This window comes from Bradyrhizobium sp. cir1, assembly GCF_014198245.1.
In the GTDB taxonomy this organism is placed as follows: domain Bacteria; phylum Pseudomonadota; class Alphaproteobacteria; order Rhizobiales; family Xanthobacteraceae; genus Bradyrhizobium.
Genome location: NZ_JACIHE010000010.1, coordinates 221,165 through 267,511, shown reverse-complemented (window position 1 = coordinate 267,511; position 46,347 = coordinate 221,165). Strand labels below are relative to the sequence as shown.

General features: G+C 64.9%; 43 protein-coding genes and 1 pseudogene (1 of these 44 running past the window's edge). 19 read left to right on the top strand and 25 right to left on the bottom strand.

The features are described 5' to 3' along the window. The 10 genes from GGD63_RS21955 to GGD63_RS21905 all read right to left on the bottom strand — a co-directional run. On the bottom strand, nucleotides 1–1,096 hold a 1,096-nt coding region (locus tag GGD63_RS21955), incomplete at its 3' end, for an integrase core domain-containing protein (protein WP_183245228.1). A gap of 213 nt (nucleotides 1,097–1,309) precedes the next feature. After that, complete coding sequence (locus tag GGD63_RS21950) at nucleotides 1,310–1,519, bottom strand: hypothetical protein (RefSeq protein WP_183245227.1); 210 nt, start codon at nucleotides 1,517–1,519, stop codon at nucleotides 1,310–1,312. Nucleotides 1,520–1,713: 194 nt separating this feature from the next. Further along, a complete protein-coding gene (locus GGD63_RS21945; RefSeq protein ID WP_183245226.1) occupies nucleotides 1,714–1,980 on the bottom strand; it encodes a hypothetical protein in 267 nt (88 codons plus the stop codon). A gap of 1,530 nt (nucleotides 1,981–3,510) precedes the next feature. Further along, nucleotides 3,511–4,989, bottom strand: coding sequence for an Asp-tRNA(Asn)/Glu-tRNA(Gln) amidotransferase subunit GatB (gatB, locus tag GGD63_RS21935; protein ID WP_183245225.1), 1,479 nt, complete (start codon nucleotides 4,987–4,989; stop codon nucleotides 3,511–3,513). Continuing rightward, the gene (locus GGD63_RS21930; protein WP_183245224.1) at nucleotides 4,986–5,288 is read right to left on the bottom strand and encodes a hypothetical protein; all 303 of its coding nucleotides are present in this window, start codon (nucleotides 5,286–5,288) and stop codon (nucleotides 4,986–4,988) included. The genes gatB and GGD63_RS21930 overlap by 4 nt, the downstream gene beginning before the upstream one ends. Beyond that, on the bottom strand, nucleotides 5,279–6,754 hold the full coding sequence (gene gatA, locus GGD63_RS21925) for an Asp-tRNA(Asn)/Glu-tRNA(Gln) amidotransferase subunit GatA (protein WP_183245223.1): 1,476 nt from the start codon (nucleotides 6,752–6,754) through the stop codon (nucleotides 5,279–5,281). Before gatA ends, GGD63_RS21930 begins: the two co-directional genes overlap by 10 nt. Beyond that, entirely contained in the window at nucleotides 6,751–6,963 is a 213-nt protein-coding gene (locus GGD63_RS21920; RefSeq protein WP_027547180.1) for a hypothetical protein, read from the bottom strand. Before GGD63_RS21920 ends, gatA begins: the two co-directional genes overlap by 4 nt. A 17-nt stretch (nucleotides 6,964–6,980) precedes the next feature. Further along, nucleotides 6,981–7,268, bottom strand: a complete 288-nt coding sequence (gene gatC, locus GGD63_RS21915; protein ID WP_008548395.1) for an Asp-tRNA(Asn)/Glu-tRNA(Gln) amidotransferase subunit GatC — start codon at nucleotides 7,266–7,268, stop codon at nucleotides 6,981–6,983. Between the two features lie 168 nt (nucleotides 7,269–7,436). Further along, nucleotides 7,437–8,513, bottom strand: coding sequence for a nitronate monooxygenase family protein (locus GGD63_RS21910; protein WP_183245222.1), 1,077 nt, complete (start codon nucleotides 8,511–8,513; stop codon nucleotides 7,437–7,439). 68 nt (nucleotides 8,514–8,581) lie between these two features. Next, a complete protein-coding gene (locus GGD63_RS21905; protein ID WP_183245221.1) occupies nucleotides 8,582–9,559 on the bottom strand; it encodes a nitronate monooxygenase family protein in 978 nt (325 codons plus the stop codon). 97 nt (nucleotides 9,560–9,656) lie between these two features. Between GGD63_RS21905 and GGD63_RS21900 the strand changes: the two genes are divergently transcribed. Together GGD63_RS21900 and GGD63_RS21895 are read left to right on the top strand one after the other, a co-directional pair. After that, nucleotides 9,657–10,547, top strand: a complete 891-nt coding sequence (locus GGD63_RS21900; protein ID WP_183245220.1) for a LysR family transcriptional regulator — start codon at nucleotides 9,657–9,659, stop codon at nucleotides 10,545–10,547. A 188-nt stretch (nucleotides 10,548–10,735) separates the two neighbouring features. Beyond that, nucleotides 10,736–11,671: a cyclase family protein gene (locus tag GGD63_RS21895; RefSeq protein ID WP_183245219.1), complete on the top strand. Its 936-nt coding sequence runs from the start codon at nucleotides 10,736–10,738 to the stop codon at nucleotides 11,669–11,671. Nucleotides 11,672–11,729: 58 nt separating this feature from the next. Here GGD63_RS21895 and GGD63_RS21890 read toward each other — a convergent pair. Beyond that, nucleotides 11,730–11,944: pseudogene (locus tag GGD63_RS21890) on the bottom strand (hypothetical protein). Between the two features lie 46 nt (nucleotides 11,945–11,990). Here GGD63_RS21890 and ruvX point away from each other — a divergent pair. Together ruvX and GGD63_RS21880 are read left to right on the top strand one after the other, a co-directional pair. Next, a complete protein-coding gene (gene ruvX, locus GGD63_RS21885) occupies nucleotides 11,991–12,470 on the top strand; it encodes a Holliday junction resolvase RuvX (RefSeq protein ID WP_183245218.1) in 480 nt (159 codons plus the stop codon). Nucleotides 12,471–12,474: 4 nt separating this feature from the next. After that, nucleotides 12,475–13,398, top strand: a complete 924-nt coding sequence (locus GGD63_RS21880; RefSeq protein ID WP_183245217.1) for an AEC family transporter — start codon at nucleotides 12,475–12,477, stop codon at nucleotides 13,396–13,398. 129 nt (nucleotides 13,399–13,527) lie between these two features. Here GGD63_RS21880 and GGD63_RS21875 read toward each other — a convergent pair whose 3' ends face one another. The 3 genes from GGD63_RS21875 to GGD63_RS21865 form a co-directional block, all read right to left on the bottom strand. Then, nucleotides 13,528–14,292, bottom strand: a complete 765-nt coding sequence (locus tag GGD63_RS21875; RefSeq protein ID WP_183245216.1) for a CPBP family intramembrane glutamic endopeptidase — start codon at nucleotides 14,290–14,292, stop codon at nucleotides 13,528–13,530. Nucleotides 14,293–14,405: 113 nt separating this feature from the next. Then, on the bottom strand, nucleotides 14,406–16,049 hold the full coding sequence (locus GGD63_RS21870) for an acyl-CoA dehydrogenase family protein (RefSeq protein ID WP_183245215.1): 1,644 nt from the start codon (nucleotides 16,047–16,049) through the stop codon (nucleotides 14,406–14,408). A 20-nt stretch (nucleotides 16,050–16,069) separates the two neighbouring features. Further along, nucleotides 16,070–16,819 carry a M15 family metallopeptidase gene (locus GGD63_RS21865; protein ID WP_183245214.1) on the bottom strand — a complete coding sequence of 250 codons (750 nt, stop codon included), beginning with the start codon at nucleotides 16,817–16,819 and terminating at the stop codon, nucleotides 16,070–16,072. Between the two features lie 189 nt (nucleotides 16,820–17,008). On the opposite strand from GGD63_RS21865, the gene GGD63_RS21860 reads away from it, so the two are divergent. From GGD63_RS21860 to GGD63_RS21845, 4 genes are all read left to right on the top strand, one after another. Continuing rightward, the gene (locus GGD63_RS21860) at nucleotides 17,009–17,956 is read left to right on the top strand and encodes an aspartate carbamoyltransferase catalytic subunit (protein ID WP_130366261.1); all 948 of its coding nucleotides are present in this window, start codon (nucleotides 17,009–17,011) and stop codon (nucleotides 17,954–17,956) included. A gap of 5 nt (nucleotides 17,957–17,961) precedes the next feature. Then, a complete protein-coding gene (locus tag GGD63_RS21855; protein WP_183245235.1) occupies nucleotides 17,962–19,263 on the top strand; it encodes a dihydroorotase in 1,302 nt (433 codons plus the stop codon). Nucleotides 19,264–19,310: 47 nt separating this feature from the next. Beyond that, complete coding sequence (gene plsY / locus GGD63_RS21850) at nucleotides 19,311–19,907, top strand: glycerol-3-phosphate 1-O-acyltransferase PlsY (protein WP_183245213.1); 597 nt, start codon at nucleotides 19,311–19,313, stop codon at nucleotides 19,905–19,907. Between the two features lie 211 nt (nucleotides 19,908–20,118). Then, entirely contained in the window at nucleotides 20,119–21,324 is a 1,206-nt protein-coding gene (locus tag GGD63_RS21845; RefSeq protein WP_183245212.1) for a patatin-like phospholipase family protein, read from the top strand. Here GGD63_RS21845 and GGD63_RS21840 read toward each other — a convergent pair. After that, nucleotides 21,316–22,560, bottom strand: coding sequence for an amidase (locus tag GGD63_RS21840; protein ID WP_183245211.1), 1,245 nt, complete (start codon nucleotides 22,558–22,560; stop codon nucleotides 21,316–21,318). The two genes, GGD63_RS21845 and GGD63_RS21840, sit on opposite strands and share 9 nt — an antisense overlap. 91 nt (nucleotides 22,561–22,651) lie before the next feature. Between GGD63_RS21840 and dprA the strand changes: the two genes are divergently transcribed. After that, nucleotides 22,652–23,794, top strand: coding sequence for a DNA-processing protein DprA (gene dprA / locus GGD63_RS21835; RefSeq protein ID WP_183245210.1), 1,143 nt, complete (start codon nucleotides 22,652–22,654; stop codon nucleotides 23,792–23,794). Between the two features lie 246 nt (nucleotides 23,795–24,040). Here the strand turns inward: dprA and GGD63_RS21830 are convergent, their stop codons facing one another. Next, the gene (locus GGD63_RS21830; RefSeq protein ID WP_183245209.1) at nucleotides 24,041–24,487 is read right to left on the bottom strand and encodes a helix-turn-helix domain-containing protein; all 447 of its coding nucleotides are present in this window, start codon (nucleotides 24,485–24,487) and stop codon (nucleotides 24,041–24,043) included. Between the two features lie 83 nt (nucleotides 24,488–24,570). Here GGD63_RS21830 and GGD63_RS21825 point away from each other — a divergent pair, with 83 nt between their 5' ends. Then, the gene (locus GGD63_RS21825) at nucleotides 24,571–25,176 is read left to right on the top strand and encodes an FMN-dependent NADH-azoreductase (RefSeq protein WP_183245208.1); all 606 of its coding nucleotides are present in this window, start codon (nucleotides 24,571–24,573) and stop codon (nucleotides 25,174–25,176) included. A 64-nt stretch (nucleotides 25,177–25,240) separates the two neighbouring features. Here the strand turns inward: GGD63_RS21825 and GGD63_RS21820 are convergent, their stop codons facing one another. Then, nucleotides 25,241–25,423, bottom strand: a complete 183-nt coding sequence (locus tag GGD63_RS21820; protein WP_183245207.1) for a hypothetical protein — start codon at nucleotides 25,421–25,423, stop codon at nucleotides 25,241–25,243. 175 nt (nucleotides 25,424–25,598) lie between these two features. Further along, on the bottom strand, nucleotides 25,599–26,372 hold the full coding sequence (locus tag GGD63_RS21815) for an SDR family oxidoreductase (protein WP_183245206.1): 774 nt from the start codon (nucleotides 26,370–26,372) through the stop codon (nucleotides 25,599–25,601). A 122-nt stretch (nucleotides 26,373–26,494) separates the two neighbouring features. Between GGD63_RS21815 and GGD63_RS21810 the strand changes: the two genes are divergently transcribed. Continuing rightward, entirely contained in the window at nucleotides 26,495–26,962 is a 468-nt protein-coding gene (locus GGD63_RS21810) for a helix-turn-helix domain-containing protein (RefSeq protein WP_183245205.1), read from the top strand. A 272-nt stretch (nucleotides 26,963–27,234) separates the two neighbouring features. Here GGD63_RS21810 and GGD63_RS21805 read toward each other — a convergent pair whose 3' ends face one another. After that, nucleotides 27,235–27,474, bottom strand: a complete 240-nt coding sequence (locus tag GGD63_RS21805) for a hypothetical protein (RefSeq protein WP_183245204.1) — start codon at nucleotides 27,472–27,474, stop codon at nucleotides 27,235–27,237. Between the two features lie 228 nt (nucleotides 27,475–27,702). Here GGD63_RS21805 and topA point away from each other — a divergent pair, with 228 nt between their 5' ends. The 6 genes from topA (at nucleotide 27,703) to rpmG (ending at nucleotide 35,922) form a co-directional block, all read left to right on the top strand. Beyond that, entirely contained in the window at nucleotides 27,703–30,465 is a 2,763-nt protein-coding gene (gene topA / locus GGD63_RS21800) for a type I DNA topoisomerase (protein ID WP_183245203.1), read from the top strand. A 7-nt stretch (nucleotides 30,466–30,472) separates the two neighbouring features. Next, on the top strand, nucleotides 30,473–32,821 hold the full coding sequence (gene rnr, locus GGD63_RS21795) for a ribonuclease R (RefSeq protein ID WP_183245202.1): 2,349 nt from the start codon (nucleotides 30,473–30,475) through the stop codon (nucleotides 32,819–32,821). Continuing rightward, nucleotides 32,821–33,255, top strand: a complete 435-nt coding sequence (locus GGD63_RS21790; protein ID WP_183245201.1) for a DUF983 domain-containing protein — start codon at nucleotides 32,821–32,823, stop codon at nucleotides 33,253–33,255. The genes rnr and GGD63_RS21790 overlap by 1 nt, the downstream gene beginning before the upstream one ends. Before the next feature lie 31 nt (nucleotides 33,256–33,286). Beyond that, a complete protein-coding gene (locus GGD63_RS21785; protein WP_183245200.1) occupies nucleotides 33,287–34,048 on the top strand; it encodes an NUDIX domain-containing protein in 762 nt (253 codons plus the stop codon). 255 nt (nucleotides 34,049–34,303) lie between these two features. Next, nucleotides 34,304–35,629 (top strand): LLM class flavin-dependent oxidoreductase, encoded by a 1,326-nt coding sequence (locus GGD63_RS21780; RefSeq protein WP_183245199.1) that lies wholly within the window; start codon nucleotides 34,304–34,306, stop codon nucleotides 35,627–35,629. 125 nt (nucleotides 35,630–35,754) lie between these two features. Next, complete coding sequence (gene rpmG / locus GGD63_RS21775) at nucleotides 35,755–35,922, top strand: 50S ribosomal protein L33 (protein WP_007603295.1); 168 nt, start codon at nucleotides 35,755–35,757, stop codon at nucleotides 35,920–35,922. A 126-nt stretch (nucleotides 35,923–36,048) separates the two neighbouring features. On the opposite strand, the gene GGD63_RS21770 is transcribed toward rpmG, so the two are convergent. Further along, on the bottom strand, nucleotides 36,049–40,080 hold the full coding sequence (locus GGD63_RS21770) for a LuxR C-terminal-related transcriptional regulator (RefSeq protein ID WP_312013350.1): 4,032 nt from the start codon (nucleotides 40,078–40,080) through the stop codon (nucleotides 36,049–36,051). Nucleotides 40,081–40,279: 199 nt separating this feature from the next. Here GGD63_RS21770 and GGD63_RS21765 point away from each other — a divergent pair, with 199 nt between their 5' ends. Then, a complete protein-coding gene (locus tag GGD63_RS21765; RefSeq protein ID WP_183245197.1) occupies nucleotides 40,280–40,609 on the top strand; it encodes a nuclear transport factor 2 family protein in 330 nt (109 codons plus the stop codon). Nucleotides 40,610–40,724: 115 nt separating this feature from the next. On the opposite strand, the gene GGD63_RS21760 is transcribed toward GGD63_RS21765, so the two are convergent. The 3 genes from GGD63_RS21760 to GGD63_RS21750 form a co-directional block, all read right to left on the bottom strand. Further along, the gene (locus GGD63_RS21760) at nucleotides 40,725–41,390 is read right to left on the bottom strand and encodes a helix-turn-helix domain-containing protein (protein WP_183245196.1); all 666 of its coding nucleotides are present in this window, start codon (nucleotides 41,388–41,390) and stop codon (nucleotides 40,725–40,727) included. Between the two features lie 604 nt (nucleotides 41,391–41,994). Beyond that, nucleotides 41,995–42,447 (bottom strand): NUDIX domain-containing protein, encoded by a 453-nt coding sequence (locus tag GGD63_RS21755; RefSeq protein WP_183245195.1) that lies wholly within the window; start codon nucleotides 42,445–42,447, stop codon nucleotides 41,995–41,997. Between the two features lie 188 nt (nucleotides 42,448–42,635). Then, nucleotides 42,636–43,868 (bottom strand): MFS transporter, encoded by a 1,233-nt coding sequence (locus tag GGD63_RS21750; RefSeq protein ID WP_183245194.1) that lies wholly within the window; start codon nucleotides 43,866–43,868, stop codon nucleotides 42,636–42,638. A 130-nt stretch (nucleotides 43,869–43,998) separates the two neighbouring features. Here GGD63_RS21750 and GGD63_RS21745 point away from each other — a divergent pair, with 130 nt between their 5' ends. After that, nucleotides 43,999–44,604 carry a TetR/AcrR family transcriptional regulator gene (locus tag GGD63_RS21745; RefSeq protein WP_183245193.1) on the top strand — a complete coding sequence of 202 codons (606 nt, stop codon included), beginning with the start codon at nucleotides 43,999–44,001 and terminating at the stop codon, nucleotides 44,602–44,604. A 329-nt stretch (nucleotides 44,605–44,933) separates the two neighbouring features. On the opposite strand, the gene GGD63_RS21740 is transcribed toward GGD63_RS21745, so the two are convergent. Both GGD63_RS21740 and GGD63_RS21735 read right to left on the bottom strand, forming a co-directional pair. Further along, entirely contained in the window at nucleotides 44,934–46,307 is a 1,374-nt protein-coding gene (locus GGD63_RS21740) for a PleD family two-component system response regulator (RefSeq protein ID WP_183245192.1), read from the bottom strand. Between the two features lie 14 nt (nucleotides 46,308–46,321). Next, on the bottom strand, nucleotides 46,322–46,347 hold the final stretch of the coding sequence (locus GGD63_RS21735; protein ID WP_027553080.1) for a response regulator. It continues 340 nt past the right edge of the window; only the last 26 of its 366 coding nucleotides appear in the window; the start codon falls outside the window, past its right edge; its stop codon occupies nucleotides 46,322–46,324.

Below are 46,347 nucleotides of genomic sequence, written 5' to 3'. Positions count from 1 at the left end.
GCATGAAGCTGACGAGCCAGATGCCCTCGTCGACCTCCTTGATGCCGAGCTTCTGGCCAGCCAGGACGGTTGAGATGTTGATCCTCTTGCGATGCAGGCAGAGGCGGCCGCAGGCAGTGACGACGACGTCGCGGTCGTGGAAGGGATAGCTCAACTCCGGCAGGCCGGCATAGGCCCGCGCTGAAGCCGTGTAGACCTCGGCAGGACACTTCATGCCGAGCGCCTCATGGGGGCGCTCGGTATTGAACTCGTGCACGAAGGCATCGAAGCGCTCCTGCTGTTGCAGGCTGTTGAAGCCAGGCGGCCTGGTGGCCTCCTTCTTGAGGGTGAGGTGCATGCGCTCGTGCCGGCCATTTTGTTGCGGATGACCTGGCTTGATGCGCTCGATGGCGATACCGAGGCGGAGCCACCATACCGAGAGCTTGGAAAGATTGAACAAGGCGTTGGGACTGGCAAACGGCACGCCATTGTCGGACCGAATGGCAAGCGGCAGGCCGCGCTCGCGGAACAGGCGCTCGAAGGCGGTCATGGCAGGCTCCTCGCGCGTGGAGTCGAGCGCCTCGCACAGCAGCAGGAAGCGCGCGGCATGATCGCTGACGGTCAGCGGGAAGCAGTAATGGCTGTTGCCAAGCTTGAACTCGCCTTTGAAGTCGGCGCACCAGACATCGTTCGGGGCAGTCCCTTGCGATAGCGACGTGCCGCGCGCGCGATGGCGCGGCCCGCCGCCCCGCCTGACCAGGCCGTGGCGATCGAGCACCGCATGAATGGTGCTTTTGGCCGGCACCCGGACATCGCCGTCGAGCCGTCGCACCAGGAGTTCGCGGATCTTGCGGGCCCCCCAATGCGGCTTCTCGGCCTTGAGCTGGACAATCAGCGTCTCGATCTGGGCCGGCAGTTGATTGGCGTAGCGAACCGGCCGCCTGGAGCGGTCGCTCAGCGCCTCCAGGCCATGTTCCTTGTAGCGATCGAAAATCTTGTAACCGGTCTTCCGGGAGATGCCGAACTCCCGGCAGACATCCGTCATGGCTTCCCCGTCCAACAGGCGGGCGACAAAGCGAAGGCGCTCCTCCATTACCGAACTCGCTTTCCACGGCATCCACACCTCCCGCAGAACAAAAGCGGAAAGTGTAACCCATGTGTTCGGTACGTTCTGTCACCTATGTCTCGGGCCGCTCAGCAGCAGCAGCATCAAGGTCTGTAGGTTCTTTCGTCTGAAAGCGACCGCCGAACGCCTGCGAAAGTCGCGCTTGGGATCAGCGCCACCGAGCTCAAGCCGATTCGCGATCACTCTATATATGTGTGTCCGCGCCTAGCGGCCGGACCGCCAGATGCGCCAGTGCGAGGGCGAAATCAAAACCGGCTCGTTGGTCCAGACGTTGAACCAGACGCCGGCCCTGCGGCGCGCCGGAAAGGTCCAGGGCACGATGCCTGTCTTGTGCGGCTGTCCGAGTTCCAGATCGCAATCGTCGGGCGCGATCTGAATCGGCAGCCATTGTCCATTCGTGTCACGGGCGTTCATTACGGGCCGGTTCTTAAGCGACTGCACGGCGACACCGTTGATTCAGCGCAACAAGGCTCACCCGTGAAAACACGGGGCCGGACGCGTTTCTCCACTTAAGGTGTTTTCGAGCGTAGCGGATAGCAGCCCGCGCAAGGAAGACGCATCAGCCAAGAGCCGGAGCCCCGCTCCGATCCATCGGAACGGAAATGACCCTAGTGGGCGGAAACCCAGGCCCTCGCCTCGCGCTGCGCGGCCGAGATCTCGGCATCCGACATCTGCCCGGCAACTTCCTGGCGGAGCGCGACGGCATCCTTGCGGCCCTTCAGGGCGGCGAGGTTGAACCATTTGTGCGCGGCGACGAGATCGACGAGGCCGGAGCGGCCGCTCGCCCAATAGATCCCGCGCTCGAACAGCACGTCCGACAGCGCGCTTGTGTCGATCGGCGTCGCCGACTCCAGATCGAAAGTACCCTGAAACATAACGCATCCCCTTTGTTCTTGTGCCGCCTCGTTCCCCCGAGCGCGGCTCCCGTCCAACTCTGATGTGCATGACCCTTTCCGGGATCACACACTGCTCAACTCCATCCCCATGCCGTTTGCCGGCTTGTTGGAGGCGATGATGGCGGGCAAATTTGAATGGCAGTTTAAGTATCGCGATGAAGCAGACGTAAACGCGAGGCCGCGCCATGGGCTCGGAGAATCCAAAAAGCGACTGTCTTGCAGGCACTTCTGCGATTCGTCAGACCCGGTTTACCCTGCGATTTTGGGAGAACGATAACCATCACGCGTGGTGGCGGACCGCGCCCGCCCCGTCATTCCCCGCCACCGGGTCTCGCCTTCGGCGAGCCCGATGACAGGCTCCGGCGGGGAATCCAGCACGCCGCGGCCCATCGATTCAACCACTACCATCTCGGCGTACTGGATCGCCCGGTCGGAGCCGGGCGATGACGCTGCGGATGGAGAAGCGTTGCGCAAACAGCGTGCAATCGGGCCTCGGCCCTCGCCTGCCCAAGGCAGCACGACAGATGCAGTGCGACCACGTCGCGGTCAGATCAGCAATGTCAGGAAAGGGGATGCCGGCAATACCCCGGCGTCAGGGAGAACGAGGGCGTCGGCGAACACGTCAGGACCAGATTCCACGTTGACCCGAAGGCCGCTTGCGGAATTGCGGAGCCCCGGAAGGGAGAACCGCACCGAACGAAGAAAACTCGTTTCTTCTGTCGGACCGTGAAAGAGAACGGCCCGACCGTTGACCTGATGTCTCGCCGACACCCTCTATCGTCGACCAGAACCTCTGGGAGGCGCTGATGACGTGCCGGCTGCTTTAAGAGCCGGCAACTTCAGAAGCGAAGTTACTTCTTCTTCTTCGCGACCTTGCGGGTCTTCTTCGCAGTCTTCTTCACTGCGCTCTTCGCCTTCTTCGCCTTCTTCGCTTTCTTGGCCATGTTGCCCTCCGATGTGTGAGATGGCTTTAATCGCTGCGTGCATTCGGGGATCGAATGCACTCACCCCGAATACACCAACACGACGAAAAAAACATCTTCTCACTTAAGGAAGTGTTGACGGCGCGGTGCGCGTGCGCCAGCCGCGCTTGATTTGCCGACACGCAGAGACAGGCGTCCGCGATTGCAAATGCTTCTCGCAGCATCGACGTCGTCAAGCGACGCGATTGCAAAAAAACTCTATGCAGCAAGTATTATTCTGTGCGCGCACATCACGCGTGATCAGTGCGACGAAGCACGCTGCAAAGCGCTCGATCGCCTCGCGGAGGCGAGTCGCGGACTCTGAGTCGCGAATTTTGGCAACGAAATTATTTTCATGCTTAACGGCGGAAGCGCTCGTCAGAGCGTGTGCAAGCCGCCGTTTTGCGCGAATCGCGCGAAGGCGATTCGGTGGCGCTGCGCGCCCTCAGCGGGTGATGTTTGCCGCCGACGATGCGCGCGAACGTCGCATCGCGAACCCGTCGCGAGGTGACGAAGCGTATCCGTCACCTCCTTCGAACGCGCGACGTCAGACGCCGAGCTTGGACTTGAGCAGATCGTTGACGCTCTGCGGGTTGGCCTTGCCGCCGGACGCCTTCATCACCTGGCCGACGAACCAGCCGAGCGACTGCGGCTTGTCCTTCACCTGCGCGGCCTTGTCGGGATTGGCCGCGATGATGTCGTCGACCACCTTCTCGATCGCCGAGAGGTCGGTGACCTGCTTCATGCCGCGGCTTTCGACCAGCGCGCGGGGATCGCCGCCTTCCTGCCAGACGATCTCGAACAGATCCTTGGCGATCTTGCCGCTGATCGTGCCCTCGCCGATCAGGTCGATGATTGCAGCAAGCTGCTCGGCATTGACCGGAGAGCCCGTAATATCCCGGCCTTCCTTGTTGAGACGGCCGAACAGCTCGTTGATCACCCAATTCGCCGCCATCTTGCCGTCGCGCGCGCGGTTGGCGAGCTTGTCGAGCACCGTCTCGTAGAACACCGCGCTCTCGCGCTCGGCAACGAGCACGCTCGCGTCATAGGCCGACAGGCCGAAATCGGCGACGAAGCGCGTCTTCTTCTGGTCCGGCAACTCGGGAAGCTCAGCCTTCAGCTCGTCGACGAAGCTTTGCGAGAACTCCAGCGGCAGCAGGTCGGGATCAGGGAAGTAGCGATAGTCGTGCGCCTCTTCCTTGGACCGCATCGAGCGCGTCTCGCCCTTGTTGGGGTCATAGAGCCGTGTCTCCTGGTCGATTTCGCCGCCGTCCTCGAGTATCTCGATCTGGCGCCGCGCCTCGTACTCGATTGCCTGGCCGATGAAGTTGATCGAGTTCATGTTCTTGATCTCGCAGCGGGTGCCGAGCGGCCCGCCGGGCTTGCGCACGGAGACGTTGACGTCGGCGCGCAAGCTTCCCTTCTCCATGTCACCGTCGCAGGTGCCGAGATAGCGCAGGATCGAGCGCAGCTTGGTCACATAGGCCTTGGCCTGCTCGGCATCGCGGATATCGGGCTTGGAGACGATCTCCATCAGCGCCACGCCGCAGCGGTTGAGGTCGACAAAGGACATGGTCGGCGACTGGTCATGCAGCAACTTGCCTGCATCCTGTTCCAGATGCAGCCGCTCGATACCGATGGCGGCCGTCTTGCCGCCGTCCAGTTCGACGACGACCTCGCCTTCGCCGACGATCGGCGACTTGTACTGGCTGATCTGATAACCCTGTGGCGAGTCCGGATAGAAATAGTTCTTGCGGTCGAACACCGAGCGCAGGTTGATCTGCGCATTGAGGCCGAGACCGGTCCTGACAGCCTGCCTGACGCATTCCTCATTGATCACGGGCAGCATGCCCGGCATCGCCGCGTCCACCAGCGACACGTGGCTGTTCGGCTCGCCGCCGAACGTGGTGGAGGCGCCCGAGAATAGCTTTGAGTTCGACGTCACCTGGGCATGGATCTCCATGCCGATGACCATCTCCCAGTCACCGGTGGCACCTCTGAGAAGCTTGTGCGTGGCCGTGCTCATGTCTTGCTCCCGAGCAGCGTGGCAGCGATCCGCTCCCACTCCGCTTCCAATGAATCCTTTGCCGCGACCTGACCGGCCTGGCGGTACCAGTAGCCGGCATTGCCGAGATCGCCTTCGACGCGGTGCAAATAGGCGTGCACCCAGGCGGCGTCGCGGCTGTTGTCATCCTGAACGATCTTGTGCGCCTGGTCCCAGTCGCCCTTGGCGGCCCACCAGAGACCTCTAAGCGGCGCGTTCAGCTCCGGCGCGGGCGCCGCGCCGTCGAGGCTCACGATGAATGCCGCGACATTCACCACCACCTCGCGGGCGTGAAGCGGCCGGCCGCCTGCTCGATCACTTCGCCGAGCGAGAACAGCGTCTCCTCCTCGAACGGACGGCCGATCAACTGCAGGCCGAGCGGCAGGCCCTGCGCGTCCTTGCCGGCGGGCACGGCGATGCCGGGCAGGCCCGCCATGTTCACGGTCACCGTGAAGATGTCGTTGAGATACATCTCGACCGGATCGGCGCCGCCCTTCTCGCCGATGCCAAAGGCCGCCGACGGCGTCGCCGGCGTGAGGATGGCGTCGACGCCCTTGGCGAAGCAATCCTCAAAATCCTTCTTGATCAGCGTGCGCACCTTCTGGGCGCGCAGGTAATAGGCATCGTAATAGCCGGCCGAGAGCACGTAGGTGCCGATCATGACGCGGCGGCGCACCTCTGCGCCAAAACCTTCGGCGCGGGTGTTCTCGTACTGCTCGATGATGTTCTTACCCTGCTCGCGCAGGCCGTAGCGGACGCCGTCGTAGCGCGCGAGGTTGGATGAAGCCTCCGCCGGCGCCACGATGTAATAGGCCGGCAGCGCGTATTTGGTGTGCGGCAGCGACACCTCGACGAGTTCGGCGCCGGCCGCCTTCAGCCAGGCCGCGCCCTCGCTCCAGAGTTTTTCGATCTCGGCCGGCATGCCATCGAGACGATACTCCTTGGGGATGCCGATCTTCATGCCCTTCACGGACTTGCCGATCGCAGCCTCGTAATCCGGCACAGGGATATCGACAGAGGTCGTGTCCTTCGGATCGTGCCCGGCCATCGAGCGCAGCAGCATCGCGGCATCGCGCACGCTGCGCGCGATCGGTCCTGCCTGGTCGAGCGAGGAGGCAAAGGCAACGATGCCCCAGCGCGAGCAGCGGCCATAGGTCGGCTTGATGCCAACGGTGGCCGTGAACGCCGCCGGCTGGCGGATCGAGCCGCCGGTGTCGGTCGCGGTCGCGCCCATGCACAGCAGCGCCGCCACGGCCGAGGCCGAGCCGCCGGACGAGCCGCCCGGCACCAGCGTCGTGTTGCTTCCGTCACGCCGCCAGGGATTGCCGACGGGGCCGAAGCAGGAGGTCTCGTTCGCCGAGCCCATCGCGAACTCGTCATTGTTGAGCTTGCCGAGCATCACCGCGCCGTCGCGCCAGAGCTGCGAGGTCACGGTCGACTCGTAGGTCGGCACGAAATTGCCGAGGATTTTCGAGCACGCCGTGGTGCGCACGCCCTTGGTCGCGAACAGATCCTTGATGCCGAGCGGGATGCCGGCGAGCGGGCCACCCTCACCCTTGGCGATCTTTTCGTCCACGGCCTTCGCCATGTCGCGCGCGCGATCGGGCGTCTCCATCACAAAGGCGTTGAGCACGCGCGCAGCTTCGATCGCGGAGAGGTGCGCGTCGGTCAGCTCGAGTGACGTGAAAGTCTTGTCGGCGAGACCCTTGCGGGCCTCGGCGAGCGTCAGCGATGTCAAATCGGTCATTTATTGATCGGGCTGCAGAAGAACGGAGACAGGGTCTTGTCGTTGGCCGGGTCGTCTTTTTTGGCGGCGGCTTTCGCGGCTGCCTCGATCTCGTCGAGCACGGCATTGACGGCGACGTTGGGATCGGCAGCCTTGCCCTGCCGCTCCATCTTGTCGAGGTAATTCATGTAGGCCTGATAGGCCTTCTCATCGTCGCAAAGCAGGCACATCGGACCACTCTCGAAATTTACTCGACGACCTTCGGCACCAGGAAGAAATGCCCCTCGGTCGCCGGCGCATTGGCAACGATATCGTCGGCGATCTCGCCGTCATTGACCACGTCCTGCCGCTTCTTCATCTGCATCGGGGTGACCGAGGTCATCGGCTCCACGCCCTCGACATTGACCTCCGAGAGCTGCTCGACGAAAGCGAGCATGGCGTTGAGCTCGCCCTGCAGATGCGGAACCTCGTCCTCGGAAACCGCAATGCGCGCCAGATGCGCGATGCGGCGGACGGTAGCGGCGTCGACGGACATTATATAAGGCCTCTCACGGCAAAACCTATGTGCCGTATAGCAGAGGCCGCTTTTGCGCCGCAACCGGCGCCGGGCGCATGATCCGGAAAAGTGCGCAGCGATTTTCCGGAAAGATCATGCGCAAACAATAACCTAAAGCGCGATGATCCTCCTGGATCTCATCGCGCCCTATCCGGCCAGCGCTTTCAGGCGAGCCAAGGCCGATTTGGCCAGATCCCGGGTCAATTCGGCCGCAGGCACCTCGCGCCCGAGGGCAATCGCCTGTCCGGCCCAGAGATTGGTGAAATCCACCCTGCCCTGCTTTTCGGCCGCCGCCTTCAGCGGCCCCAGCGCGGTCGCCGCATGGGGGAATGGCGGCGCATCCGGCGAGACCGGGCCGGCCTCGCGCATCAGGCGGTTCTGCACCCCGCGCGCCGGCCGGCCGGTCATGACATTGGTGATGACGGTGGAATCGTCCCGCGCTTCAGCGAGCGCCTTGCGGCCGCCCGCGCTGACCTTGGATTCCGGACAGCGCAAGTAAGCGCTGCCGATCTGCACGCCGGAGGCGCCGAGTGCGAAGGCCGCAGCGATGCCGCGCCCGTCCGCAATGCCACCCGCCGCGATCACCGGCACCTTCACGGCATCGGCAACCTGCGGCACCAGCGCAAACGTGCCGGGCTGCTCGGCGATCTTGTCGGTCAGGAACATGCCGCGATGGCCACCCGCCTCGGCGCCTTGCGCGATCACGGCATCGACGCCGTGCTGCTCGAGCCAGACCGCTTCCTTCACAGTGGTGGCGGACGAGATGACGAGGGAGCCCGCCGCCTTGACGCGCCTCAGCAGCGCCTGCTCCGGCAGGCCGAAATGGAAGCTGACGACCTCCGGCTTCAGCTCCTCGACCACCTCGCAGAACGCCGCATCGAACGGCGCGCGGTTGGCCGCGGCGATCGGCGCCGCCGGATCGAGACCATGCTCGGTGTAATAGCCCGTCAGCCGCTGCTTCCAGCGCGCTTCGGCCTCCGCCGTGAGCTCGATCGGCGTGTGGCAGAAGAAGTTCATGCTGACCGGCGCCTTCACGCGCTGGCGGATCAGGCCAACCTGCTCGCGCGCCTTCTCCGCCGAGATCATCGCGCAGGGCAGCGACCCCAGCGCCCCGCCCTGCGCAGCCGCGATCACCAGCTCCGCATCCATCACACCGGCCATCGGCGCCAGCACGATCGGGAATTCGGTCTTGAAGAGATCGATCAGTCGACGGTCAGGCCACATGGTTGTTCTCTCTCGTTAGCTCTCTCTTACCCTCCCCTGGAGGGCCCTCCAGAGGAGGGTAAAGAATTCTACGCCGCGACCACCGAGTTACGCCGCCCAGCAAGAAGCTGCTCCGCTTCAATCGAAATCCGCTCGACGATCTCCGCTGCCGGCGGAATATCATGGATCAGCCCGACCGCCTCGCCCGCAATCACCGCGGCGACGTCGAAATTGCCCGCCGCCTTTGCCGCCGCATACTCCGCCGCGACTGCGGCGACATTCTGCATCAGCTCGACTTCACGGCCGATCCAGCGCCGGGCGTGGTCGTTGACCAGACACCGTCCCGTGAACGGCGCCGGCCAGACATTGTTGCGGGAGAGATCGAAGATGATGCCGCGCACGGTCGAGCCGCTACTCGCCGCGCAGATGCGCCGCTTGGCCTCCTCCGCGCCGTCGGCCTCCTGGCTGGCATAGAAGCGCGTGCCGAGCAGCACGCCGCTCGCACCCAGCATCATCATCGCAGCGAGCCCGCGGCCGTCAGCGATGCCGCCGGCCGCAACAACGGGCACACGGCCCGCGGCGAGATCGACGATGGCAGGCACGAGATCGACAGTAGTGCGTGACGCACCGTGACCGCCCGCCTCCGTCCCCTGTGCAATCAGGATGTCGGCGCCGGCATCGAGCGCCTGCCGCGCCATCGCCTCGTCCTGTACCTGGCAGATCAGGCGGGCGCCGGTGGATTTGATCCTTGGCGCGAACGGCGCGGGATCGCCGAACGACAACATGATCGCGGATGGCTTTGCGTCGAGCGAGACATCGAGAAGCTCGGGCTTTCTGGCGAGGCTCCATGTGATGAAGCCGATCCCGAACGGCGCACGCAGTTCGGCGAGCTTCGCGGTCTCCTGCTCCAGCCACGCCCTCTCGCCATAGCCGCCACCGAGAATGCCGAAGCCGCCGGCGCGGCTCACGGCTGTCACGAGCCGGCTGCCCGCGATGATATCCATCGGCGCCAGCAGGATCGGATGCCTCATCTGAAGCAGCGTGGTCAGTGACGTCGCAAGCGGCATGATCCCTCCCTGATCTGGACAGCGAGACTAGGGGCGACTAGTTTTCTCGAAAAATGAATTGTTGCGAACGCTGCCATCTCAAAAGCGAAACGGCACCATGGAACTCAGCGACATCCAGACCTTTGCCGCTGTCGCCCGCACCGGCGGCATCACCCGCGCCGCGGAAGAGCTCAACACGGTGCAATCGAACGTCACCCAGCGCGTGAAGGCACTGGAAGCCGAGATCGGCACGCCGCTGTTCGAACGCCACAGCCGCGGCATGACGCTGACCGGCGCCGGCAAACGTCTCCTCCCCTATGCGCAGCGAATGGCTGCGCTGTCGCGCGAGGCCGTGCTCGCCGCGCGCGACGACGGCGAGCCGAAGGGACCGCTGGCGATCGGCTCGATGGAGACGACGGCAGCCGTGCGATTGCCGCCGCTGCTCGCCGATTTCCACCGCCGCTTTCCCGCTGTGCGCCTCTCGTTACGCACGGCAACCACGGCCGACCTCGTCGCCGGCGTGCTCGAAGGCACGCTCGATGGCGCCTTCGTCGCAGGTCCCATCGCGCATGCCGATCTCACCGCGACCAGCGTGTTCCGCGAGGAGCTGGTGCTGGTCAGCGCGCGGCGCTGGACTTCGCTGGCCGAGCTGCGCGCCGGCACGCCGGAGTCCGGTCCGACCGCGCTGGTCTTCCGTACCGGCTGCACCTATCGCCAGCGGCTCGAGCAGGTGTTCGTCGAGTTCGGCTGGCCGTCGGCCGCACGCTTCGAGCTCGGCACGCTCGACGGCATGATCGGCTGTGTCGCCGCCGACATGGGCGTGACGCTGCTGCCGCGCGCGGTCGTCGAACGCAGCGCGATGAGCGGCAGCGTGTCGATCCACGCGCTAAGCCCCGCGCATGCGCGCGTCGAGACGCTCTTCATCCAGCGCGGCGCCGGACATCGATACAGCGCGCTGCAAGGTTTCATCGCCTGCCTGAAGAAAGACGACGACGTCATCGCAGCCTGACGCAGCGCGAACGTTCCACGCCACGAAATTCGTCACAAATCTATCGCGTTTGAATCAATCCGCGCTGCGTCCTGCCATCGCAGCGCAGCACTTCGAAAAGCTTTGAAGCGCGCGAACGTTCTACGTTAGGATGCGCGACTAGCCAGCGCGAAACCATAAACGAAGCCAAAACATCGGGAGGACTATCGATGCGCAATACGCTCGTGTTGTGCTGTGTCGCCGCGTTGTCGGCGATATCAGGAACTGCAAGCGCACAGGACTGGACCAAATCGAAATGGGGGCCGAACGACGAGATCGGCGCCGCCAACTACATGACGCCCGAGCTCGTGGTGAAGGCGGCATCGCTGGTGAAGACCGGCAAGACCTATGCTCTCGGCATTCCCGTCACGTCGCAGACACCCGCCTATCCGCCGCGCACGTTCAAGATCACGGTGGTGCAGCCGGGGCAAGCCGGCATCCCCGGTCTCGGTCCCAACAAGGCGACCTATAACGACGACATCCTCGACACCTGGGTCGGCATCGGCAGCCAGCTCGATGGGCTCGGCCATCTCGGCGTCGAGCACGTCTACTACAACGGCAACAAGCTCGCCGACTTCGCCGATCCGACCGGGCTGAAGAAGCTCGGCATCGAGAAGGTGCCGCCGATGGTCACGCGCGGCGTGCTGCTCGACATGGCCGCCTATTTCAAGACCGACGTGGTGAAGGAAGGTACCGCCTTCAACGTCAAGGAGATCGAGGAAGCCGCCAAGCAGCAGAACGTCGAGATCCGCCAGGGCGACGTCGTCATCTTCCACACCGGCTGGCTCAGCCTGATCGGCAAGGACGACAAGCGTTACTCGGCCGGCGAGCCCGGCCTCGGCGTCGAAGGCGCAAAGTACCTGACCGGCAAGGGCGTCGTCGCGATCGGCGCCGACACCTGGGCGCTCGAGGTACTGCCGTTCGAGTCCCAGAACGTGTTCGAGGTGCACCAGATCCTGCTCGCGATGAACGGCACCTACATCCTCGAGAACATGGACACCGCCGCGCTCGCCCGGGACAAGGGCTACGAATTCCTGTTCGTGCTCGGACAGCCGCGCTGGACCGGCGGCGTGCAGGCGATGATCAACCCGATCGCGATCCGCTGATCTGATACCGGGCGAGGAGCTACTTGCCTGTCCGGCAGGTCCCTCGCCCGACTCTCCGTCACCGCGGCCTGAGGTGCCAGCGCCGCAGCGCAACGACGGCCCAGATCGCCTCGACGAGGCCGAACGGCCAGGCACCTTGCAGGAAGCCATAGGCCGAACCGAGCGCGCAGGACGCCGCGAACAGCAGCACGAACCAGTGGCTGCGGTCCTCGAGGGCGTAAGTGACCAGCATCGCCGTCACGGCAAACAGCCGAATAGTGTCAGCGCATCCATGTTCCGGGTTCACTCCGCAGCGCAACGCATGATATGCGCTAAGACCATGCCCGCTCTTATCCTGCCCCTCGTCGATGCTGCAACCCACTGGCCCGAACGCGGTGCGCTGGTCGGGCTCGACTTGGGCACCAAGACCATCGGCGTTGCCGTGTCCGATCCGGACCGGCGCTTGGCTACCGGCGTCGAGACAATCCAGCGCAAGCAGTTCAAGCAGGATGCCGCCCGGCTGCTCGCGATTGCGACGGAGCGCAAGGTGGTCGGTTTCGTGCTCGGCCTGCCCATCAACATGGACGGCAGTGAGGGCCCGCGCGCGCAATCGACCCGCGCCTTCGCCCGCAACCTCGCCGGCCTCACCGCCCTCCCGATCGGCCTCTGGGACGAGCGTCTGTCGACCGCGGCCGTCGAGCGTGAGCTGATCGGCATGGACGTCAGCCGCGCCAAGCGCGCCGAGGTGATCGACGAGCACGCCGCGATCTTCATCCTGCAGGGCGCGCTCGACCGCCTCGCCAATCTGCGCACCGGCTGATCCCATGGCCGTCGTGATCGCGGCGCTGCTGCCGGTCTTCATTCTCATCGTGCTCGGCGTCGTACTGAAGCGCAGCCTGATGCGGCTGGACACGCAATGGCACGGGCTGGAGCGGCTGACCTATTTCGTGCTGTTCCCGATGCTGCTGATCCAGACCCTGGTGAAGGCGGACCTTTCAAAAGTGCCGGTTGCCGGCGTCGGCGGCGCGCTCTTGCTCTCGGCGCTCGCGATGTCGCTGCTCTGCCTCGCGCTGCGCCCTGCGCTATCGCGGCTCGACATCGACGGCCGCGCCTTCACGTCGATCTTCCAGGGCGCCACGCGCTGGCAGACTTATGTCGCGCTATCCGTCTCCGCCAACATGTTCGGGGATGTCGGGCTGGCGCTCGCCTCCGTGGCCATGGTCGCGATCATTCCGCTGGTCAACGTCTTCAGCGTCGCCGTGCTGGCGCACTATGCTTCGCCCGAAAAGCAGTCCGCCCGCGCCATCGTCATGACGGTGATCCGCAATCCTCTGATCTGGGCCTGCGCCATCGGGCTCGCCGTCAATCTGATGCACCTGCCGCTGCCAAAAATCTGGCACGAGGTGGCCGACGCTCTGAGCTGGTCTTCGCTAGCGATCGGCCTGCTCGTCACCGGCGCCGGTTTGCAGCTCCAAGGTCTCTTGCGCCCCAGCCTGAGCGCGGGCATCGGCGTAGCATTCAAGCTGGTGCTGATGCCGGCGCTCGCGCTGATGCTGGCCGCCTGGTTTGGCCTCTCCGGCAACAGCCTCGCAATTGTCGCGATCTGCGCGGCGGTGCCGACCTCGCCCAGCGCCTATGTGCTGGCCCGCCAGATGGGCGGCGATGCTCCGCTCTTGGCGCAGATCATCACGCTGCAGACGATTTTGGCCGCGATCACCATGCCGGTCGCAATTGCGCTGGTGGCCTAGCTCGTCATTGCGAGCACACCTCTCTCCCCGTCGTCATTGCGAGGAGCTCTTGCGACGAAGCAATCCAGACTGTTTGCGCGGTGGGATTCTGGACTGCTTCGCTGCGCTCGCAATGACGGAGTATGAGGCCTAGCTCCCCAGCCACATCGTCAGCACCACCGCCGTCATGTTGTTCAGCGCGTGCAATATGATCGTGAGCCAGAGCGAGCCCGCGCGATAACGCATGTAGCCGAACCACAGGCCGATGCTGAAGACCTCGGCGAGGAAGTACATGTCGTATTGCAGGTGCACGACCGTCCACACCAGCGACGACAGGATGATCGCGCCGGGCACGCGCAAAAAGCTCGCCGACCAGCCGCGAAACAGGAATCCGCGCGCCAAAACCTCTTCCGACATCGGCGCGGCCACGCTGAAGGCGACCAGCAGCAGGAGCGCGGCGCCCTTGTCGCGGCCGGTTTTCAGCAGATCGGTCATGAAGCCGGGCGTCGCCTCCCGGCCAAGCGATCGCGACACCACCTCCCAGGCCAGGACGATCAGGACGAGACCGACCGCGCCGAACAGCAGCTGCTTCCAGGACGGCCAATAGAGCGCGAGATAGTCGACGAACGACGCCTTCTTGATGCGGATGGCGAGCCACACCGCCGCAAGTGTCGCCGGCAGACCTGTGATCACCGACAGCGCCAGCGCCTGGGGCTCGTGGCCGATCGACTGCAGCGAGGCCATGTCGAAGGGAACGCCGCGAAGCACGACAAGCAGAACGATGGCGCCGACCTGCCCAACGAACATCGCGACGAAGATGAAGAGGCCCCACAGCGCCGTGCCCCAGAATTTCCAGACGCGTGGCGGCGCAGGCGTCATGACGAGCGGCGGATGATCGGGATTGAGGGAGTCCATCAGGAGGCTTTCGTTGGGTTCAACCCGTCATTCCGGGGCGGTCCGAAGGACCGAACCCGGAAGTTCGAGATTCTCAGGTGCGCAAGGGCGCACCGGAATGACGGAATAAATAGTCACGGCAGCGCCCGCTCCAGCAGCGCGCGAACATCGCCGCTCTCCAGCTCGACCGCCCCATACATGCTAGCATGGGTCGCGGCGAGACGCGTGGCGGCGAAGAGTTCGGCCTGACGAGGCGACACGTTATTGAGCGCAGCAGCCGCGGCCAGAAGCGCCAGCTTCTCGACCGCAAGGCGCGCGACGCGCTCGCCATCGGCGCGGCGAAAGGTCTTGCCGATGAGCGCGGCCGCCTCGGCTGCGCCCGGCAGGCCTTTGGTCTCGGCCGCAAGCGATTGCAGCACCGCGACTGCCGCCTCCGGCTCGCGGGCGAGCGCGCGCAGCACGTCGAGGCACATCACGTTACCGGAGCCCTCCCAGATCGCGTTGACCGGGGATTCCCGGTAATGGCGCGCCAAAATGCCGTCTTCGACATAGCCGTTGCCGCCGAGGCACTCCATCGCCTCATAGAGAAATGCCGGCGCACTCTTGCAGGTCCAGTATTTGATCGCGGGCGTGAGCAGCCGCATATAGGCGGCTTCCGACGCATCGTGCGGGGTCCGGTCGAAAGCGCGGCAAAGCCGCATCACCAGCGCCACGCTCGCCTCCACATGCAGCGCCATGTCCGACAGCACCGCCTGCATCAGCGGCTGATCGGCCAGATGCTTCTGGAACACGCTGCGGTGACGGGCGTGATGCAGCGCATGCGCGAGCCCCGAGCGCATCAGGCCGACGGAGGCGATCGCGCAATCCTGCCGCGTCAGCTGCACCATCTGGATGATGGTGCGGATGCCCTTGCCCTCCTCGCCGACCGCTTGCGCATAGGCACCGGCGAACTCGACCTCGGAGGACGCGTTGGAACGGTTGCCGAGCTTGTCCTTCAGCCGCTGGAACTGGATCGCATTGACCGAGCCATCCGGCGCGAAGCGCGGCATGAAGAAACAGGTCAGCCCGCTATCCGCCTGTGCCAGCACCAGGAACGCATCGCACATCGGCGCCGACATGAACCATTTGTGCCCGGTGATGCGATAGGCATCGCCGTCGCGCACCGCACGCGTCATGTTGGCGCGGACGTCGGTGCCGCCCTGCTTCTCGGTCATGCCCATGCCCAGCGTCATGCCGCGCTTCTCCCACCACGGCGCAAAGCCGGGATCGTAGCTCTTCGTCGACAGCACCGGCATCACGCGCGCGAGCAGATCCGGCTGCATCGCCAGCGCGGCGACGGAAGCGCGCGTCATCGTGATGGGGCAGAGATGGCCGGTCTCGACTTGCGCGGCGATGTGGAATTTTGCCGCGCGGATGACCTCGGCGGCATCGCCCGCAGGTCGTCCGTCCGCCGTCCAGGTCGAATTGTGCACGCCCGCATGGGCGCTGTGCGCCATCAGCTCGTGATAGGCCGGATGAAACTCGACCTGGTCGCGCCGGTTGCCTTTTGCGTCGAAGGTCCGCAGCTTCGGCGTGTTCTCGTTCGCCACGCGCCCGCGTTCGGCCATCGCGGCCGAGCCCCAATGCCTGCCGAACTCCGACAGCTCCCGTTCCGCCGCCGCGCCGCCATTGGCCTTGACCGCCTCGACCAGCGGCCGATCCACCGCGAACAGGTCGACGTCCTCGAAAGGCGGCGACTGGTTGAAGACCTCGTGGGTCGCAAAGCTGGGCTGGGTCATCTTGCGTCCTCGGCGCGGAATCAGTTCCGGCGCGGCTGGATCGGGAAATCATAGGCCGCCCCGCCCGCCCCCGGCAGGGAAAAGTGCCACCACTCCTTCGAATAGTTCACAAAGCCTTGCCTGGCCATCGCAGCCACCAGCCGCCTGCGCCAGGCGCGCTGCTCCGGATTGATCGACGGTGCCGCGGTATGGCCCTTGGCGTCGGTACAGTCGTAGCCGGTGCCCATGTCGACGCTGCCCTCCGGCGCCCGCGCCTCGACCGGCGCCGTGCAGTCGGCATAGGTTTTCGCCGGGTCGTACTTGCCGGAATTGTCAGCCCTGAGATCGACCAGCGTGAGGTCGAGCGCCGCACCGGTGGAATGCTGCGAGCGGCTCGCGATGTAGCCGAGGCGAAACAGCTCGGTCTTCGGGATCTTCGGATTGTAGCGCCGCTCGGCGGCGGTCTCGTGACCGTTCTGCGACCACTTGACCATGTCAAGCGAGGCCCGCGCCGGCCGGTAGCAGTCGAACATTTTCAGCGACAAATTTTGCCCCGCCAGCTCCGCTTGCACCGCCTTCAGCCGCAGCCCCACCTCCCGCTTCACCACGCACTCGCCGGCGCCGTAGCCGGCGAGCGAACGGCCGACGAAATTGTTCGAGGTGGCGTAGCGGATGTCCTGGACAATGGTGGGATCGATGTCGCGCAGATAGACGAAGCCGCCGGGGAGCGATTGGGCTGAAGCGGATGAGATTCCGACGATTGATACAAATGCAACGAGAATTGGTTTCACAATGCCTCCGTGTCCTCAGGCGTCATTCTGGGGCGATGCGAAGCATCGAACCCGGAATCTCGAGATTCCGGATCTGGCGCTTGCGCGCCATCCCGGAATGACTGTGCGAGAGACAGATCAGGGGATAACTCCCGTCCCGCTCTTTGCCCCTTGCCCCACCCCCGGTCCGCGCCTATAGCTCTGCTTTTAATGACATCGAAATCGACCTTCGTCCTCGGCCACCGGCATTTGCTGGGCATCGAGGGCCTTTCCGCGGCCGACATCACCGGCCTCCTCGACCTGTCCGAAGAATATGTCGAGCTCAACCGCCAGGTTGACAAGAAGCGCACCGTCCTGCGTGGACGGACGCAGGTGAACCTCTTCTTCGAGGCCTCCACCCGGACCCAATCCTCCTTCGAGCTCGCCGGAAAACGGCTGGGCGCCGACGTCATGAACATGTCGGTCGCCTCCTCGTCCATGAAAAAGGGCGAGACGCTGATCGACACCGCGATGACGCTCAACGCGATGCACCCGGACATCCTGGTGATGCGCCATCACGCCTCCGGCGCGGTGGAACTCCTCGCCCGCAAGGTTGACGGTTCCGTGATCAATGCGGGCGACGGCGCGCATGAGCATCCGACCCAGGCGCTGCTCGACGCGCTGACCATTCGCCGCAACAAGGGCCGGATCGAGGGGCTGGTGGTCGCGATCTGCGGCGACGTGCTGCATTCGCGCGTCGCCCGCTCCAACATCATCCTGCTCAACACCATGGGCGCCCGCGTCCGCGTCGTCGGCCCCACCACGCTGCTGCCGCCCGGCATCGAGCGGATGGGCGTCGAGGTCGCGCGCGACATGCGCGAGGGTCTCAACGGCGCCGACATCGTCATGATGCTGCGGCTCCAGCGCGAGCGTATGAACGGCTCCTTCGTGCCGTCGACCTCCGAATACTTCAACTATTTCGGGCTCGACCAGAAGAAGCTCGCCTACGCCAAGCCGGACGCGCTCGTGATGCATCCCGGCCCGATGAACCGCGGCGTCGAGATCGACACGGCGGTCGCCGACGGCGCGCAGTCCCTGATCCGCGAACAGGTGGAGATGGGCGTCGCCGTCCGCATGGCGGTGCTGGAAGCGCTCGCCCGTAACCTGCCGAACGCGTGATGCCCATGCTGACCGACCGCCGCCCCATCCTGCTCGCCAACGCCCGCGTCGTCGATCCCGGCAGGGATTTCGATGGCGTCGGCGACGTCCTGATTGCCGACGGCACCATCCGCGAGACCCGCCGCGGCATTGGCGCGGCCGGGGTCCCCGAAGGTACCGACGTCGTCAATTGCGCCGGCAAGATCGTGGCGCCCGGCCTCATCGACATGCGCGCCTTCGTCGGCGAGCCGGGCTACAGCCATCGCGAGACCTTTGCCTCCGCCAGCCAGGCGGCTGCGACCGGCGGCATCACCACCATCATCTGCCAGCCCGACACCCTGCCCGTCGTCGACAATTCGGCGACCGTGGACTTCGTGATGCGGCGCGCCCGCGACACCGCGATCGTCAACATCCAGCCGATGGCGGCTCTGACCAAGGGCATGCGCGGCGAGGAGATGACCGAGTTCGGCCTGCTGAAGGCCGCCGGCGCGGTCGCTTTCAGCGACGGCGACAAAAGCGTCACCAATGCCCAGGTGATGCGCCGGGCCCTGACCTACGCCCGCGATTTCGACGCGCTGATCGTGCACTACACCGAGGACCCGCATCTGGTCGGCGAAGGCGTGATGAACGAGGGCGAGTTCGCAACCCGGCTCGGCCTGATGGGCATCCCCAATGCCGCCGAAGCCGTGATGCTGGAGCGCGACATGCGCCTCGTCGCCCTGACCGGCGGCCGCTATCACGCGGCATCGCTGTCCTGCATCGATTCCCTCGACGTGCTGAAACGCGCCCGCGATGCCGGGCTTGCCGTCAGTGCCTCGGTCTCGATCAACCACCTCGCGCTGAACGAGAACGACATCGGCCCTTACCGGACCTTCCTGAAACTGTCGCCGCCGCTGCGCACCGAGGACGACCGCCGCGCGCTGGTTGCCGCCGTCGCCTCCGGCCTCCTCGACGTCATCATGTCCGATCACAATCCGCAGGACGTCGAGGTCAAGCGCCTGCCGTTCGCGGAAGCGGCCAGCGGCGCCGTCGGGCTCGAGACCATGCTGCCCGCCGGCCTGCGGCTGGTGCACAATGGCGAGCTGGAGCTGAAGACGCTGATCCGGGCGATGTCGACCCGGCCGGCCGAGCTGCTCGGCCTGCCGGGCGGAACCCTGCGCGCGGGTGCGCCTGCGGACGTCATCGTGATCGATCCCGATACGCCCTGGGTGGTCGATCCCGCCGACCTCAAATCGCCCTGCAAGAACACCCCGTTCGACGAGGCCCGCTTTACAGGCCGCGTGATGCGCACCATTGTCGGCGGACGGACGGTCTACGAACATGTCTGACGGGCAAATTCATGCGTGGCGTCTCGGTTCGACATGGAGATGCGGCGATGGGGCTTGAAGCCTTCCTGCCGGTGGCGTTCGTCATCGGCTACCTGCTCGGCTCGATTCCGTTCGGGCTGGTCCTGACAAAACTCGCCGGCACGCAGGATCTGCGCTCGATCGGCTCCGGCAATATCGGCGCCACCAATGTGCTGCGCACCGGGCGCAAGGGTCTTGCCGCGGCCACCCTGCTGCTCGATGCGCTCAAGGGCACCGCCGCGGTGGTGATCGCCGGCTACATCGCCGGCCCCAACGCCGCGATGGTGGCCGGGCTCGGCGCTTTCCTCGGGCACCTCTTCCCGGTCTGGCTGAAGTTCAAGGGCGGCAAGGGCGTCGCGGTCTATATCGGCATCTTGGTCGGCCTGTTCTGGCCGGGCGCGGTGGTGTTCTGCCTGTTGTGGCTCGCGACCGCCTTCACCACCCGCTACTCCTCGCTCTCGGCGCTGGTGGCGGCGTTCATCACGCCGCTGTTCCTGTGGTGGTTCGGCCACCCCGCGCTGGCCTCGCTGTTCGCGGTGCTGACGCTGCTGCTGTTCTACATGCATCGCGAGAACATCAAGCGGCTGCAATCAGGAAAAGAAGGCCGGATCGGCGAGAAGGCCTAGAGCGTTTTCGAGCGAAGTGGATACCGGTTCGCGTCAAGAAAACGCGTCAAACAAAATCCAAGGCTGGAAAAAGTACGGATACCGCCGCACCTCCTCCGCATTATCTGCCAAATCCTGTTCGCAACTTTGCTGCGACTCACGGCAGGCTGTGGCGGACGGGTTCCATGCCTGTCATCCTGACGTGGAAGATGGCGTTACGCGGTTGCTCAGAATGAGCGAGAAGATTGTCGGCGCGCAGATTGACGGTGGTTCGCAAGGTGCAGCACGCACTGCGGCAAGCCGGCTGCTGTTTGCAACGGACATCTGGGCCGGTGCGCCCGCTCCGGCTCCTGAGCCTGCCTCCGTTCCACCGCCGCCTCCCGCTCCGGTCGCGCCGACGCCGTGCCCTGTCGAGGTGATCGCCGTCGCCGCCCGCATTGCGCCTACCCCGGCTCCCTCGAGACAATGGCCACCGCAAAAACTCTCGCTGGCCCTCCAGGGCGGCGGCACCTTCGCCGCCTTCACCTGGGGCGTGCTGGAGCGTCTGCTGGAAGAGCCTGATATCGCGATCGACACCATCAGCGGCGCCAGCGCCGGCGCGATCAATGCACTCCTGCTCGCTGGCGGCCTCGCCGAGGGCGGCCGTGAAGCCGCCCGCAGCCGGCTGAACCGGTTCTGGGTCCGCCTCATGCACGAGGCCTCGTTCCGCTCGCTGATGCTTGTCGGCGGTTTCTCGCCGGCGGGAAGCTCGGTCGCATTCGGGCCGACGCTGCGCTCCGGCCAGTTCGATCCGTTCGATCTCGATCCGCTGCGGCAGGCGCTGTCGCGCGACATCAATTTCGCGGCGCTGCGCGCGGCGAAGTCGCCAAAACTCCTGATCGCGGCGACGCGGATCCGCGACGGACAGCAACAGATCTTCCGCAACGATGCCATCACTGCCGACGTCGCGCTGGCCTCGACCTGCCCGCCGCTCGTGCACTGCGCCGTCGAGATCGACGGCGAGGCCTATTGGGACGGCGGCTTCGGCGGCAATCCGCCGCTGGTGAGGCTGGTGCAGGAAACGGCAGTGACGGACGTGCTGCTGGTCCAGCTCACCCCGTCGCGCGACAGCTACGTGCCGATCACCCTCGCCGCCATCGACCGCCGGCTCGACCAGATCGCCGCCAACGCCGCGCTCAACGCCGAGGTCGCGGCGATCGCATGGGCACAGGCGCAGACGGCACCTTCGCTGCGTCTCTCCAGGATCGCGGCGGAAGACTCCGTTGACGGGCTTGCGCAGCGTTCATCGACCGATCTCGGCCGCGGCTTCATCCGGCTTCTGCACCGGAGCGGCCGCGAAGCCGCCGAGCGCTGGCTCAATCAAGGCACAGTCGCCGGCGCAACTCCACCTGCCTCCGGCCAAAGCACCGCCGCCGCCAGCGAACCCGCGCTAGCCTGACTTCGCCAGCGCGTCCTCCAGGAACCATGCCGTCGCCAGCGCATGCGCGTCATTGCCGAAGCGCGCGATCACCTGCACGCCGATCGGCAGGCCATTGGCCTTCAGCACGGGAACGTTGACGCAAGGATTGCCCATCAGCGTCCACAGCCGGTTGTAGCGGGGATCACCGGTGGTCGCGAGCGCCTTGGCCGGTGCCGTGCCCGGCGCCGAATAGGTCAGAAGCACGTCGACGCCCTCGAACACTTCGCCGAGCTCGCGGCGACCGCGCCGGCCGATCCGGCGCGCCTCGTCATACTCCTTCGGCGTCAGCCCGACCGACGCATCGAGGCTCTCGCGCAGCATCGGCGCGATCTCGTCGTGACGCTCGGAGAACTCCCAGGCGAGTGCACGATGGGCCTCGAACTCCTGGATGATGGGGTGGATGCGCCAGGCCTCGCGCACCGTCTCGGGCAGATCGATGGCCTGCACGCTGGCGCCGGCCTTCTCCGCCGCCTTGATCGCGGCCTGCAAGCCCTCTTCGGCGGCCGGCTCGACGGCGCCGGCGAACTCCTGCCTGATAACGCCGATGCGCGGCGCCTTCGCCGGAACGATGCCGGAGAATTCGCTGCGGCCGGTCATCGCCAAAAGTCCGCGCGCGAGATCCTCGGCGCGGGCGCCGAACAGGCCGACCGTGTCGAGCGCCCACGAATAGCACTTCACGCCGACCGTTGGCAGCATCCGGAACGACGGCTTGATCGCGGCCGTCCCGCAATAGGCCGCGGGCCGGATCACCGAGCCGCCGGTCTGGGTGCCCAGCGCCAGCGGGATCATGCCGGCCCCGACGGCCGCCGCCGAACCCGAGGACGAGCCGCCCGGCGAGTGGCCGAGATTGTGCGGATTGAGCGTCGGGGTCGGATCGCGCGAGGCGAACGCGGTCGTGGTGGTCTTGCCGATAATGGTGGCCCCCGCCCGCTTCAGCATCATGACGACAGGCGCATCGGCGCGCGGCTGCCAGCCGCGATAGATCTCCGAGCCCATCTCGGTCGGCATATTGGCGGTGTCGATGATGTCCTTGATCCCGACCGCGATGCCCCGCAGCGGGCCCGAGCCTTGTGCCTTCGCGGCCTTGTCGTGCCGGACGAAGGCGCGGACGTCATTCTCCCTGGCCTCGATCGCCGCATGCGACTGGGCGATGGCGGCCTCGGGCGAAAGCTCGCCCGCTTCAATGCGGCGCTGGAGGTCGGCAAGTGAGATCATGGCAAAACCCTTCTTATTGCCATCGCTTTTAGCATCGCGAAGGGCCCACGCAAGCGCACGGGACTGTTGCGCAACGCCCTCAGGTTGTTCCATGCTGTCCCTGCAAGGAGACGCCGTGGACGCCATCAATCCGAGCGTGGAGCTGACCGAGGCTGAGCGGATCGACCGCCTGCGGCTGATCCGCTCCGACAATGTCGGGCCGCGCACCTTCCGGTCGCTGGTCGATCATTTCGGCACGGCGCGCGCCGCGCTGGAGCGGCTGCCGGATCTCGCCCGCCGCGGCGGTGCGCAGCGATCGGGGCGCATCTGCAGCGCGGATGAAGCGAAGGCCGAGCTCGCCGCGAGCCGCAAGTCCGGCATCGCCTGGCTCGCGCCCGGCGAGGACGGCTATCCGGCACGGCTGGCAACACTCGATGATGCGCCGCCGCTGCTCGCCGTGCGCGGCGACACCAAAACCCTGATGCGGCCGATGATCGCGATCGTCGGCTCGCGCAACGCCTCCGGCGCCGGACTGAAATTTGCCGGCCAGCTCGCGCGAGAGCTCGGCGAAGCCGGTTTCGTCATCATCTCTGGGCTGGCGCGCGGCGTCGACCAGGCTGCGCATCGCACCAGCGTCGAGACCGGCACGATCGCTGTGCTCGCCGGCGGCCATGACTGCATCTATCCGCCCGAGCATGGCGACCTGCTCGCCGCGATCCTCGACCACCAAGGCGCGGCGATCTCCGAGATGCCGCTCGGCCACGAGCCGCGAGCCCGCGACTTTCCCCGCCGCAACCGGCTGATCTCCGGCGCCGCGCTCGGCGTCGTCGTGGTCGAGGCGGCGCACCGCTCGGGCTCGCTGATCACCGCGCGCATGGCGGCCGAACAGGGCCGCGAGGTGTTCGCGGTCCCCGGCTCGCCGCTCGATCCGCGCGCCGCCGGCACCAACGATCTCATCAAGCAGGGCGCAACGCTGGTCACCGAAGCTGCCGACATCATCAACGCGGTTGAGCCGATCATGGAGCGGCCGCTGATGCACCCCGCCGGCGAGCCCGACAGCGAGCCGTTCGAGAACGATCCGCAAAGCCACGACCGCGATCAGATCACCGGCCTGCTCGGCCCCGCCCCAATCTCGATCGACGACCTCGTGCGGATGTCCGGCGCCTCGCCCGCGATCGTGCGCACCGTGCTGCTGGAGCTCGAGCTCGCCGGCCGGCTCGAACGCCACGGCGGCGGGCTGGTGTCGCTGCTTTAGAGGGCTGGTTCGTACTCTTACCCTCCCCTGGAGGGGGAGGGTCGATCGCGCGCAGCGCGAGCGGGGTGGGGTGATCTCTCCACGCGGGCACTGTTGGATGTGGACAGACCGTCACCCCACCCCGTCTCACATGTCGCTGCGCTCAATGTGAGCCGACCCTCCCCCTCCAGGGGAGGGTGAAACGCGGCTGCCCCTCGGTAGGAGGTGACGGCCGGCTCACATCGGCCAACCGAGATTGATTCCACTTTAACCGTCGTTGCGCTGGTCGAACTTCGTGCGTGCGGCCTCGATCTGATCGAGGTGGTCCTTGGCCCATTTGCCGAGCGCCTCGACGGGGCGCGACAGGCCGTGGCCGAGATCGGTCAGCTCATAGTCCACGCGCGGCGGAATGGTCGGGAAGATCGTGCGCGTGACGAGGCCGTCGCGCTCGAGGCCGCGCAGCGTCAGGGTCAGCATCCGCTGCGAGATGCCGTTGATCAAGCGTTTCAGCTCGTTGAAGCGCTTCGGCCCGTCGCTCAGCATCATGATGACGAGCACGCTCCATTTGTCGCCGACGCGGGACAGCACGGAGGCAACCCCGCGGCAGTCCGCATGGTTCGGATCCGGCCTTTGCTCCGGACCTGGACCCAGCCTCTGATCCACCCTTGGCGGGGTGGGCAAATCGGTGTGTGCCGGTTTCAAATATGTGTCCATGGCTCAAAAAAGTGCGTTCTTGCGGGGATTTCGACAGTCACTCATGTAGTTCGGGTTACAAATCTATACCAGGGTGACCCCAAATGAAACTCCTCCATATCGACTCCAGCGTCCTCGGCCCCCACTCCGTCAGCCGGCAGGTCTCCGCCGCCATAGTCGACCGCCTCAAGCAGGCAACGCCCTCGCTCGAGCTGGTCTATCGCGACCTGAGCCAGACCCCGCTCGCCCACCTCTCCGGCTCGCATCTGGCTGCCGCGCAGGGCGCGCCGGCGCCGGCTGAACTCGGCCCCGACCTCGCCGCGAGCGCGGCCGCGCTGGACGAGTTCCTGGCCGCCGACGTCGTCGTGATCGGCGCCCCCATGTACAACTTCACCATTCCCAGCCAGCTCAAGGCATGGATCGACCGGATCGTCGTGGCGGGCAAGACGTTCAGCTACGGGGCGAATGGGCCGCAGGGTCTTGCCGGCGGCAAGCGCGTGATCCTGGCCATCTCACGCGGCGGCTATTACGGCGCAGGCTCGCCGGCCGCGGCGCTCGAGCATCTCGAGACCTACTTGCGCGGCGTGTTCGGCTTCATCGGGATCAATCCCGAATTCATCGTCGCCGATGGCATCCAGGTCGGACCGGAGCACCGCGAAAAGGCGATTGCAGGCGCACTCCAGGCCGCGACCAATTTACGCGCTGCGTAGAACTCGCCCCGAACATACCAGCCGCTGCCGGAGTCCGGCGGCGGCTGACGAGGCAGCGACGTCGCTAAGACCAGATGCCCTGCATGCCCAGGATGACGGCCACAAGCGAAACGAACAGGCCGATGCCGGCGAAAAGAGCCACCCCGATGAACTCGGAGGTGTCGGAGCGCTTGGCGGGAATTGCGGAACGTTCGGTGAAAATACGCGGTGCTGAAATCGACGAAAAAATGCGAGCTGCCTTCGGCATCACTGGCTCCCATGAAATCGAGTCTTGTGACCCTGCCCGTACGAATGTCTTGGCAGCGCAAGCAAAGGTTCAACACCTCACGCAAAGGTTTAGAAAATAGGTTTCACAACGCGAGGGAACCGGCCGACGCAACCGGCGTCGGAGCGCCGACCGATTCAATTTTCGCCTTACTTGATCAGCCGCGATAGATCGGCGCGCCGCTCGGCGATGCCACCGCGCCGCCGTCGACGAAGATCTCCTGGCCCTGCACATGCGCGGCATCATCGGAAGCAAGGAACAGCACCGTCTTCGCAACGTGATCCGTTTCGCCGAGGCGGCCGAGAGGCGTCATCAGCCCGATCCGCTTCTCGAACACCTTCTCGGCTTCGGGCGTCGCGGTCGCAGGCCCCCAGATCGGCGTGCGGATCGCACCGGGCGCAACGACATTGACGCGAATACCGCGCGGCGACAGCTCCGAGGCCATGATCCGCGCCATCGCCCGCACGCCGGCCTTCGCCGCGCCGTAAGCCGAGTAGCCGGGAATGCCGAGCACCGAGATCACCGAGCCGTTGAGGATGATCGAGGCATTGTCGTTGAGATAAGGTAATGCCGACTGCACGGTGAAGAACACGCCGGTCAGGTTGGTGCTGATGACCTTCTCGAACACCTCTGGTGTCGCCGAGCCCAGCGGCGTGCCGCCGGCGATGCCGGCGTTGGCGAACACGATATCGAACTTGCCGAATTTTTCCGCGCCCTGCTTGATCGCGGCTTCCGTCGCCGCGATGTCCGTCGCATCGGCAGGCAAGGCGAGCGCGTTCGGCCCGAGCTCCTTGGCGGCCGCCGCCAGCGTCTCCTTGTTGCGCCCGGTGATCACCACCCTGGCGCCCTCGGCCACGAACAGTTTTGCCGTCGCAAGCCCGATGCCGCTGTTGCCGCCGGTGATCAGGGCCGTCTTGTTCTTCAGTCTCACGCTCGCCTCCAGTAGTTGCATGATGAAACTAGGTTGCGATCTAGGCCATTTGGTTTTATGATGCAACCACACAAGCGCGTGATCGGCGCGGACGCCGTGCGAACGCGACAGGGCAGACGACGATGGTGAAACGAACGAGCTTCGAGGGCGATTCCTGCCCGATTGCGCGGTCGCTGGACGCGCTCGGCGACTGGTGGTCGCTGCTGATCATCCGCGAGGCGCTGTTCGGCCTGCGCCGCTTCGGCGAGTTTCAGAGCAAGCTCGGCATGGCCAAGAACATCCTGGCGGCGCGACTGCGCTCACTGGTCGACCACGGCATTCTGGCCACAGCCCCCGCCTCCGACGGCAGCGCCTATCAGGAGTACGCGCTGACGCCGAAGGGCCGCGGCACCTTCCCGATCCTGGTCGCGCTGCGGCAATGGAGCGAGGAATTCGACGATCGTCCCGAAGAGATCGCAACGATCCTCGTCGATCGCGAAAAGGGCCGCCCGGTGAAGAAGCTCGAAATGCACGCCGAGGACGGCCGCCTGCTCAGCCCGGCGGATACCACGCTGAAGCCGCGGCCGGCGCGACCGCGGCGGTCGGCGTGATAACGGCGAACTGCCGCCACACGTCATTGCGAGCGCAGCGAAGCAATCCAGACTACCTCCGCGGAACGACTCTGGATTGCTTCACTACGCTCGCAATGACGCGGATGATGCAGCGTGCTCATATCTATCACCGTCACCCTGAGGCGCTCGCCTCTTCGGCGAGCCTCGAAGGGCGACGGCCCGGCTGGCGCCTCGGCCGTTCATCCTTCGAGGCTCCCGGCGCGATGCCCAGCATCGCGCCACTCATGACGGGACTGATAGAGACCCGCGCCTCACGACAGCTTGCGCCTCGTCCGCAGCCGCAGATGCTCGTCGGCCTCCAGCTGCGTCATGCCTAGGAGATAATGCAGCACGTCCAGCTTGTGGCGCTCGGCGAGCTTGCGCAAGGCAGCCACCTGCTCGGCGATGAAGGCCACCGCCTCATCTGCCCCGCCCTCCCCTGGTTCCTCGCTGCGCGAGCCTCCCGGCACGCCCGATACGGCGCGCGCCCGCTTCTTTCCCGGCCTTGTCACCAGTCCCCACCCCGAATCCACGCCCCACAGAGACACTACGCCGACATGGACCGCAACTCCAAGGTGGTATTTTGCAACTTTCTCGATATGAAACTTTTCCCATCCGGAGCGCTTTCAACACCCCTCGATTTGACAGCGGAGGTCTCACCACCCATGTTCGGGGCGAAACGGCCGACCCGAGTCCTTTCGTTTCCGGCCCGAGATTTTCCCGTAAGCCACTGGAACTAAATGAATATCGTCATTGTGGAGTCGCCGGCGAAAGCCAAGACGATCAACAAATATCTGGGCTCGTCCTACGAGGTTCTGGCCTCGTTCGGCCATGTCCGCGATCTCCCGGCGAAGAACGGTTCCGTCGATCCCGACGCTAATTTCAAGATGATCTGGGAAGTCGACCCCAAGGCGGCCGGCCGGCTCAACGATATTGCCCGGTCGCTGAAGGGCGCCGACCGCCTGATTCTGGCGACCGACCCTGATCGCGAGGGCGAGGCCATCTCCTGGCACGTGCTGGAGGTGATGAAGGAGAAGCGCGCGCTGAAGGATCAGAAGATCGAGCGCGTGGTGTTCAACGCCATCACCAAGCAGGCCGTCTCGGAGGCGATGAAGCATCCGCGCGAGATCGACGGCGCGCTGGTCGACGCCTATATGGCGCGCCGCGCGCTGGATTATCTGGTCGGCTTCACGCTCTCCCCGGTGCTGTGGCGCAAGCTGCCGGGCGCCCGCTCGGCCGGCCGCGTGCAGTCGGTGGCGCTGCGCCTCGTCTGCGACCGCGAACTCGAGATCGAGAAGTTCGTGCCGCGCGAATATTGGTCGCTGATCGCGACCCTGCTCACCCCGCGCGGCGATGCCTTCGAGGCCCGCCTGGTCGGCGCCGACGGCAAGAAGATCCAGCGCCTCGACATCGGCACCGGCGCCGAAGCCGAGGACTTCAAGAAGGCGCTGGAACTGGCGAGCTACGCCGTTACCGCGGTCGACGCAAAGCCGGCCCGCCGCAATCCGCAGGCGCCCTTCACCACCTCGACGCTGCAGCAGGAAGCCAGCCGCAAATACGGCTTTGCGCCCGCGCACACCATGCGCATCGCCCAGCGCCTCTATGAAGGCATCGACATCGGCGGCGAGACCACCGGACTCATTACTTATATGCGTACCGACGGCGTGCAGATCGCGCCCGAGGCGATCACCCAGGCGCGCAAGGTGATCGGCGAGGACTATGGCAACGCCTATGTGCCGGATGCGCCACGCCAGTACCAGGCCAAGGCCAAGAACGCCCAGGAAGCACACGAAGCGATCCGCCCGACCGACCTCTCACGCCGCCCCGACAGCATGAGCCGCAAGCTCGATGCCGACCAGGCGCGCCTCTATGAGCTGATCTGGAAGCGCACCATCGCCAGCCAGATGGAATCGGCCGAGCTCGAGCGCACCACCGTCGACATCACCGCGAAGGCCGGCGGCCGCACGCTGGAGCTGCGCGCCACCGGCCAGGTCGTCAAGTTCGACGGCTTCCTCGCTCTTTATCAGGAGGGCCGCGACGACGAGGAGGACGAAGACTCCCGCCGCCTGCCCGCGATGAGCCCGAACGACGCGCTGAAGCGACAGTCGCTTTCCGTCACCCAGCACTTCACCGAACCGCCGCCGCGCTTCTCGGAAGCGTCCCTCGTCAAGCGCATGGAAGAGCTCGGCATCGGCCGCCCCTCGACCTATGCCTCGATCCTTCAGGTCCTGAAGGACCGCGGCTACGTCAAGCTGGAGAAGAAGCGCCTGCACGGCGAGGACAAGGGCCGCGTCGTGGTCGCGTTCCTCGAAAGCTTCTTTGCCCGCTACGTCGAATACGACTTCACCGCCGGTCTCGAAGAGCAGCTCGACCGCATCTCCAACAACGAGATCTCCTGGCAGCAGGTGCTAAAGGATTTCTGGACCGGCTTCATCGGCGCCGTCGACGACATCAAGGATCTGCGCGTGGCGCAGGTGCTCGACGTGCTCGACGACATGCTGGGCCAGCACATCTATCCGCCGCGCGCGGATGGCGGCGACATCAGGCAGTGCCCGAACTGCGGCACTGGCCGGCTGAATCTGAAGGCCGGCAAGTTCGGCGCCTTCGTCGGCTGCTCGAACTATCCGGAGTGCCGCTACACCCGTCAGCTCGCCGCCGATGGCGAGGCGACTGCCGACCGGTCGCTCGGCCAGGACCCTGATACGGGTCGCGATGTCTGGGTCAAGGCCGGCCGCTTCGGGCCCTACATCCAGCTCGGCGAGCAGAAGGATTACGAGGAAGGCGAGAAGCCCAAGCGTGCAGGTATCCCGAAGGGCACCTCGCCCAGCGATGTCGAGCTCGAGCTTGCGCTGAAGCTGCTGTCGCTGCCGCGCGAGATCGGCAAGCATCCGGAGACCGGCCAGCCGATCACAGCCGGCCTCGGCCGCTTCGGGCCGTTCGTGAAGCACGAGAAGACCTATGCGAGCCTCGAGGCCGGCGATGAGGTCTTCGACATCGGCCTCAACCGCGCCGTGACGCTGATCGCGGAGAAGGTCGCCAAGGGCCCGAGCCGGCGCTTCGGCGCCGATCCCGGCAAGGCCATCGGCGATCACCCGACGCTCGGCACCGTCACCGTGAAGAGCGGCCGCTACGGCGCCTATGTCACCGCGGGCGGTGTCAACGCGACGATCCCCGCCGAGTTCGAGAAGGACGCCATCACGCTGCCGCAGGCGATCGCGCTGATCGACGAGCGCGCGGCCAAAGGGGGCGGAAAGAGCGGCGGCAAGACCAAGGCGAAGAAGGCGGCAAAGCCGGCCAAGGCCAAGAAGGCTGCAGAGAAGGCTGCGGACGGCGAGGACGCCGCACCGAAGCCGAAGAAACCGGCCGCGAAGAAAGCCGCGGCCAAATCGAAGACTGAATCCACCAGCAAGGCGCGCGCCGCCGTGTCGTCGACCGCAAAGACGTCGCCGACCAAGGCAGCCGCCACCAAGGCTCCGGCCAAGAAGAGTGCCGGCAAGAATTAGAGGTTAAGTGAAACCAAAGAAAGACCATGGCTTTCCCGACAGGCAAGCCATCGTCGCCTTCATCAAGGCAAATCCAGGAAAGGTCGGGACTCGCGAAATTGCGCGCGAGTTCGGCCTGAAGAACGCCGATCGCGCCGAGCTCAGGCGCATGCTGCGCGAGCTCGCCGACGACGGCATCATCAAGAAGAAACGCCACAAGGTCTCCGAGCCGGACGCTCTGCCGCCGACGCTGCTCGCCGACATCACCGGCCGCGATACCGACGGCGAGTTGATCGCCTCCCCCGCCGAATGGGACGAGGTCGAGAGCGGCGAGCCGCCAAAGATCCTCATCGAGATGCCGCGCCGGCCCAAGCCCGGCACCACCGCCGGCATCGGCGATCGCGCGCTGCTGCGCGTCGAGCGCAGCGATGATGACGAAGGCCCCGCCTATCGCGGCCGCATCATCAAGGTCATCGACAAGGCCAAGAGCCGCATCCTGGGCGTGTTCCGCGCGCTTCCCGAAGGCGGCGGACGGCTCGTCCCCGTCGACAAGAAGTTCGCCGACCGCGAGCTGAACATCGCGAAGACTGATACGGGTGGCGCGCAGGACGGTGACCTCGTCAGCGTCGACATCGTCCGCTCACGCGGCTTTGGCCTCGCCTCCGGCCGGGTCAAGGAGAAGCTCGGCTCGGTCAAGTCCGAGAAGGCGATCAGCCTGATCGCGATCTATGCCCACGACATTCCGCTGCAGTTCTCCTCCGCCGCCGAGCGCGAGGCTGAAGCCGCCGAGCCCGCCAATCTGAAGGGCCGCGAGGACTGGCGCGACGTCCCGCTCATCACCATCGATCCACCCGACGCCAAGGATCATGACGATGCGGTGCATGCGCAAGCAGACGACGATCCCAACAACAGGGGCGGCTTCATCGTCAACGTCGCCATCGCCGATGTCAGCTTCTACGTCCGGCCGGGTGCTGCGCTCGATCGCGACGCGCTCGACCGCGGCAACTCGGTCTACTTCCCCGACCGCGTCGTGCCGATGCTGCCCGAGCGCATCTCCAACAATCTCTGCTCGCTGGTGCCGGGCGAGCCGCGCGGCGCGCTGGCGGTGCGCATGGTGCTCGGCCCCGACGGCCGCAAGCGCTCGCACAGTTTTCATCGCATCCTGATGCGCTCGGCGGCGAAGCTGAGCTACGCGCAGGCGCAGGCTGCGATCGACGGGCGGCCGGACGATACCACGGGCCCCCTGCTCGATCCGATCCTGAAGCCACTCTATGCCGCCTACGCCTGCGCCAAGCGCGCGCGCGACGAGCGCGATCCGCTCAATCTCGATCTGCCGGAGCGCAAGATCCTGCTCAAGAGCGACGGCACGGTCGACCGCGTCGTCGTGCCGGAACGCCTCGATGCGCACAAGCTGATCGAGGAATTCATGATCCTCGCCAACGTCGCGGCGGCGGAAATGCTCGAGAAGAAGTCGCTGCCGCTGATCTACCGCGTGCATGACGAGCCGACGCTGGAGAAGGTCCACGCGCTCGCGGAATTCCTGGAAACGCTCGACGTCCCCTTCGCCAAATCGGGCGCGCTGCGTCCTACCCTGTTCAACCGCGTGCTGGCCCAGCTCGAGGGCCATGACTATTACCCGCTGGTCAGCGAGGTCGTGCTGCGCGCCCAGGCGCAGGCTGAGTACTCATCGGAAAACTACGGCCATTTCGGCCTCAACCTGCGCCGCTACGCGCATTTCACCTCGCCGATCCGCCGCTATGCCGACCTCGTCGTGCACCGCGCGCTGGTCCGCGCGCTGGGGCTGGGCGAAGGCGCCCTGCCCGACAGCGAGACACCGGAGAGCCTCGGCGAGGTCGCCGCGCATATTTCGCTGACCGAGCGGCGCGCGATGAAGGCGGAGCGCGAGACCGTCGACCGCCTGATCGCCCATCATCTTGCCGACCGCATCGGCGCGAGCTTCCAGGGCCGCGTCTCCGGCGTCACCCGCGCCGGCCTGTTCGTCAAGCTGAGCGAGACCGGCGCCGACGGATTGATCCCGATCCGATCCCTCGGCACGGAATATTTCAACTATGACGAGAGCCGCCACGCCCTGGTCGGCACCCGCAGCGGCACGATCTACCAGCTCGGCGACGTCGTTGATGTCCGGCTGATCGAAGCCGCTCCCATCGCCGGCGCGCTGCGCTTCGAGCTGCTGTCGTCGGAGAGCGAGAGCGGCCCACGTGAGCGCAGGCCATTCCGTCCACAGCGCAAATCATCCAAGGCGCATCCCGGACGCAGCCCGGAGAGAAAACGCAAGCCGGAGACGCAAAAGTCCGGCAAGGGGAAGAAAGTCAAGAACAAGGGAAAAGGCAAGGGCAAGAAGGGCAAGGCGTGGTGATGATGAGCACGGCCCCGAAAATCTGGACGCGCGAGACCGGCCTCGTCGAGAAACGCGACGTCTGGACGGCGATGAAGCGCGGCTTTCGCGGCCGCTGCCCGCGCTGCGGCGAGGGCAAGCTGTTCCGCGCCTTCCTGAAGACGGCAGACAATTGCGCCAGTTGCGGCCTCGATTTCACGCCGCACCGCGCCGACGATCTGCCGGCCTATCTCGTGATCGTCATCGTCGGCCACGTCGTGGTGCCGGCCATCCTCTGGATCGAGACCAATTACACGACGCCGGTCTGGATCGGCTTTGCGGCCTATCTGCCCTTCACCTTCGTCGCCTCGCTCGCGCTGCTCCAGCCGGTCAAGGGCGCCGTGGTCGGATTGCAATGGGCTCTGCGCATGCACGGCTTTGACGACAACCCTCCGGATGGTATTCCGCCGGTCTAAGCAATAAGCAAGAAACGGTTTGGGTGAGGACATGACGGATATTTCGCAGGCGGAAGAGAAGGCCAAGATCCACGAGGGCAAGGAAGCCGACCATCATCCTTACTTTCGCCCGAAGGATGCGGCGACGCTGATCCTGGTCGATCGCAGCGGCGCCATTCCAAAGGTCCTGGTCGGCAAGCGCCACGACAAGGTGGTGTTCATGCCCGGAAAATTCGTCTTCCCCGGCGGCCGCGTCGACAAGGACGACTATCGCGTGCCGGTTGCAGCGCCCGTCACCGCGGAGCTGGAAGCCAATCTCGCCAAGGGCAGCCCGAAGACGCCGGCCTCGCGCGCAAAATCGCTCGCGATCGCCGCGATCCGCGAGGCCTGCGAGGAGACCGGTCTTTGCCTCGGCCGCAAGGCCCAAGACAAAACTGAGGGCAAGGCCAGGCTCGAAGGTCCGTGGAAGCCGTTTGCCGATGCGGGCCTTTTGCCCGACCCCTCCAGCCTGTTCCTGATCGCGCGCGCGATCACCCCGCCCGGCCGGGTCAAGCGGTTCGACACGCGCTTCTTCACCGCGGATGCCTCCGCGATCACCCACCGCGTCGAGGGCGTGATCCATGCCGATGCGGAGCTGGTCGAGCTGGTCTGGGTCGAGCTCGGCTCAAAACCGCTCGCCGACCTGCATCCGATGACGCGCAACGTGCTCAACGAGCTCGACAGCCGTCTTGCCACCGGCCCGCTCCGGCACGATGCGCCGGTGCCGTTCTTCCATTTCTACGGCGGCAAGATGCAGAAGGATATTTTGGGCTAGTTGGCGCGCTGCGGCGTAGTTCGAAGTCCGAGTTCTATCCTCCGTCATTCCGGGGCGCGCGAAGCGCGAACCCGGAATCCATCGCTCGGCAGTCTTTGCGGCCCAATGGATTCCGGGTTCGCCGCTTTGCGGCGCCCCGGAATGACGTGCTGAAAGATCTGCGAAAAACAAAAAATTCTTCCCGTCTCTCCCAATGGCGGAGTTCCCGGGCGTGCCTATGTCTTTGCGAACGACACCCAGAACGGATACGGGGCGATGGCACAACGGCAACTCAAGCTTGGCGCGTTCATGCGCCCGATCAGCATCCACACCGGCGCCTGGCGCTATCCCGGGGCCTGGCCCGACGCCAATTTCAACTTCGGTCACATCAAGCAGCTGATTCAAAAGCTCGAGGCCGGCAAGTTCGACGCCTTCTTCATGGCCGATCACCTCGCCGTCCTGAACATGCCGATCAACGCGCTCAAGCGCAGCCACACCGTGACATCGTTCGAGCCGTTCACGCTGCTGTCGGCGCTCTCGGCGGTCACCGAGCGCATCGGCCTGATCGCGACCGGCTCGACCACCTTCGACGAGCCCTATCACGTCGCACGCCGCTTCGCTTCCCTCGACCATCTCAGCGGCGGCCGCGCGGGCTGGAATATCGTCACCACCTCGAATCCGGACGCGGCGCTGAATTTCGGCCTCGACGACCACATGGAGCATGCCGAGCGCTACAAGCGCGCCCGCGAGTTCTACGACGTCGTCACGGGGCTGTGGGATTCCTTCGCCGACGACGCTTTCGTGCGCGATGTCGAGAGCGGCCTGTTCTTCGATCCCGCCAAGATGCACACGCTCGATCACAACGGCAAATATCTGAAGGTGCGTGGTCCCCTCAACATCGCCCGCCCGGTGCAAGGCTGGCCGGTGATCGTGCAGGCCGGCGCCTCGGAAGACGGCAAGCAGCTCGCCGCAGAGACCGCGGAAGCGGTTTTCACCGGCGGCGGCAGCCTCGCCGACGGCCAGAAGCTCTATGCCGACATCAAGGGCCGCATGGAGAAGGTCGGCCGCGATCCAGAGCACCTCAAGATACTCCCCGGGGCCTTCGTCGTTGTCGGCGACAGCGTCGATGAGGCCAGGGAGAAGCGCGCGCTGCTCGACAGCCGCGTGCACTATGACAGCGCCATCGCCTCGCTGTCCGTCATCCTCGGCACCGACGCCTCCGGCTTCGATCCCGATGGCCCCCTCCCCGAGATCCCCGAGACCAACGCCAGCAAGAGCGGCCGCCAGCGCATGGTCGATCTCGCCGCCCGCGAAAAGCTCACTGTACGCCAGCTCGCCCAGCGCGTCGGCGGCTATGGCGGGCTGTCCTTCGTCGGCACGCCAAAAACCATCGCCGACCAGATGGAGGAATGGCTGGTCGGGCGCGGCTCCGACGGTTTCAACATCATGTTCCCGTTCCTACCCGCAGGCCTCGACGATTTCGTCGACAAGGTGGTCCCGGAGCTGCAGCGGCGCGGGATTTTCCGCAAAGAGTATGAAGGGGCCACTTTGAGGGAGAATCTGGGCCTGCCGCGGCCGAAAAACCGCTTCTTCGAGGCCTAATGGGGCCGTTTCGGGTAGATTTCCGGTCCTAAAACCTTGACATCAGGCGGTTTCTGGCTAGGTTGCCGGCCAACGCGGGCCGTTTGGCCGGCTCCAGATTCCCCTGATATTCTGAGGTTCAGAACATGGCCAAAGCGGTCACCATCAAGGTCAAGCTCGTGTCCTCGGCCGACACCGGCTTCTACTACGTCGCCAAGAAGAATTCGCGCACCATGACCGACAAGCTGGTCAAGAAGAAGTACGATCCGGTCGCGCGCAAGCACGTCGAATTCCGCGAAGCCAAGATCAAGTAAGATCGGCGAAGCGTTGAAGAGTTTTGCGGGGCCCTTGCGGGCCCCGTTTTATTTTGCCCGCTCTCCCCTCATCCGGCCCCCCGCGGTCGCGCGCCTTCCCATTTCAGCCAATGACAATGCAACGCGTCAAATCAGCAAGTCATGAGCCCCATGTGCAATGGCAGGATGCGAACCGCTATTGCCGTGGTTGGCCGCGTGGTCGTCCAGCGCACTAGACGTGATTTGGACGATGATCTCGAGGTGCTTGTCCAGACCGGGCGGGACGTGCGGATCATCAAGCTCTTTGAGCTCAACCACCGCGACAAGAGTGGAAGGAGTAGCCACGCTATCGAATCGGAATACCAGTTCTTGATCCGGACCGCCGGTCTCGGACGCCGCTTTAGCCGGCTGTACCGCTTCTGATGCGATCGCAGCAGATTGCGCAGCCTGCTGCGAGTTTCCGCCTCCGGCATTGCCACCGGTCGCGACGCTCGGTTCGACGATCTCGGCTGCTTCCGGTGCGTTTGCAGAGGGTGAGTGTGAATCGTGCCCCGAGTTGCCGTGGTCCACGTCGGTCGCCTCGGCCGCCTTGTCATTGCCGACGCCGTTGCCCGGTGTGGTGTCAGCTTCAGCCAGCTCCGTCGCAGCCGCCTTTGCAGACCCCGGCTCCGAAACGTGATCCGAGTTGCCGTGGTCCACGTCGGCCGCCTCAGCCGCCTTCTTGTCATTGCCGACACCGTTGCCCGGTGTGGCGTCAGCTTCAGCCAGCTCCGCGGCTACCGCCTTTGCAGACTCCGGCTCCGAAGCGTGCTCAGAGTTACCGCGGCCCGCGCTATCGGCCGTCGCGACGCCCGGTTCGACGACCTCGGCTGCCTTCGGTCCGTTCGCGGAGTTTGGGTGTAAATCGTGCGCCGAGTTGCCGTGGTCCACGTCGGCCGCCTCGGCCGCCTTCTTGTCATTGCCGACGCCGTTGCCCGGTGTGGTGTCAGCTTCAGCCAGCTCTGTCGCAGCCGCCTTTGCAGACTCCGGCTCCGAAGCGTGATCCGAGTTGCCGTGGCTCGCGCTATCGGCCGTCGCGACGTCCGGTTCGACGGCCTCGGCTGCCTTCGGTCCGTTCGCGGAGTTTGGGTGTAAATCGTGCGCCGAGTTGCCGTGGTCCACGTCGGCCGCCTCGGCCGCCTTCTTGTCATTGCCGACGCCGTTGCCCGGTGCGGAATCAGCTCCCGTCAACTCCGTGACCGCCGCCTTTGCAGACTCCGGCTCCGAAGCGTGATCCGAGTTGCCGTGGCTCGCGCTATCGGCCGTTGCGACGTCCGGTTCGACGGCCTCGGCTGCCTTCGGTCCGTTCGCGGAGCTTGGGTGTAAATCGTGCGCCGAGTTGTCGCGGTCCTCGTCGGCCGCCTCGGCCGTCTTCTTCTCATTGCCGAGACCGTTGCCCGGCTTGGCGTCAGCTTCAGCCGCCTCCGTGGCTGCCGCCTTTGCAGACCCGGGCTCCGAAGCGTGCTGCAAGTTACCGCGGCCCGCGCCAGCGGCCGTTGCGACGTCCGGCTCGACACTGTCGGCTGCTTCCGGCGCGTTTGCAGAGGGTGAGTGTGAATCGTGCCCCGAGTTGCCGTGGTCCACGAAGGCCGCTTCTGCAGTCTTCTTGTCATTGCCGACGCCGTTGCCCGGTGCGGACTCGGCTTCAGTCGCCTCCGTGGCTGCCGCCTTTGCAGACCCGGGCTCCGAAGCGTGCTGCAAGTTACCGCGGCCCGCGCCAGCGGCCGTTGCGACGTCCGGCTCGACACTGTCGGCTGCTTTCGGTCCGTTTGCAGAGGGTGAGTGTGAATCGTGCTCCGAGTTGCCGTGGTCCACGTCGGCCGCCTCGGCCGTCTTCTTGTCATTGCCGACGCCGTTGCCAGCCTTGGATTCAGCTTCAGTCGCCTCCGTCGCCGCTTTTTCAGACCCTTGCTCCGACGCATGCTCCGAGTTGCCGCGGCCCGCGCTGTCGGCCGTTGCGACGCCCGGTTGGACGATCTCGTTCAGCCCAGTCGACGAAACGCCGGTGCCCGCATTGATCGCCTCACTCTTGAATGTGAGATTTTCAGCTGCCGTGACCGTCGCGCTATGAGCAAGCGCGATTGATGATGCGTGAGCCGACACGGCAGACGCACCCTCGCTCTCTTGCGTTGCATCCGCCGAATCGCTGGTGACGGTTCCGAACCTCGTCGACGCCCCTGGGCCGGTCCGCGTCTGCCCGAATTGAAACCTCAAGCCGTCGTCGGCCCGAATGCTCCAAACCCCGGCCGTCTCGACTGTGCTCTCGCCTGCCCCGCCAATGGCATGGACATTGTCGGTGCTCGAGACAGTCTCATCGGTTGCGACCGCCGATGCCAGCGCTTCTTCGAGCTGCTCCAAGGTGATCGCGACAGCCGTGCCTTCCGGCTGGCCGGCGAGATCCGACTCCGCAATGGATACAATCCCCTGCAGGTGGATTTCCACGAGGCCGCGATCCCCGACATCAAGGGCATGATCGGTCGGATTCACATAGACGATCGTTTCATTGCTGGCCGAGTTGTAGATCCAGGCGAGCGTATGTGGCGGTATGGACTTGCTTGCTGCTGTCATATGCAGCCAGGCAAGCGCTCCGAAAGCCGCAAAATTGATCCTGCTCGCCCCGGATGCGAAATCGAAGCCAGACTCGGAAGACGTAGAATTGGAATCGATCGGGGAGCGATGAGCAACGTCTTCATCGACGTTGCCGCCCGTCAGGTGATCGCTTCTATCTCCGCCAACACCGGCATCGTGACCAGAGACCAATAAGCCGAGAGGTTTTTGGAATTTGTCAACCACGGCGCCATCGCCCATCTGGCTCCGAGCGTCATCTCCAGCGACGCCTTCGTTTCCAGTGACCACAGACGCGGAAGGCAGGCGGGAATCGTGCGCAAGGAAACCCGTGGCTGAGTTGTCGACATGATGGGCGTCGGCATTGGTGATCGCGGCCACTCTTGCAGTCGCATTCTCTCCGGTGACGGCCAGGAAGCTGTCGAGCGACGCTTGACCCGTGCCATGCGTCTGTGCGGCGAGATGGGGGTCGTGCAGTGCGTAGATCAACGCGCCGGCGAGAGTGGCAAAAGTGCTATACCCTCCCTGAGCCGACATCGGATTGGAAGCAAGCCGCGGGAACAGGTCTTCCAGGGTCGGGGCACCTCCAATCTGTGTGTCGCTGGTTCCTCGCAGTAAAAGCGCAGGAAGATTGGGCGTGCTCGATCCAACCGGACCGTAGTCTTTCCATAGTTTCGCGCCACCAGATTGCTCAGCCGCGCGCTGCGCTTCCATTGCCACCGCCGGGTTCGTGACCTGGCTCACCCTGGCAAGAACGTCCCTCTGGGTGAGCGGGGGCGTCTCGGCGGATTCCCAGACGATGAGGTGCCTGAGAATGGCTTTTTTCCAGGGCTCATATTCGGCGTGCTGTCCCGCGTGGCCGATGCCGTCGTCATTCGGAAGCATGTCGTTCGCTTCCGCCGCCTTGAGCTCGTCCGCAATTGCGACCGCGAGGAACGCCAGCGCGAGCGTGCCGAAGCCGGAGGTGCGTTGTAACAACGCGAGGGTCGCGAGCACAGTTCTGTTGGTGATCTCAAGCTTCTGAAAAATATTGTACAGGTGGACCTTGACTGTCCCGTGGGAAACGTTGAGCTGGCGCGCGATCTCCTTGTTCGACTTTCCTTCCGACACCAGCCGTGCAATTTGACGTTCCCGGTGCGTCAATAGCTCCAGCATCTTTTCAATTTTGCCGCCGTCAGCTTCCTTGCCGGTTGGCCAGGGATAGGACTGCTCCGGCGCCGCAAAGCGCTTCGTCATCAGCCGCAGTGATCGCAGCATGGTGTCGGGAGAGGCGTACTTCGAAATGACGCTGCAGGCGCCGGCAGCGATGGCTGCGGTCAGATCGCGGTCGGTGTCGAACTCGGCAAAGAACACCAGGCGCGTGGGAAGCTTCTCAGCTTTTGCAATCGCGAGGAGCTCGGATACCGTCAGATCCGGCAGCGTGTCGGCAAGCAGCGCGACGTCGGGCCTCAATTTCCGGATTGTTTCGAGGCAGCTTGTCCCGTCGCTGGACGATGCGACAACGTCGAAGTCCTGCTCTGCCCCGAATACCGACTTCAGCCCCTGCAGAACGATCGGTTGTGGATCGACGATCACAAGCCGGATGCACGCGGACCCCTGCTTCGCAGTTACGTCTAACATGGACTCTGCCTCGGCCCGGCCATCTATGTCCTTCGGCATATGGCCGAGGCCGGGAGCTGGGTATTAAAATACAATTAATCGTTTGGAGAAAGAGGCTTAGCGGGGTTAACCCGACTTAAAATTGCAAGTTTTTGACGGTATGCAGGTGGGAATTATGTCCTTTGACCCGATGGGCGTTGCGGTTGACTGGCTCGATGCCTACCGCGCGGGCGATATCGAAGCGATCCTGGAAATGTATGCTGAAGATGCCGTGGTTCATTGCGGCTGCGGCTGCATCAAGACCATTACCGGCCGCGAGGCCCTTCGAGCCTATTGGGTCGATCGCCTCCGAGAATATCCGGCGGGCACGTTGGACGATCTCAATCCCTACCACGACGGGACCATCCTCTCCTACATCACGAGTGCCGGCGTCATGAGCGCGCTTTTTGCGTTTGACGACGCCGGGAGGATCAAGGAGCTGGACTGCAGTCCTCCCCACCACTAGCGTGATCCACGCCCGCCATGGGCCACTAGCGGTCATTCAACCCCAACGCAATGCGACATCGCCGGCCGCTCGAACGCGAGCGTTAGGGAGCTTGCCAGGCTGGAGAAAGCCGCCGTCAGGCGTCGATCCTCGCGAGAGCGCCACGGTCGACCAGTTCGAGCCGCCGCTGCGTATTTCCGTCAAAGCGCAGCAGTCCTTCGTCTCGCAATATCGAAAGAGCCCGGGACACCGTTTCCAGGGTCAGTCCGAGATAATCGGCGATGTCGCGGCGATTCATCGGCAAGATCATCACGTCCGGACGCTGCAGCCGCTCATCCATCTCGAGAAGGAATGCCGTCACCCGCTCGAGCGATGTCTTTCGGCCGAGCAGAAGCATATGGCTCTCGGCGTGCTGAAGATTCTGGGTGACGAACCTGATGAGGTCCTTGGTCCCTGCGCCTCCATATCGGACCGTCTCCAGAATGCTGGTGCGCCGCATGAGGTGGACATTGGTCTCGACGATCGCTTCGGCCGTAAAACGGTGAGTTGTCTCGTTCTCGAATCCGAACATGTCGCCGGGAAGGTGGAATGCGTTGATCTGACGGCGACCGTCCGGGAGAAGCTTGTAGGTGCGCACCGCACCGGAGATGATCTGGTAGACGTATTCGGGCTCTTCGCCCTCGCCAAAAATCTCGGAGCCCCTGCGATACCTGAATTCGCTGCAGAACATTCGCTCACCGGCCAGAACGGCAAGCTGCCCGTCAACTGGCTTACGGGGGGCGGTATTGATCCTCACCAGCATTGTTCGACCTCCCTGAAGGTTGAACACATGCTAAGCATGTCCGGGGAAGCGAAATTGATCAGGCGCAAACTTGGGAAAAACTGGTAATTGCCCGGAGCGTTTTCGAGGCCGCCCGGGAGAAGGCGGGCAAAAGGGAGCCGCCAGCCCTTGGGGAAGCCGGCGGCTTTTGGGTGGGGTCGCGTAGTGGGGGCTACGCATTGTTTTTTTACGTCGGCGCAAAGACGGCTTATTGATCGAGATCAAACAAGAATCAGGGCGCGACGAATTCGCCGCTACGCCGTATGCAGCCCTGACATCGGCCAAAGCTTGCCGCAACTCGCCGAACTTCGTCCGTCCGTGGAGGCATGCACGTCGAATCGGCGAAGCCAAGCCCTCGCGCATTTCGGACAGCTGCCGAACAGGCGGCCGGTCTCGCGCCGCCCGGTGTTGGCACGCGGCCTGCGCCTTCCGCGGCCTGTCCCCGTGATAAGCGTCTGCCGTCTTGCTCCGCCTTTGCAACACATCCGCCATGCGGCCGAAAGACGAAGTTGGTGCATGGTCGCTCGAGGACAACAATGGGCGAACAACGGACGTCGCAGTTGCGGAGCAAATCGCAACGACAATCTCATATCCGAGGCCGCACTGTCTCCAGAGCTTTCAGAGCCTCCACCACCGAATTGTAGATCAATTGGTCATCCGGCTTACGGTTCTCTTTGAGCTTCTCCACGTTCGCGCGATCAACCCAGAGAGTTTCTGACACTTTGTCGGCTTCCAGAGCTGGATTTGTGAGGTCCCCGTCGACGGTCACGATGAACTGTCGTTCTTCGTAGGGTGTCGGCCCATAGCTCCAATACTTAGGTTTTAGCTCAAGAACGATGTTTTTGAGGTGCCAGCCTGTCTCCTCGTGTATTTCGCGGCGCAGAGCAGAAAGAACGTCCTCGTCGTCTTCGACGTGCCCGCCGATTAAGTCCCAACACCCGGGAAACAAGCGACGCGTCGATGAGCGCTTTTGCACAAAGACGCGTCCTCGACCATCAACGACCATCGCGTCCGCAATAAGCTGTTTTCTTGACGGCATTTCGTCGGTGTCGGATGCGCTATAGATTAGCCTTTGCGGCGTCCACTTGAGGCCGACGGCTTGGCCTCAAGGTCCAATTTTTAATCCGGATGTCCGAGGTCCGCAACGGACCACAACCGGCCCATCACAACCAGGCGGCGCGGCGCCCGCTGTAACTTACAAAGCTGAAGCTCGGCAGCCCGCCTCGCCTAAGCCGTCCGCAACACCGGCGGCTGCGACGGCCGGATCAGTGCGAATGCCACCTGCACGATGCCGCCGGCAAGCCCGAGCGCCACGCCGATGCGCCAGGCCATGGTGTAGGAGCCGAGTGCGTCGTAGAGCACCCCTCCTCCGTAGGCGCCGAGGAAGCTGCCGATCTGATGGCTCATGAAGGCGAGGCCCTGGATCATCGCCTGCCAGCGCAGGCCGAACATCTCGGCGACGGCGCCTGCGACCAGCGGGCCGACGCCCATCCAGAGGAAGCCCATGATCGCGCCGAACAGCAGGGTCGAGAATGATGTAGCCGGCAGCATGAAGTACCAGGCGAGCGCGAGCGAGCGCAGGATGTAGATCCCGCCCAGCAGCGCCAGCTTGTTCCAGCGCTGGCCGGCCCAGCCGAAGAACAGCGAGCCCAGCACGTTGAAGCCGCCGATCATGCCGAGCGTCTGCGCGCTCAGCATCGGATCGAGGCCGCAGATGGCGAGATAAGACGGCAGGTGCGTGGTGAGGAACACGAGCTGCATGCCGCAGACGAGATAGGCGCAGGTCATCACCACGAACGGCGCGTTGCCAAATGCCGCCTTCGTCACGGACGCGGCGGTGGCATCGCCGATGTCGTCGGCGGCCGGCTTCGGCAGCGGGATCCTGTCGACGCGCCCCGCATACCAGGCCGCGGGGATCATCAGCACCGACATGATGACGAAGCCGGCAAGCCCGATGCGCCAGCCAAAGCCCTCGTTGAGCATCTGCCCGATCGGTGCCGACAGCAGCGCGCCGAGCGAGCCCGCACCGGAGACGATGCCGAGCACGGTGGAGCGCACCGTCGCAGGCACCGCGCGCGCCGCCACCGACATCGCGATTGCGGCTGCGGTGCAGGCCAGCGACGTGCCGATCAGCACACCGGCGCCGATCATGATGCTGACGAGACCGTTCGCGGTCGCCATCAGCGCGAGCCCCGCAATGTACATCAGCGCGCCCGTGATCATGATCGGGCGAAAGCCGTAGCGCACGGTGAGTGCGCCGGCGGGCGGCTGGAGAAAGCCCCAAGCGAGGTTCTGCACGGCCAGCGCCAGCGTGAAATCCGAGATCGAAATGTGGATGTCATGCGTCAGCGGCTGCATGAAGATGCCGAGGCTCTGCCGCAGCCCCATGCTCAGCGTCAGCATGATCGAGGCGCCGATCAGGATCGGCAATGTCGGACGCAGGACCTGCAACAGGGGCATTTTTCTTCTCCCTCGGGGGCGCGGCACGCGTGCCGACGTCTGTTTTTGCCGATGATTTTGATTACACAGACCTGTGTACTTAGGCTATAGATGGTCGCTGCTGTCAAGCGAACAGGACGCTTAGCTCTGCATGGCTCCCCCGCCCGCCCCACAGACGATGAAAGAGCGGATCCTTCAGACCGCCGACAAGCTGTTCTATCTGCAAGGCATTCGCGCCATCGGCGTCGACACCATCGCGGCCGAGATCGGCATCAGTAAGCGCACGCTCTACAACCACTTCCCGTCCAAGGACGCGCTGATCGCGGCTTACCTCGAGCGCCGCTTCGTAGCTCAGCGCCCGTCCGACAAGCCGCCCGCCGAGCAGATCCTCGCCACATTCGATTCGCTGGAGCGGCGCTTTGCGGCGAAGGATTTCCGCGGCTGCCCGTTCGTGAACGCGGTCGCCGAGCTCGGGCCTTCGGATCGCGCCGTGAAGAAGATCGCCATCGCCTTCAAGGAAAGCCGCCGCGTCTGGTTTCGCGACCGCCTGACCGAGCTCGGCGTTGCCAATGCGGATGCGCTCGCGACGCAGCTCGTGCTGCTGGTCGACGGCTCGATCGCGCAGGACCTCGTGCGTGACGATCCCGCAATGGCGCGCGCCGCGAAGGAAGCGGCGAAGGTGCTGCTGCGGAATGCGGGAGTGGATATGGGTGGCGATACGAAGTCGGTGAAGGGACGCAAGCGCGCGCCACAATAATCGCCTCCGCCGCATCACACGGTGTCATGCCCCGCGCAGGCGGGGCATCCAGTATTCCAGAGACCGTGAAGCTTGAACCGAGACGCCGCGGCGTACTGGATTCCCCGCCTGCGCGGGGAATGACGGCGGAGTTTGTGGAGGAAGCGCGGACACCTGACGGCTCGTCAGGACCATTTCGCGACCCTACCAATATGCTCCTGTTTTGCCCGACGGGTCAAATGACGCCGCCGACAGCGCAAACCGTCCTGCCACCCACGTAAGCCATTGATCCGGCTCGCACCGGCTACTGTGCATGGGGTTGTTTTCGCAACTCTTGTATCGCAGCAGCGTCACGCCGCCTGCGACACCACGCGATTGCGGCCGTCGTGCTTGGCCCGGTACAGCGCAGTGTCGGCGCGCTTGAGGACGTCGGCGACCGCTTCGCCCTTCTGCTCCAGCGTGGTGAGCCCGATCGAGATCGTGACCTCGATGCGCTTGGTGCCCTTGTGGATCGCGAACGGCTCGCCCGCGATCGAGCGGCGCAGGCGCTCGGCGACCATGCCGGCGACGTGGAGATCGGTCTCCGGCATCACGATGACGAACTCCTCGCCGCCGTAGCGGCAGGCGAGATCAATGCCGCGGATCGACTTGCGCACCCGCACCGCGAATTCGCGCAGCACGTCGTCGCCGGCATCGTGGCCGTAATTGTCGTTGATCGACTTGAAGTAGTCGATGTCCAGGATCATCAGCGCCAGCGGCTTGCCGCGGGTCGCGGCCTGCTCTGCGAGCGTTGCCAGATGGCTCTCCATGTAGCGGCGATTGTGCAGGCCGGTGAGCGCGTCGGTGATCGCCATCTCGATCGAGTTCTGCACGTTGTCGCGCAGATGATCGGTGTAGCGGCGGCGGCGGATCTGGGTGCGGGCGCGCGCAAGGAGCTCGGTCTTGTCGATCGGGCGCAGCAGATAGTCGTTGACGCCGATCTCCAGGCCCCGGAGCAGCCGCGTCGAGTTCTCGGCATCGGCAATGGCGAGGATCGGCACATGGCGCGTGCGCTCCAGCGAGCGCGCCTGGCTGCAGAGGCGGAGGCCGTCGAAATTGTTGAGGTCGAGCGAGACGATCAGGAGGTCGTAATTGCCCTCGGCGGCATGGAACAGCGCCTCCGTCGGGTTCGGTTCGACGTCGACGGTGTGCTCGGCCGCGAGGATTGTCGCCAGCCGCTCATAGGAGGACTCGCGGTCGTCGACCAGGAGTATGCGGCCGCCCTTGCCGGTGTCAGCGACGGCGGTGCGCTCGGGCGCCTGCATGCCGATCTCGAGCGAGGTGATGGCGCGCATGCGCAGCTCATCCGTCATCATCTTCAGCCGCGTCAGCGAGCGCACGCGCGCGATCAGCACGACGTCGGACACCGGCTTTGTGAGGAAATCGTCGGCGCCGGCCTCGAGCCCCCGGTTGCGGTCGGACGGGCTGTCGAGCGCAGTGACCATCACGACGGGAATGTGGTGGGTGGCCGGATCGGTCTTGAGACGGCGGCAGACTTCAAAGCCGTCCATATCAGGCATCATCACGTCGAGCAGGATGATGTCGCATTCGGCGCGCCTGCTGATCGCCAGCGCCTCGGTGCCGTTCGAGGCGGTCATCACGTCGAAATATTCGGCGGACAGGCGGGCCTCTAACAGCTTGACGTTGGCTGGAACGTCATCGACCACAAGGATACGCGCGGACACTGTGAACTCACTTCCTATCCGATGAAACGCCGGACCGTCT

Coding starts and splice junctions, on each gene's coding strand:
- GGD63_RS21950 (WP_183245227.1), bottom strand. CDS start 1,519: ATGAACGCCCGTGACACGAATGGACAATGGCTGCCGATTCAGATCGCG.
- GGD63_RS21945 (WP_183245226.1), bottom strand. CDS start 1,980: ATGTTTCAGGGTACTTTCGATCTGGAGTCGGCGACGCCGATCGACACA.
- gatB (WP_183245225.1), bottom strand. CDS start 4,989: ATGAGCACGGCCACGCACAAGCTTCTCAGAGGTGCCACCGGTGACTGG.
- gatA (WP_183245223.1), bottom strand. CDS start 6,754: ATGACCGATTTGACATCGCTGACGCTCGCCGAGGCCCGCAAGGGTCTC.
- GGD63_RS21920 (WP_027547180.1), bottom strand. CDS start 6,963: ATGTGCCTGCTTTGCGACGATGAGAAGGCCTATCAGGCCTACATGAAT.
- gatC (WP_008548395.1), bottom strand. CDS start 7,268: ATGTCCGTCGACGCCGCTACCGTCCGCCGCATCGCGCATCTGGCGCGC.
- GGD63_RS21910 (WP_183245222.1), bottom strand. CDS start 8,513: ATGTGGCCTGACCGTCGACTGATCGATCTCTTCAAGACCGAATTCCCG.
- GGD63_RS21905 (WP_183245221.1), bottom strand. CDS start 9,559: ATGCCGCTTGCGACGTCACTGACCACGCTGCTTCAGATGAGGCATCCG.
- GGD63_RS21900 (WP_183245220.1), top strand. CDS start 9,657: ATGGAACTCAGCGACATCCAGACCTTTGCCGCTGTCGCCCGCACCGGC.
- GGD63_RS21895 (WP_183245219.1), top strand. CDS start 10,736: ATGCGCAATACGCTCGTGTTGTGCTGTGTCGCCGCGTTGTCGGCGATA.
- ruvX (WP_183245218.1), top strand. CDS start 11,991: ATGCCCGCTCTTATCCTGCCCCTCGTCGATGCTGCAACCCACTGGCCC.
- GGD63_RS21880 (WP_183245217.1), top strand. CDS start 12,475: ATGGCCGTCGTGATCGCGGCGCTGCTGCCGGTCTTCATTCTCATCGTG.
- GGD63_RS21875 (WP_183245216.1), bottom strand. CDS start 14,292: ATGGACTCCCTCAATCCCGATCATCCGCCGCTCGTCATGACGCCTGCG.
- GGD63_RS21870 (WP_183245215.1), bottom strand. CDS start 16,049: ATGACCCAGCCCAGCTTTGCGACCCACGAGGTCTTCAACCAGTCGCCG.
- GGD63_RS21860 (WP_130366261.1), top strand. CDS start 17,009: ATGACATCGAAATCGACCTTCGTCCTCGGCCACCGGCATTTGCTGGGC.
- GGD63_RS21855 (WP_183245235.1), top strand. CDS start 17,962: ATGCTGACCGACCGCCGCCCCATCCTGCTCGCCAACGCCCGCGTCGTC.
- plsY (WP_183245213.1), top strand. CDS start 19,311: ATGGGGCTTGAAGCCTTCCTGCCGGTGGCGTTCGTCATCGGCTACCTG.
- GGD63_RS21845 (WP_183245212.1), top strand. CDS start 20,119: ATGAGCGAGAAGATTGTCGGCGCGCAGATTGACGGTGGTTCGCAAGGT.
- GGD63_RS21840 (WP_183245211.1), bottom strand. CDS start 22,560: ATGATCTCACTTGCCGACCTCCAGCGCCGCATTGAAGCGGGCGAGCTT.
- dprA (WP_183245210.1), top strand. CDS start 22,652: ATGCTGTCCCTGCAAGGAGACGCCGTGGACGCCATCAATCCGAGCGTG.
- GGD63_RS21830 (WP_183245209.1), bottom strand. CDS start 24,487: ATGGACACATATTTGAAACCGGCACACACCGATTTGCCCACCCCGCCA.
- GGD63_RS21825 (WP_183245208.1), top strand. CDS start 24,571: ATGAAACTCCTCCATATCGACTCCAGCGTCCTCGGCCCCCACTCCGTC.
- GGD63_RS21820 (WP_183245207.1), bottom strand. CDS start 25,423: ATGCCGAAGGCAGCTCGCATTTTTTCGTCGATTTCAGCACCGCGTATT.
- GGD63_RS21810 (WP_183245205.1), top strand. CDS start 26,495: ATGGTGAAACGAACGAGCTTCGAGGGCGATTCCTGCCCGATTGCGCGG.
- topA (WP_183245203.1), top strand. CDS start 27,703: ATGAATATCGTCATTGTGGAGTCGCCGGCGAAAGCCAAGACGATCAAC.
- GGD63_RS21790 (WP_183245201.1), top strand. CDS start 32,821: ATGATGAGCACGGCCCCGAAAATCTGGACGCGCGAGACCGGCCTCGTC.
- GGD63_RS21785 (WP_183245200.1), top strand. CDS start 33,287: ATGACGGATATTTCGCAGGCGGAAGAGAAGGCCAAGATCCACGAGGGC.
- GGD63_RS21780 (WP_183245199.1), top strand. CDS start 34,304: ATGGCACAACGGCAACTCAAGCTTGGCGCGTTCATGCGCCCGATCAGC.
- rpmG (WP_007603295.1), top strand. CDS start 35,755: ATGGCCAAAGCGGTCACCATCAAGGTCAAGCTCGTGTCCTCGGCCGAC.
- GGD63_RS21765 (WP_183245197.1), top strand. CDS start 40,280: ATGTCCTTTGACCCGATGGGCGTTGCGGTTGACTGGCTCGATGCCTAC.
- GGD63_RS21760 (WP_183245196.1), bottom strand. CDS start 41,390: ATGCTGGTGAGGATCAATACCGCCCCCCGTAAGCCAGTTGACGGGCAG.
- GGD63_RS21755 (WP_183245195.1), bottom strand. CDS start 42,447: ATGCCGTCAAGAAAACAGCTTATTGCGGACGCGATGGTCGTTGATGGT.
- GGD63_RS21750 (WP_183245194.1), bottom strand. CDS start 43,868: ATGCCCCTGTTGCAGGTCCTGCGTCCGACATTGCCGATCCTGATCGGC.
- GGD63_RS21745 (WP_183245193.1), top strand. CDS start 43,999: ATGGCTCCCCCGCCCGCCCCACAGACGATGAAAGAGCGGATCCTTCAG.